The sequence below is a fragment of the Natronosalvus vescus genome, assembly GCF_023973145.1.
In the GTDB taxonomy this organism is placed as follows: Archaea; Halobacteriota; Halobacteria; order Halobacteriales; family Natrialbaceae; genus Natronosalvus; species Natronosalvus vescus.
Map to the genome: position 1 here is coordinate 173,015 of NZ_CP099546.1, position 57,671 is coordinate 230,685.

44 protein-coding genes (2 of these 44 running past the window's edge) are annotated in these 57,671 nt (G+C 60.8%); 22 read left to right on the plus strand and 22 right to left on the minus strand.

The features are described from left to right. A protein-coding gene (locus NGM68_RS00795; protein WP_252699761.1) for a polymer-forming cytoskeletal protein crosses the window boundary here: on the plus strand, positions 1–1,011 show its 3' portion. 954 nt of this gene lie to the left of the window's left edge; the window shows 1,011 of its 1,965 coding nt (coding positions 955–1,965); its start codon lies beyond the left edge, outside the window; it ends in the stop codon at positions 1,009–1,011. Between the two features lie 274 nt (positions 1,012–1,285). Here NGM68_RS00795 and glmS read toward each other — a convergent pair whose 3' ends face one another. Both glmS and NGM68_RS00805 read right to left on the minus strand, forming a co-directional pair. Continuing rightward, positions 1,286–3,085, minus strand: a complete 1,800-nt coding sequence (gene glmS, locus NGM68_RS00800) for a glutamine--fructose-6-phosphate transaminase (isomerizing) (RefSeq protein ID WP_252699762.1) — start codon at positions 3,083–3,085, stop codon at positions 1,286–1,288. Continuing rightward, the gene (locus tag NGM68_RS00805; protein WP_252699763.1) at positions 3,085–4,263 is read right to left on the minus strand and encodes a sugar phosphate nucleotidyltransferase; all 1,179 of its coding nucleotides are present in this window, start codon (positions 4,261–4,263) and stop codon (positions 3,085–3,087) included. The genes glmS and NGM68_RS00805 overlap by 1 nt, the downstream gene beginning before the upstream one ends. A gap of 276 nt (positions 4,264–4,539) precedes the next feature. On the opposite strand from NGM68_RS00805, the gene NGM68_RS00810 reads away from it, so the two are divergent. The 3 genes from NGM68_RS00810 to NGM68_RS00820 all read left to right on the plus strand — a co-directional run bounded on the left by NGM68_RS00810 (position 4,540) and on the right by NGM68_RS00820 (position 9,934). Further along, the gene (locus NGM68_RS00810; protein ID WP_252699764.1) at positions 4,540–5,775 is read left to right on the plus strand and encodes a hypothetical protein; all 1,236 of its coding nucleotides are present in this window, start codon (positions 4,540–4,542) and stop codon (positions 5,773–5,775) included. Between the two features lie 261 nt (positions 5,776–6,036). Next, positions 6,037–8,505 carry a PKD domain-containing protein gene (locus tag NGM68_RS00815; protein WP_252699765.1) on the plus strand — a complete coding sequence of 823 codons (2,469 nt, stop codon included), beginning with the start codon at positions 6,037–6,039 and terminating at the stop codon, positions 8,503–8,505. A 175-nt stretch (positions 8,506–8,680) separates the two neighbouring features. After that, on the plus strand, positions 8,681–9,934 hold the full coding sequence (locus NGM68_RS00820; protein WP_252699766.1) for an RNA-guided endonuclease InsQ/TnpB family protein: 1,254 nt from the start codon (positions 8,681–8,683) through the stop codon (positions 9,932–9,934). A 402-nt stretch (positions 9,935–10,336) separates the two neighbouring features. On the opposite strand, the gene NGM68_RS00825 is transcribed toward NGM68_RS00820, so the two are convergent. Continuing rightward, positions 10,337–11,854 carry a CARDB domain-containing protein gene (locus tag NGM68_RS00825; protein ID WP_252699767.1) on the minus strand — a complete coding sequence of 506 codons (1,518 nt, stop codon included), beginning with the start codon at positions 11,852–11,854 and terminating at the stop codon, positions 10,337–10,339. Between the two features lie 770 nt (positions 11,855–12,624). Here NGM68_RS00825 and NGM68_RS00830 point away from each other — a divergent pair. After that, complete coding sequence (locus tag NGM68_RS00830) at positions 12,625–13,473, plus strand: DUF8054 domain-containing protein (protein ID WP_252699768.1); 849 nt, start codon at positions 12,625–12,627, stop codon at positions 13,471–13,473. Positions 13,474–13,688: 215 nt separating this feature from the next. Continuing rightward, positions 13,689–14,132: a hypothetical protein gene (locus NGM68_RS00835; protein ID WP_252699769.1), complete on the plus strand. Its 444-nt coding sequence runs from the start codon at positions 13,689–13,691 to the stop codon at positions 14,130–14,132. Positions 14,133–14,471: 339 nt separating this feature from the next. Here the strand turns inward: NGM68_RS00835 and NGM68_RS00840 are convergent, their stop codons facing one another. Then, the gene (locus NGM68_RS00840) at positions 14,472–15,305 is read right to left on the minus strand and encodes a hypothetical protein (protein WP_252699770.1); all 834 of its coding nucleotides are present in this window, start codon (positions 15,303–15,305) and stop codon (positions 14,472–14,474) included. Positions 15,306–15,918: 613 nt separating this feature from the next. Between NGM68_RS00840 and NGM68_RS00845 the strand changes: the two genes are divergently transcribed. Further along, entirely contained in the window at positions 15,919–17,622 is a 1,704-nt protein-coding gene (locus tag NGM68_RS00845; protein ID WP_252699771.1) for a DUF1102 domain-containing protein, read from the plus strand. A gap of 163 nt (positions 17,623–17,785) precedes the next feature. Here NGM68_RS00845 and NGM68_RS00850 read toward each other — a convergent pair whose 3' ends face one another. Continuing rightward, entirely contained in the window at positions 17,786–18,814 is a 1,029-nt protein-coding gene (locus NGM68_RS00850) for a hypothetical protein (protein WP_252699772.1), read from the minus strand. Between the two features lie 401 nt (positions 18,815–19,215). Here NGM68_RS00850 and NGM68_RS00855 point away from each other — a divergent pair, with 401 nt between their 5' ends. After that, a complete protein-coding gene (locus NGM68_RS00855) occupies positions 19,216–19,428 on the plus strand; it encodes a hypothetical protein (RefSeq protein WP_252699773.1) in 213 nt (70 codons plus the stop codon). Positions 19,429–19,715: 287 nt separating this feature from the next. On the opposite strand, the gene NGM68_RS00860 is transcribed toward NGM68_RS00855, so the two are convergent. The 4 genes from NGM68_RS00860 to NGM68_RS00875 all read right to left on the minus strand — a co-directional run bounded on the left by NGM68_RS00860 (position 19,716) and on the right by NGM68_RS00875 (position 24,949). Continuing rightward, complete coding sequence (locus NGM68_RS00860) at positions 19,716–21,083, minus strand: DUF1102 domain-containing protein (RefSeq protein ID WP_252699774.1); 1,368 nt, start codon at positions 21,081–21,083, stop codon at positions 19,716–19,718. 57 nt (positions 21,084–21,140) lie between these two features. Beyond that, positions 21,141–21,797 (minus strand): hypothetical protein, encoded by a 657-nt coding sequence (locus tag NGM68_RS00865; RefSeq protein ID WP_252699775.1) that lies wholly within the window; start codon positions 21,795–21,797, stop codon positions 21,141–21,143. A 533-nt stretch (positions 21,798–22,330) separates the two neighbouring features. Continuing rightward, positions 22,331–23,788, minus strand: a complete 1,458-nt coding sequence (locus NGM68_RS00870) for a DUF5305 domain-containing protein (protein ID WP_252699776.1) — start codon at positions 23,786–23,788, stop codon at positions 22,331–22,333. 9 nt (positions 23,789–23,797) lie between these two features. After that, a complete protein-coding gene (locus tag NGM68_RS00875) occupies positions 23,798–24,949 on the minus strand; it encodes a signal peptidase I (protein WP_252699777.1) in 1,152 nt (383 codons plus the stop codon). 923 nt (positions 24,950–25,872) lie between these two features. Between NGM68_RS00875 and NGM68_RS00880 the strand changes: the two genes are divergently transcribed. Continuing rightward, positions 25,873–26,469: a DUF7344 domain-containing protein gene (locus NGM68_RS00880; RefSeq protein WP_252699778.1), complete on the plus strand. Its 597-nt coding sequence runs from the start codon at positions 25,873–25,875 to the stop codon at positions 26,467–26,469. Positions 26,470–26,691: 222 nt separating this feature from the next. On the opposite strand, the gene NGM68_RS00885 is transcribed toward NGM68_RS00880, so the two are convergent. Next, positions 26,692–28,659, minus strand: a complete 1,968-nt coding sequence (locus NGM68_RS00885; RefSeq protein ID WP_252699779.1) for an aconitate hydratase — start codon at positions 28,657–28,659, stop codon at positions 26,692–26,694. A 234-nt stretch (positions 28,660–28,893) separates the two neighbouring features. Between NGM68_RS00885 and NGM68_RS00890 the strand changes: the two genes are divergently transcribed. Both NGM68_RS00890 and NGM68_RS00895 read left to right on the plus strand, forming a co-directional pair. Further along, complete coding sequence (locus tag NGM68_RS00890; protein ID WP_252699780.1) at positions 28,894–29,100, plus strand: hypothetical protein; 207 nt, start codon at positions 28,894–28,896, stop codon at positions 29,098–29,100. 123 nt (positions 29,101–29,223) lie between these two features. Continuing rightward, positions 29,224–29,628 carry a CBS domain-containing protein gene (locus NGM68_RS00895; protein WP_252699781.1) on the plus strand — a complete coding sequence of 135 codons (405 nt, stop codon included), beginning with the start codon at positions 29,224–29,226 and terminating at the stop codon, positions 29,626–29,628. Positions 29,629–29,778: 150 nt separating this feature from the next. Here NGM68_RS00895 and NGM68_RS00900 read toward each other — a convergent pair whose 3' ends face one another. Both NGM68_RS00900 and NGM68_RS00905 read right to left on the minus strand, forming a co-directional pair. Beyond that, positions 29,779–31,299, minus strand: a complete 1,521-nt coding sequence (locus NGM68_RS00900; protein WP_252699782.1) for a carboxypeptidase M32 — start codon at positions 31,297–31,299, stop codon at positions 29,779–29,781. A gap of 110 nt (positions 31,300–31,409) precedes the next feature. After that, a complete protein-coding gene (locus NGM68_RS00905) occupies positions 31,410–32,156 on the minus strand; it encodes an SDR family oxidoreductase (protein WP_252699783.1) in 747 nt (248 codons plus the stop codon). Between the two features lie 157 nt (positions 32,157–32,313). Here NGM68_RS00905 and NGM68_RS00910 point away from each other — a divergent pair, with 157 nt between their 5' ends. Beyond that, on the plus strand, positions 32,314–33,717 hold the full coding sequence (locus NGM68_RS00910) for an FAD-binding oxidoreductase (protein ID WP_252699784.1): 1,404 nt from the start codon (positions 32,314–32,316) through the stop codon (positions 33,715–33,717). Positions 33,718–33,771: 54 nt separating this feature from the next. Here the strand turns inward: NGM68_RS00910 and NGM68_RS00915 are convergent, their stop codons facing one another. Beyond that, a complete protein-coding gene (locus NGM68_RS00915) occupies positions 33,772–35,301 on the minus strand; it encodes a carboxypeptidase M32 (protein WP_252699785.1) in 1,530 nt (509 codons plus the stop codon). Positions 35,302–35,473: 172 nt separating this feature from the next. Between NGM68_RS00915 and NGM68_RS00920 the strand changes: the two genes are divergently transcribed. From NGM68_RS00920 to NGM68_RS00940, 5 genes are all read left to right on the plus strand, one after another. After that, positions 35,474–36,055 carry a DoxX family protein gene (locus tag NGM68_RS00920; protein WP_252699786.1) on the plus strand — a complete coding sequence of 194 codons (582 nt, stop codon included), beginning with the start codon at positions 35,474–35,476 and terminating at the stop codon, positions 36,053–36,055. Positions 36,056–36,331: 276 nt separating this feature from the next. After that, complete coding sequence (locus NGM68_RS00925) at positions 36,332–36,601, plus strand: toprim domain-containing protein (RefSeq protein ID WP_252699787.1); 270 nt, start codon at positions 36,332–36,334, stop codon at positions 36,599–36,601. A 107-nt stretch (positions 36,602–36,708) separates the two neighbouring features. After that, positions 36,709–37,710, plus strand: coding sequence for a helix-turn-helix domain-containing protein (locus tag NGM68_RS00930; RefSeq protein WP_252699788.1), 1,002 nt, complete (start codon positions 36,709–36,711; stop codon positions 37,708–37,710). 276 nt (positions 37,711–37,986) lie between these two features. After that, positions 37,987–38,424, plus strand: coding sequence for an ester cyclase (locus NGM68_RS00935; RefSeq protein ID WP_252699789.1), 438 nt, complete (start codon positions 37,987–37,989; stop codon positions 38,422–38,424). Between the two features lie 250 nt (positions 38,425–38,674). Then, on the plus strand, positions 38,675–43,258 hold the full coding sequence (locus NGM68_RS00940; RefSeq protein WP_252699790.1) for a right-handed parallel beta-helix repeat-containing protein: 4,584 nt from the start codon (positions 38,675–38,677) through the stop codon (positions 43,256–43,258). A 54-nt stretch (positions 43,259–43,312) separates the two neighbouring features. Here the strand turns inward: NGM68_RS00940 and NGM68_RS00945 are convergent, their stop codons facing one another. Both NGM68_RS00945 and NGM68_RS00950 read right to left on the minus strand, forming a co-directional pair. Next, a complete protein-coding gene (locus NGM68_RS00945; protein ID WP_252699791.1) occupies positions 43,313–44,539 on the minus strand; it encodes a M20 family metallopeptidase in 1,227 nt (408 codons plus the stop codon). A gap of 91 nt (positions 44,540–44,630) precedes the next feature. Beyond that, positions 44,631–46,049: an O-antigen ligase family protein gene (locus NGM68_RS00950; protein WP_252699792.1), complete on the minus strand. Its 1,419-nt coding sequence runs from the start codon at positions 46,047–46,049 to the stop codon at positions 44,631–44,633. Positions 46,050–46,180: 131 nt separating this feature from the next. Between NGM68_RS00950 and NGM68_RS00955 the strand changes: the two genes are divergently transcribed. Continuing rightward, entirely contained in the window at positions 46,181–48,070 is a 1,890-nt protein-coding gene (locus NGM68_RS00955) for a PINc/VapC family ATPase (protein ID WP_252699793.1), read from the plus strand. Between the two features lie 155 nt (positions 48,071–48,225). Here the strand turns inward: NGM68_RS00955 and NGM68_RS00960 are convergent, their stop codons facing one another. The 6 genes from NGM68_RS00960 to NGM68_RS00985 form a co-directional block, all read right to left on the minus strand. Then, positions 48,226–48,621, minus strand: a complete 396-nt coding sequence (locus NGM68_RS00960) for a hypothetical protein (protein ID WP_252699794.1) — start codon at positions 48,619–48,621, stop codon at positions 48,226–48,228. A gap of 116 nt (positions 48,622–48,737) precedes the next feature. Then, the gene (locus NGM68_RS00965) at positions 48,738–49,037 is read right to left on the minus strand and encodes a winged helix-turn-helix domain-containing protein (protein ID WP_252699795.1); all 300 of its coding nucleotides are present in this window, start codon (positions 49,035–49,037) and stop codon (positions 48,738–48,740) included. 229 nt (positions 49,038–49,266) lie between these two features. Continuing rightward, the gene (locus NGM68_RS00970; RefSeq protein WP_252699796.1) at positions 49,267–50,412 is read right to left on the minus strand and encodes a DUF5305 domain-containing protein; all 1,146 of its coding nucleotides are present in this window, start codon (positions 50,410–50,412) and stop codon (positions 49,267–49,269) included. Positions 50,413–50,584: 172 nt separating this feature from the next. Then, positions 50,585–51,754 (minus strand): signal peptidase I, encoded by a 1,170-nt coding sequence (locus NGM68_RS00975; protein ID WP_252699797.1) that lies wholly within the window; start codon positions 51,752–51,754, stop codon positions 50,585–50,587. Positions 51,755–51,893: 139 nt separating this feature from the next. Continuing rightward, positions 51,894–53,018, minus strand: coding sequence for a DUF1102 domain-containing protein (locus tag NGM68_RS00980; RefSeq protein WP_252699798.1), 1,125 nt, complete (start codon positions 53,016–53,018; stop codon positions 51,894–51,896). Positions 53,019–53,100: 82 nt separating this feature from the next. Continuing rightward, a complete protein-coding gene (locus tag NGM68_RS00985) occupies positions 53,101–53,682 on the minus strand; it encodes a hypothetical protein (protein WP_252699799.1) in 582 nt (193 codons plus the stop codon). Positions 53,683–53,960: 278 nt separating this feature from the next. Here NGM68_RS00985 and NGM68_RS00990 point away from each other — a divergent pair, with 278 nt between their 5' ends. From NGM68_RS00990 to NGM68_RS01005, 4 genes are all read left to right on the plus strand, one after another. Further along, entirely contained in the window at positions 53,961–54,554 is a 594-nt protein-coding gene (locus NGM68_RS00990; protein WP_252699800.1) for a DUF7344 domain-containing protein, read from the plus strand. Between the two features lie 2 nt (positions 54,555–54,556). After that, positions 54,557–55,345, plus strand: coding sequence for a hypothetical protein (locus NGM68_RS00995; protein ID WP_252699801.1), 789 nt, complete (start codon positions 54,557–54,559; stop codon positions 55,343–55,345). Positions 55,346–55,446: 101 nt separating this feature from the next. Next, on the plus strand, positions 55,447–55,770 hold the full coding sequence (locus NGM68_RS01000) for an EMC6-like membrane protein (protein WP_252699802.1): 324 nt from the start codon (positions 55,447–55,449) through the stop codon (positions 55,768–55,770). Positions 55,771–55,772: 2 nt separating this feature from the next. Further along, positions 55,773–57,587, plus strand: coding sequence for a ribosome biogenesis/translation initiation ATPase RLI (locus NGM68_RS01005; RefSeq protein ID WP_252699803.1), 1,815 nt, complete (start codon positions 55,773–55,775; stop codon positions 57,585–57,587). Between the two features lie 37 nt (positions 57,588–57,624). Here NGM68_RS01005 and NGM68_RS01010 read toward each other — a convergent pair whose 3' ends face one another. Further along, positions 57,625–57,671 carry the 3' portion of a glycine zipper 2TM domain-containing protein gene (locus tag NGM68_RS01010; protein WP_252699804.1) on the minus strand. 196 nt of this gene lie beyond the right edge of the window, so 47 of the gene's 243 nt are visible here — the last part of the coding sequence; the start codon falls outside the window, past its right edge — the gene reads right to left on this strand; the stop codon is at positions 57,625–57,627.

Here is a 57,671-nt window from a genome sequence, read left to right on the forward strand (position 1 = left end):
GAGGTGGAGCTCAGAGGCGATCTGTACAACACGTTAGGGCAGCACTCCTCGGGAGAAGGAGATACGCTCGACTTCAATGATGCCGCGGTCGTGACGGGTGAGGTACACAGCGATTATCGGATCGATCTCGGTGGGGCGAAGGTGGGAACCGTGTACGTGAACCATACGGGTTCACAGGCGAATCACGCGAGTCTCACCATGGATGGCGGTACGATCAACGGCGACCTTCATGCCCATGGCGAGCCGTCATCGGACAACACCGTCGTCGAGATTCAGGGGTCGAGCCAGGTCAATGGCGACGTCCGCGTCGCTGGCGGCGACATCAGCGTGGACGACGAAGCGAATATCACCGGCGACGTCTGGGTGAGCGGTGAGTTCGACGGCAATAACGACAGCGTCATCGGCGAGATCCACGAACACGTCGCGGATCCTGAAGCCGAGAAGCCAACCGATAAGATTGCCCCCGAAGAGGCCGATCGAAGCTATGAGTTCACGTATACTGGAGATCTCGACGGGTGTGACGAGCACACGAACAACAACAATGAACTCAGCCTTGACGACGGCGATATGTGTACGCTCCGCTCCGGCGTGTACCACCTCGAAGAACTCCACGTGGCTGACGGCGCCACGTTGGAACTGGACACCTCGGACGGGCCGATCGTGTTGCATGTTGAAGGGCAGGTGACGATTGAGCCGGACGCGGAGATTCACCGACCGACTGATCCGTATCGGTCACCGTCGATCCAACTCGTCGTCGAGGGGAACCACGACGTTTCGCTCGGAAGTGAGTTCGCCGGCTTCATCGACGCCCGTGAGAGTTCTGTCGCCTTCGAAGAGGACGTGCCCCTGTATGGGGCCGTCATCGCTGAGCAGATTACCCTTGAACAGGGAGCAGCCATCTATTTCGACGAACGGCTTCTCGTCGAGGAGGGCGAAGAACTCGACTTTGTGCGGGCGGCCCAGTTCGTCTATTTCGATATCTCGGTCACGGAGATCGAAATTTCCGAGTGAGTCGGAACTGAATACTCACTGTGACGCCTCCGGTGTCGTGGGTGAAAATCTCGATGTCAGCGCGTGTTTCAGCGAAGTCACCCCAGCGGGTCGGGCGCCTGTTGTCGGTGCACTACCGGTGGCGAACCTCTCGTCGAATGCCAACTGGGTTGTGTCTCTATACTTTCCACCGGAACTACGAGTGTATGTCACTGGCACCGAGACGACGAGTTTGCCGTCGACTGTTGGCCCAGTCCAACACCAGAACCGGTACAAGCACAGATGAACGGCCCCCTCACTCGACGGTGACGCTCTTTGCTAAATGTCGAGGCTTGTCGATCGAGCGGCCCAACTCATGGGCCACCCAGTAGGCGACCAACTGTAACTGGACGTTGGCGGCGACCGAACTCGCGATGCCCTTGAGGGCGGGCACCTCGAGGACGTGATCGGCATAGCGTTCGACGTCCGACTGGCCGTCGGTGACGGCGACGACGGGGACGCCCCGGGCCTCGACCTCTTTGATGTTGCCGATGGTCTTCTCGGCTCGGTCGCCGTCCCCGGTCACGAGCGCAAACACCGGGGTTTGCTCGCCGACGAGGGCGAGTGGGCCGTGTTTCAACTCCCCGGCGGCGAACCCTTCGGCGTGTTTATACGTAATCTCTTTCAGCTTGAGCGCCCCCTCGAGGGCGACGGGATAGTGCAACCCGCGACCGATGAAAAAGTAGGCGTCGGCGTCGCGATACGCCTGGGCTACCTCCCGGGCGCACGAGGTATCGAGCACCTGCTGGATGGCGTCGGCGATCGAGCGGAGCGACTGCACCAGTTCACGCGAGCGCCGGCCGCTGAGTGCGGCTGCGACCATCGTGAGCGCAGCTTGCTGGCTCGCAAAGGATTTGGTTGCGGCGACGCTGATCTCCGGCCCGGCACGGATGTAGACGACGTGATCACACTCGCGGGCGGCCGAACTGCCGACGACGTTCGTGACGGCGAGCGTCGTCGCCCCGGCACGGTTGGCCTCCCGCAGGGCACGCATGGTGTCGGCGGTCTCGCCGCTCTGGGTGACGCCGACGACGAGCGACGACTCGGTCAGCGGTACGCTCGCGGCGTCGAACTCACTGGCCAGCATGGCCCGGGCATCCACGCCCCACCGATTCAACAGCGTGACGCCGACCATTGCGGCGTGATATGAGGTGCCACACGCGACGAGCGTGACCGGCCCCTCCCAGGTGAGGTCGGCCAGTTCCTCGAGTTCGATGCGGCCCGTGAGTTCGTTAAGCCGCCCGCGGAGACACTCACGGATGGCGTTGGGCTGTTCGTGAATCTCCTTGAGCATGTAGTGGTCGTAGCCGCTCTTGCCGGCGTCCTCGGCGTCCCACTCGATCGTCTCGACCGTGGTCTCGACGGTTTCGCCGGCCGCGTCGGTGATTCTCACGTGGTCGGGCGTGATCGTCGCGAACTCACCGTCCTCAAGGTAGATCACCTGGTCGGTGTACTCGATGAACGCCGGCACGTCACTGGCAAGGTAGTGCCCATCCTGCCCTATGCCGAGGACGAGCGGCGACTCGTGTCGGGCCGCGTACACGGTGTCGCTCCCCTCGAAGACGGCTGCGATGGCGTAACTCCCCTCGAGTCGCTCGATCGCCTGCCTGAACGCCGACTCGGGCTCTAGTCCCTGGTCGAGCCCCTGTGCAATCAGGTGGGGGACGACCTCGGTGTCGGTGTCGCTCTCGAAGTGAATGCCGCCCTCGGAGAGTTCCGTCCGAAGTGACTGGTAGTTCTCGATGATGCCGTTGTGGACGACGGCGACCTGCCCTTCGGCGTCCGTATGGGGGTGGGCGTTGTAATCGGAGGGCGGCCCATGTGTACTCCAGCGGGTGTGGCCAATGCCGACGGATTCGCTGGCGAGGTCAGCCTCGGCGAGTGCCGACTCGAGAGAGGAGACCTCGCCCTGGCGTTTGTGCACGTCGATCGGTGAGTTCGCGAGGGCGATGCCCGCCGAGTCATAGCCCCGGTACTCGAGTCCAGCGAGGCCGTCGAGCAAGACATCGAGGGCGTCACTTTCCTGGGGGCCAACGAAGCCGATGATGCCACACATCAGCCACGCACCTCCACGTCGTCGTCGATCGTCCCACGGATGGTCGAGCCGGCGTGGACGTGGACGTCTGCACCGACGATCGCCCCCGGACAGTACGTGGCTCCGCCCTCGTCTTGTGCATGATCGGCGATCAACGCCCCGAATTCGACGTCGCGGTGGACGGAATTGTTTATCATGACGTCACTCGGGCCACCGACGACCGCCGAAGCGGGCCCGATCCGGGCGCCTCGGCCGGTCACACAGTCACGAACCGTCGCCCCGGCTTCGATACGCGTATCTGAGTCGATCACGGCGTGTGTTACGGTGGTGTTTGCCCCGACGGTCACGTTCTCACCGAGACAGACGTTTGGCCCGACGACGGCCCCTGGCCCGACGACACAATCGGGTGTGATCACGACGGGATCGACGATCGTCGCCGACTCGTGGACGTATGCGTCGGCGGAGATCTCGTTCCCGCCTTCGACAAGGTCATCGAGGAGATCGTCGGCGATTTGGAGTAAGTCCCACGGATACGTCGCATCGACCCAGACGCCATCGGAAATCGTGCCGCGAACGTCGGCACTGCCCTCGACCAGCTTCGAAATGGCGTCGATGAGCGTGTGTTCACCGACGCGCGGATCGACCGCTCGGATCGCGTCGAAAATCGTCTCATCGAAGACATAGACTCCAGCGTTGAGATAGTACTCACGGTCATCGAGGGGATTCTCGACGATTTCGATTACCTCCCCATCGCTACACAGCACGCCCCCATACTCGCCAACTTCGCGTGCCGGAATCAATCCAAGCGTCGCTGTTGGTGAGGTTCGTTCGTGCGCCTCGAGGACGTCATCGAGGATGTTGACGTCGACGAGTTGGTCACCGTAGACAACGAGCGTCGGCCCATCGAGTTCCGATTCCGCGGCTAACAGCGCGTGACCGCTCCCGAGGAGTTTGTCCTGGGTGACGTACCTGATCGGCACGTTTCGGTACGTCGGGCCAAAGTGAGACTGCACCCGTGAACGCTGGTAGCCGACTACGGCGGTGATCTCCGTGACCCCAGCATCGATGAGTGCATCAAAGACGTGCTCGAGTATCGGCTTCGTCGCCGCAGGCAACATCGGCTTCGGCCGGTGTTTCGTCAGCGGTCGAAGCCGACTCCCCTCCCCAGCTGCAAGAACTATCGCAGACCATTCGTTCATATCCAACCAGAGAAGTGGCTAACAACGTTATTCTTTTGGCTTGATACTTTCACGAACACCTTGGGGGAGAAAATGGTAGCGGTCTGTAAAGTCCACCTTGTATTTACATTCCAGTAGTCAACTACCCACTACGGATCTTGGGCGCGTTGAGTATTGGATCTGTCCTAGATCCGTCCCCTCACTCGTTTGAGCCTCCACCCTCCTTCGAGAACGTTCGCTCGAGATGGACACTCTCTCAGGACAAACATTTTATCCACTCGTGAGCGAGTGACGGGTATGAACAGCCCTCCTCGAATAGTTGCCCTCGGCCTCGGGTTCGTGCTGGTCGTCGCCCTCTCACTCGCAATGCTCGTCGGTGCCAGTTCAGGCTACGAGCTTACAGTCGACGACGGAATCTCGACGCCTACACAGTCTGTTGAAATCGACGGCGACGAGTACGATATCGAAGGCGTCGGCGTCGTCACCCCTGGGGATCAGATCTCGATCACGGTGACGTCAGCGGAGGACTATCGCATTTTTCTCTACAACCAGGACGGACAGAGTGAGTTTAACGCGGGGTGGTCTGCCGATGAAGAACACATCACGATAGGTACTGCCGACGACGACCTCGACACAGCCGAGCTGGCCCCCGGAACGTATCTGTTATCGCTCGAGCCTCGTGGAGAGGGGAGACAGGCAGTATACCCGGTCGTCGTCGAAGGCTACGATCTTGAGCTTTCCTTCCCGAACGAAATCGATTCGTCGAGCGCGCTCGAGGTGACAGCCACGGTCGAACGAACTGCGCTCGATGAGGAACCTGCGGACGTCTCGGTTGCGATCTGGGATGGCGATGACGTGACCGAACTCACCCTCGATCGAGATGGTGAGGGGAGTTACTCGACCGTGCTCGAGGCCGGTTCACTCGAGAGTGGAACCTACGACGTATACGGTGGCATTTCGAGTGATTCGTCCGATGGCCATCACTCCGCTCTCGCCGTTACCAACGGGGGAACGCTGACTGTGTTTACGGACTCAGATGACTCGGACGATGCCGGTGACCATGATGATGCGGACTCAGATGACTCGGATGACGCTGCTGACGAGAGGGAAGGGGACGACTCAGACGACTCGGGTGAGTCAGACAGCGGAGCAAGCGACGACGGTGACACAGATGGGGCGGCGGACGATTCGGACTCAGATGACTCGGGTGGCGACGACGACCACACTGATCACGATGGAGATAGCGACGATGGCTCGAGTGACGAGGGCTCCGAGGATGGCGACACCGACGGTGAGAGTGATGATGAGACGGAACCGACCGATGATGATGCACCGGTGACGGAGAGCGATGACGACGATGAGGAACGTGACGGGGATGCCGACGACCGAACCGTTATCGATCGGAACGAAAGCACGGGTGATGACGGTACCGACGACGACGGTCTCGGGAATTCATGGCTGTTAATCGGTGGGAGTCTGTTTGCCCTGCTCTTCGTTGCCCGGTTGCTGGGTTCCCCTTCCACTGAAAGTTAACCGTCCCTTCACCCCTTCTCGGTGCAGATATACTTGACCTCCTCCCGCGCCTGAAGACGCGGGTATGCGCTCGCACTATGTATCACTCCGTGTGGGTGACGACCCCACCTCGAACGCTGCTATGACACTCAATGTGACGAAGTGGTGTGTGAGAACGACACACCACAGAATCGAAACGCACTGACTCGAGAATATCATCTCCCGAAAGGTTAAGATTCGGGAGTTTCATGTTCAGCTATGAAAGGTGCAGGACGTGTCTGGGTGGTTCTTCTCGTAGCTCTCGCGCTCGTGATCTCTCCGATCGCGGGCACCGCGGGTGCAGCGATTGGAGCTACACCGATGGCGAACTCGACGAGTATCGATGACGATGAACGAATAACGATCACTGATCAGGTATCTGTCTGGGATCGGTCGGCGGTGACACTCCGCGCTGATTCGAGCGCGGAGGGTGCCGTCAGTGTTGACTTCTTGGCTGATCTGAAGGCCCCTGACGATGAATATTATTCTTCATTCCGCCAAAACCTAACCGTCTTCAAACAGGGAAAGACTGTTCCGGTTCACTTCGATACGAACGTTCAGTCATCGAGTTCCTTTGATGAGAACGACGAGGTACAGATTCTCACCGCGAAACTTCACGATGACGCGGATGTGGGCGCGCTGCCGATGTCCAACGGTGACCTGTCTGATGCGTTCACACAGGAGAACCTGGATAATCTCAACGAGAACGTCTCGTTCTCACTCGAGCCGAAGAAGAAGGCACTCGATGAGGATGGCGAACTCACGTACCAGTTCGAGGACGAAGGCGCGGGCATGTACGCCCTGTTTGTGGCGACTGGGGATGGCCTTTCAGTCGACGATAACGATCTCGAGATCATCGACGACACGACCATCGTCGGCGTCGAACACCTCGCTGTCCAAGAAAACCCTTCGGAGGTCACCGTTGACGATGATGGAGTGCTCCCCGGGGACACCGTCACGTTCGATGCCGAGGCTACTGACCTCGAGGGAGAGATCGATCACACGGTGATTCTGTACGATGAAGAGACGTATCTCGACTTCGTCATCAACATCACCGATCAGATAGATGGTGACTTCTCGGCCAGCGATATCGTGATCGAACACGACATCGAGTCGATAAACGGCGTCCAGTCGCTCGAGGACGACGTCTCGTTCCTCGGGATGGATATTGGTGCTCAATCGGTCTCGGGCGTCACCCACGTCGGCGACATTATCTCCTTCATCACGAGCGAGGCCGGTGATGCTGTCGACGCCGACATCGATGGGCCACAGACGAAAGCCACTGGCGACGTCGTCCTCAACGCCTCCTCGACGGCGATTGCCGACGCAGGAACGACCGCCGAGATCGACGTCGAGACGTTTGGGAACTGGTCTGAAGGTGACTATCGCTGGGTACACGTCGCTACCGGTGACTCGAGCGATGCGTTCCAGACCAATACGGGAACGATCTCGCTCGAAGAAGAGAAGGACACGACACCTCCACCAGGGCCACCAGCGCCACCGGGGCCGCCGGATGACCCACCGGTTGGCCCACCGGAAGTGCCGGTTGATCCACTGCCGTTCGCCAGCTTCGACGAACTGCAGGTGGCGGCCGTTGACGAGAAGACCGGCCTTCCAACGGCGCGGTTCAGTCCGGAGTCACCAGTCGGCTGGGTCGCTTTGCAGACCGACACCGAGATCGAGGTGCTCGTCCAGGGCTTCGATCTCTCGAACCCACCGGAAGAGCTCACGTCGGTACCGGATGACACTATCTCGCTCCAGTCGATTACTGTCGCCGAAGGGTACGAAAATACCCCCGGAACGATCGAGTTCCGCGTCGACAAGACGACGGTCGATGAGACCAAAGTCGATCAAGGGGCGCTGACCGTCCTCCGGTATGATGCGGCTGCCGGCGAGTGGGAAGCGCTCGAGACTGAGGTTGTTGGGACGACCGGTGATCGTATCATCCTCGAAGCGGAGACGCCACGGTTCTCGTACTTCGCGGTCGCGGAGACCGAGACGACACCGGAGACGACGCCCCCAACCGCAAACATCGAAATCTTGCCGGATTCGACGATCGAAGAGGGTGACACGGCAACGCTGTCGGCTGCAGGATCCGATCCCGGAAGCGGCGAGATCGTTGGCTATGAGTGGAAACTCGATGATGAGAAGATCGGTAACGGAGAAGAACTCGAGATCACGCCCGATGCTGGTGAATACGAAGTTGAGTTGACGGTCGTTACCGACGAGGACGAAAGCGATACCACAACCGCTACGCTCACCGTCCAAGTGCGAATCGTCGACCCGAGTGAGAAACACCGTGTCGAGATCACCGTGACGGACAACGATGGAGACCCGATTGAAGGGGCGACGGTCACGATCGGCGATGAGGAAGTGACGACGGGTGCTGACGGCATTGCGACGTTCGACCTCGAGAACAACGTTTACACGGCAACGATCACTGCAGACGGGTATGAAACGGTCACGCAGGAGGTCGATGTCGACGGCCAGGAAACGGAATTCGCGATCCAGATGGCTTCTGCAGTCGAGGATGATGGCTGGCCGGTCTGGCTCCTCATCTTGGTGGTGCTGGGTCTGATGGGGCTCGCGATCGGTGGGCTCTATATCAAGTACCTGCAGGAGGAAGAGGATCTCGACCTTCAGGAGGAGTTCGAAAAGCTCCGCGAGAGTCTCAACGAACGCCGCAAAGACGTGAGCAACCGCTTCAACTAAACGGTAGCGCGGAGTCCCCTTCCTCAAGCACGAGCGAAGCGAGCGGTAGGGAGGGGAGGAGCGCGTTCGTATAGTCGTTCGAAAGGCGGGCCTTTCGTGATGACGAGAGACTCTGTCTCTCGAACCACTGTGCAAAACGCCAGCCTATACATAGCCACGGAGCTACATTGAATATGTGGCAGACGACTACGTGCGTCGGACGGCAATCACCCGCCTCTCGGTAGACGACGAGCAACGCGACGTGCTCGAAGAGACCATCACCGAGTGGAAACGGGGCTGCCAACTCGCCACAGGCCTCGCGTGGGGACATTGCAACACCAAGAGCGATGTGCAACCCCTCGCCTACGACGCTGTGCGCGAAGATACTAACCTCGGTAGTCAGCACGCGATCCTCGCTACCCACCAAGCTGCAGAAGCCATCACTGGGTGTATCGAACGCCGGTCGAAAGGAAAGAAGGTCAGCAAGCCGACGTTCACCGCGCCGACCGTAACGTACGATACGCGGACGATGACGGTGTTTGATGACGATACTGTCTCCCTCTCCACTACGGAAAGTCGGGTTCGGTGTCCGCTTGACCTTCCCGACGCCGACGATGGCTACCAGCGACAGTACCTCGACTCGGACGAATGGAGCGTTACGGAAAGCACGCTCACTGCCCGCGACGGTGAGTTCTTCTTGCATATCGGCTTCCGCCGGTACAAGAACGACACCGAACGAAATACCGCCGAGGACGGAACGGTTCTCGGGGTTGACCTCGGTATCGAAAACCTCGCCGTTACCAGTACCGCCTACTTTTTCAGCGGGCGGAAGCTAACCCACCGGCTTCGCGAGTTCGAGAAGGTACGCGCCGGATTGCAACAGACCGGAACGCGAAGTGCTCACCGAACACTCGTACAGTCGAGTGGCCGGGAACTTCGTTACGTCCGTGACGTTCTCCACCGGGCGTCGAACGCGTTGATAGATGAAGCACTCCGCTACGACTGTGACGTTATCGCGTTCGAGAACCTAACCCATATCCGCGACCGAACCGGTGCGTCGTGGGGTCACAAGTGGGCGTTCCGAACGCTCTACGAATACGTCGAGTACAAAGCCGAAGCCGTCGGTATCTCGGTGAAGCAAGTCGGGTCGGCGTACACGTCGAAGCGGTGTTCTGAGTGCGGATTTACCGCAAGCGAGAATCGCTCGTCGCGTAACGAGTTCCGATGCGTGAAGTGTGGGTCGGAAGCGAACGCCGATTACAATGCGGCGAAGAACATCGGTATGCGGTATGTCCGCCGGGGCCAACAGTCGTCTCGGCGGACGGGCAACAGTCAACTCACCCTGAAGTCTGGAACGGTGACGCCGAAGCGCGGATTTACCGGCTACCCCGACGGGTTCGAGGCCGAGTTCACGGACAAGCCCCACCCTCAAAGCGCCGAAGGCGCTTAGGGTGGGGTAGTTGACCTGAAAATACTACTAGTTAATGCTATAAAAATCGAAAGAATATTTCATTCACGTGCAGTCAACGACTGACAGACCGTTCGAGGAACCTGTACCCGTCCGTATGACCGGGCCGTTCACGCCTAATTCGCTTCTCGATCCCCACGATAGACACACTACCCACTGCAGTCTGGCCACGGGCTGACGGGCATTGTAAGCAAATACTATGGTCTCCACGACACCGGATGCGCCACTCGAACGGGTAGTCTTTTAATCTTCCCGAGTCGCGAACGAACACGACCGTCTGTCTCGACCGATCGACACCTATATTCGGGTATCAGCGATGCCGACGATCGTCGAAACTCGTCGAGTCGTCGTCCGAAGCGCTCGTTATCGACCCCGTGCCCCCGACTACCGCGAGTGTCGAACCCGCCAGATCGTTCCGAAGGCGATCGAACCCGCCAGGAGGAGCCCCGCGACCCCCAACGCTCCGAATCCACCCTCTTCCTCGATCGGTTCGCCACGTTCGTCCGGTTCGTCCGGGGTTTCCACCGTCTCCTCTTCTTCCTCGTCGTCGCCACCTGTGTCAGGTGCCGTCGGTTCGTCGGCCTCGAGGACGGTGAGCGTCACCGGTTCGGCGTCACCGACCCCGATCTCGTACTCGCCCGGCTCGTCGATCGTGAGTTCGAACGTCTCAGTGACCGACACACCGGCGTCGACACTCGCCACGATCGTCTCGCGTTCGTCGCCGTCGACCGTCACCGCCAGCTCGTCGGTTCCGTTCACCCGGCCACTGTTCTCGATCGTCGTCGTGACGGTGACTGCCTCGCCAACCGTGACCGTCGAAGGTTCGAGCGCAAGGTCTGTCACGGTCAACACCGGAGCATCGGCCGTCAGTGCGTGCGTCGAGAACACGTCGAGCCTCGCCTCGAGGACGACCGCCTCCGCAGTTTCGTCGACGACCGTCGTATCACTCGGCTCCCAGCGATCGGCTTCCTCGTCGTAGCTGTGGACGGTGATGGTCTCCGGATCGGCCCCGGTCGCGTTGAGCCAGTCTCGATCGATCGCGTATCGGTACTCGACGTCGCGGATCGTCTCCGCCTCCGACGCGTTTCGAACGGTGTAGGAACCGATCTCGACGGTACCAGTTTCAGACGGGAGCCGCTCCAGCCGCTGGTCGTGCTCGGCCACCTCCGCAGCGTCGAGCGTGAACGTCGGATCGCCGCGACCGTTGAAGCGCACAGTCAGTTCCTCGAGCATGACGTTCGACCCGATCTGGAACGCATGGGCGTCGCCGGTCAGCGCGATGTGGGATCTGGCGTGTTCGATCGTCACGACGCGGGTGACGTTGTCGGGCGCGTCGATCTCGATCGTCGCCCGCGGCGAGGCAACGTACACCCTGCTGTCGGCGATGGTCGCGTGGACGGTGAACGTCCCGACGATCTGATCTCCCGCCTCGAGGCCCTCGCTGTCCACCGAAAACCCGACGGCAACGCGCTCGTTCGGGCCGAGCACGGTGGCGTTTTCCTCGTCACCGATCACTCCCGATTCCGTGTGGAATTCGAGGCGTTCGTCGTCGGTTTCGATCCAGACCGTTGTGCCCTCGGATCCGGTGTACTCGAGTTCGAAGACGTCGTCGATGCCCGTGAACGCGGACGGTGGGACGCCGTCGACCGCCGTGTTCGGGTTCCCGCTGGTCAGGTCGATCATCAGGTGGCCGTCCTCGTCGATCACGACGTAGTCGCCGTTCGGCCCCGAACTGGGGGTGGCGATCAGGTCGTCGATCTCCTCGAGGGTGTCGACCCCGCGGTCGTTCCCGTCTTCGCTCGAGTTGCCGTCGAAACCCGGTGGAAGGACGCCCGCACTCGTCGCTCCGATACCGGCGGCCAGGAGTACGACCGTCAGCAACAATCCAGTGACTCGTTTCATGTGACCACACCCGGTGGTCGACGTCCTCCCTGTAGCAGTCGTACGTTGGCTAGCATTGTTCCCCCGGATGCACGCGAACGTGTCGGTGCACCCCCTTGCTCCGCCACTTTCGAACACAGGGGTATGGTAATAGTCACGTTGCACTAACCCAACGAGTGATCGATACACGCCAACGTTCGCATGTGTTCGTTCTATCCAGCCGTTCGGCCGGTAGGGGAGGGTTCGTGGCCGGTGCATTGTCGTTTCTGGGTCGATTATTCGATTATTCGATTATCCGACTATCCGACTATCCGACCCCAGTTCTCGACCGACCCTGCTACAAGTCGAGTAACATCCGTCACAGCTCCTCGAGAACGATTCAGGTGGCCTGTAAAATCGTACTGGCTCACACAGTCATCACTATGGTATGGTGTGAAGGAGAACCGACTCCACTCGAGATGCCGGTGAGTCGAAACGCGTCGGCGTGTTGCGGTGTCGAAGCCGATTTCGTGTCGATGGTGGGTGGTGGATTGCAGCAGCGGAATCGGCTCTCGTTTACCACGGCGTTTCATCCCGTGTGGGGTTCCCCATCGAGCCGGTGACACTCCAGGGGTATGGTAATACGCCTGTTGTAGACGGAACAATGTCGAATTTCGAAGTTGACGTCGACCGTTGCTCCCTTGACGTACAGTTCTGGACGCGCGTCTCGCCGGATAACTGAAGCTAACATCCGGGTTTCACCGGTACAACCTCTCTATACCTTAGTATCCCGACCCGAAACGGGTTCCTCAATGGGGACACCAACGCGAACGATTGATCGGCTCAGAGCATCGGAGTACACCGGAGCCAACAGGTGCCTCCCGTGTACGATCGTCAACGCGGTCATCGCCTGTGTGATTGCCGTTGCCGCCGCAATACTGTGGATTCCCGCGGGAATCGTCACCTTGCTGGCGTGCGCCGTCGTCATCTACGTTCGGGGCTATCTCATCCCGGGAACGCCGGCACTGACCGCCAGATACCTTCCCGAGCGCGTTCTCGCCTGGTTCGACAAAGGCGAGGTACTCGAGCCGGCCGACCCTGATTCTGCCCATGAATACGCAACCCCTGTTCAGTCGAACGACGACTCGGAGGCGGTGGACGTCGAGAAACTGTTGTTCTCCAGCGACATCGTAGAGGAGGATCCACGAGGGGACGACATCCAGCTCACCCGACCCTTCCGAGACGCGTGGTGGCGACACATCAGACGCTTCCGGGATGGGGGAGACGCGACCGCACAGCTCGCCGCGGTACTCGAGGTACCCTCCGATGCTCTCACGATTGAGCCCGACGGCGATCGATTCGTCGTCTCGTTCGAGGGAGCGCCGATCGGGCGATGGCCCTCCGATGCGGCGTTCTACGCCGATCTCGCCGTCGAGCCGACGCTCCGCGAACGGATTCCCGAGTGGGACGAACTGGGTGATCGGACTCGAACGGAACTGATCGCCGGAATGCGGGCGTTTCTCGAACAGTGTCCGACGTGTGACGCCACCCTCGACCCCGTCGAGGACGTCCGCAAGTCGTGTTGCTCGAGCGATTTCACGAGCGTGAACGTCGATTGTACGGCGTGTGGCGCTCGGGTGTTCAGCGGGTCGTATCGGTGACGGTGGAAACACCAGCCGACGATTGCGGAAGACTCGAGCGGCACGAGTGCAGCTATCCGATCCGTTCTTCCGGTGGGAATTGGACGTTGGGCGCGTGCTATCGAATGTTGTGAGAAAACACGCGCCGCCTGAAAGCTGGCTACGAGCGATAGGGGGTCGGAACGACTGATGAACTGCCAACGTAGTTTATAACACTTGTGGCCGAACGATCGGCTATGTCTTGGGGAAGGCTTGGGGGGACGTTCGATCGCGTCCGATCCGTCATCGGATACGACGACACGACCAATGGGCAAACCACGACGACCGAGCGGAACCGAGCGACTGCAACCGAAATAGCCGCCGGGGAAGGGACTCCTCCTGCGCAGATCAACGAAGAAGAGCCACTCGAGACCCTCGAACCGACCGATAGCGACCTCGAGTCGCTCCTCGGTGACGTCTCCGACGTGTCCACCACCGCTGATGAAGCGGGCGGTACGACGTCGGATCCCTCCTCGGACGACGAGGAGATCGTCGAGGCGCTCGACGAGGCGTTCGTCGATCTCGAGTGGATGGTCGGTCAAGAGACTGCAGACCCGACCGATGGTCTCGAGGTGTCACCGGAAGAGACCCGTTTCGAGTGGGTCGATCCGACGTCGCTCGAGGCCGTCGACGGGCAGTAACCCGTCGGCGACGACTGGGTATTTTGTTCGGTGGAACGGGAAGGCAGTTTTTTCGCCTCACTGAACGTCGAATCGACGCCAAACGAGTTGGACGACACAGCGGTGGTCAGCGTCTCGAGCTGATCGCGGTCGCTGCACGACGCTCGAGGTGTAACGGGTGAATTCGAACTCGACCTCGAGCCCGTCGAAGACGTGGCACCCCTCCTTGGCGTCCCTCAACGGCGTGAACGCTGAGTGTGCGTCACCGTTCGGTAAGGTCTGGTAGTAATCGTGCCGGTAAAACCGAACCAGAGCGGACGTCCAGGAAGGAACTGGACGGATGGTGGGGCGTCCATTCGGTTAGTTGCTCCCACAGTACTCTGCGTCCACGTGTATGCCGTAGTAGGGATATCGTTCGACGGAGACACCCGTTTCGCGGCCTTTGTACGTCGAGAACAGACCGGGTGCGGGGTTACCCGATGGAGCTTCGTCGTATCCCTGGATTTTGATCGCTTCCTCGCCGTCCTGTAGCGACCACCCGTCGTGAAAGTCGATGCCGATCTCCACGACCCCATCGGATGAATCGTCGAACGTCACGGTTCCAGCCTTACTGGTCTGTCCAGCGAGGAGGTCGTGAGTCGACCCGTCCACCCACGGTGTATACGTGGCCCAGCTTCCGGTGCCGTCACTCGAGTATGGTTCGCCGTCAACCCAGGCAGTCTCCGATTCGCAGGGGCACTCACAGGAGACCTCGATCTGCCTGTCACGATCCGTTTCCACCGAGAACTCCTCTCCGGCGGCCTCGACGCCGAAGGTGATCGTCGTCGTGCGTACGTTGGAGGCGGTACAGTCGACGTCGACGGAAACCACCCCGGACTCCCCGATCCCCAGGGTGTCGGGGTACGTGAGACCCCCGACGCGAACGTCGTCATTGGACACGTCGAGTTCAACGTCGAGCGCGGTAATCGCGGCTTTGAGCTGATTAGTGATCGTAATGAGGTCGACCGTGTGTGTACACTCGATCACGGGTTCGACATCGGCGTACTTTAGCGAAAGGTACGCATCTTCGTCGCCCTCGACCCGTATTCTGACCTCTCGCTGTGATTTGGCCGTCGAGTACGCACCACTCCCGAGGAGTGCGCTCCCACCGATGCTAGCTGCCGCCGTTCCGACAATAAATCTCCGTCGTTTCATGTCCCCCTCCACGGCTTCCCCAACCGCTTGGGTACCCTTTTTTCTCGAAGTACTTGGTCATAATCTCGTAGCCCAGTGTACAACGAACGGTTGCACGTGATCTATACGAGACAACCTCGAGCTGTAACCGATCGATGCAGAGCGAGAGAACTCGAGTGACCGGGTTGTGCCCCCTCATCGGATCACCACCCTGTGCAGTTTGGGTTGGAAGTGTTCGGATGGGGCGGAGGCATTCCATCCAGGTCACCGTGTTCATCGTTTTTTGCTCTTCTCGAGTGAGTTGCTGGTCACGCGCCGTGCGGAGCGGGGTCGTGGCAGGCGGTTGCTGTCTCTCTGGCAGATGCCCGTCCCTGCTGGCAACTCGAGGTCGTCACTGATCGCTTGGGGATCTATTTCACAGAGCGGCTCTCAGCCGACGCGAATTCGTCTTCTATTGGTCATCTATCTACCATTGCGGAAAATAATTGTTCGATGTAGATTTCCAATATTCCATGTCTGATTAGTATATTATCAATACACATGTTGCTGCATATTGTTGCATCTTCGTACATCCACTGCCCGACAGCGGCAGACGGGTGCGCAAACCAACGAAACTATGGAGCGACGAAAATTTTTGGTCGGAGTCGGTAGTGCCTCCCTCGGCGGAAGTGCATTGCTTGGCACCGGCGCGTTCAGCAGAGTCGAATCGAACCGAGCCGTCACGATTCAGGTCGCGGCGGATCCTGACGCCTACCTCGGACTGGACGAGTGTGAGACGTTACACGGGGACAACTACGTCGAATTAGACGATAATGGGCACCTGTACGTCGATATCTCGGAGAATCCGAACGCCGGTGAGGGGGTCAATTCGAACTCCCGAACGTGGTTTCACAACGTCTTCCAGATCTGTAACCAGGGGAAAGAAGACGCCTGCGTCTGGATTGAGCGGGACGACAACTGGCCGGTCGTCGAGAGCGGCCCGTACGAGGGTGACCCACGGGTCGACTTCTACCTCGAGGACGATGAAGAGGCGTCGATACTCGGTGCCGAGAACGCCACAGCGGTCAGACTCGGCGAGTGTTACTGTATCGGGATCCGGACGAACACCCACGGGATCAACGCGAACGACGAAGCGGCACTCCTCGATGATCTCGAAGATACGATCACGCTGGTGGCGGACGTGGAGTGTCCCGATCCGGATGCCCCACCCGAGTGTGTCGAACCGAAAGAAGCGACCTGGGACGAAATCGGTGAGAGGGACGAGGCTGGTGGGCCAGTCATCGTTATGGGGCTGGATTCGGAGTTGGCACCCGGGAGTGATGGTCACGGACCACCGGAAGAGCATGCCGAGATGGTTGCCTCACTACTCGACGATGTCACCAATGGGCAGGACGGAATACTCGTGTTGGGTGGGAACCCTACCTCCTACTCGAATATCATCGATTACTGGGAGGGCGATGTTGGCAAGGATCCACAGGTCGACGAAGACGTAGACTTCGTGTACGAAGAGGACGAGATGGAAACAGTCGACTTCGACAACTACGCTATGCTCGGGGTCGTCAGTGGAGACGACCAACTCGGCTGGGGATCTGGTAACGGCCTCACCAACAGTCAGAACGAGGTACTGATCGATCGTTCTGACGACATCGCTGACTTCGTCAATGCTGGAGGCGGCCTGCTCGTCAAAACCCAGGATGGGCTGGACGACCCGGCTGGCTTCCTTGGTCCACTTGGGCAGTTCGATGGACTGTTCGGGATCGATGGCGCAGGCTACGGTGATGCACCCGACACCATCGAAATCACCGAAGCCGGCGAAGAGCTTGGCCTCGATGCCGGGCCTGATGGAAGTGGTATGAACAACTGGGAGAGCTGGTGCTGCTGGCACGACGTCTACACCGAATACCCCGATTTCCTCGAGGTGTTAGCGTGGAACACTGACTCCACGTCGGCCGGTGAGGGTCATGCAGCGGCCCTCGGCGGCGACCAGGTACTGGTTCCGCGCGAAGTCGCGCTTTCCATCACCGGCGTCAATGCACTTGGTGACGGTCAGTCGTCGTCCTATAAGGTCGAACTCGAGAACCAAGGAGGTGAGACGATCGAGGGTGACTTCGAGATCGATGTCATCAGTGGTGGCGTCTCGATCGATCACCAGCTGCCCGATGGCGAACTCGAACTCGGATCTGGTGAAGGCGAAACGTGGGAGGATGGCCTCGAACTAACTGCTGACGGGCCAGGTATGCTGGAAATCGAAGTCGCGTTCACTGACGAAGATGGCGTCGAGTTAGTATCAGTGAATATGATGGTCGATTCTATCCCCGAAGATCCTGGCATCTGCTGAGGTGTCTCTCGGTTATCTGCCGTTTTTCGGTTGCCTATCGGTTACGGTCGCTTGTAGCTGACAGGTATCGCACTTTGATTCGTTTTTGCGGAGGAACGGTAGCTGTACGGTGTCTCAACGGTGCTGTATCGAAAAAATAACCGTTAGTTTTGGGCTATCGTCCTCAACAGATCTGCGTGAACGTCCCGGAGCCTGTGCTTTCTCTCCCCCCGGAAACGATTTGCAGTTCGTTCCCCGGGAATACATCCGGGTGAAGGTATTGGCCAACTTCGACGGTTCTCGAGCAACTCACGTGGAACTCATCATCGGGATCCTCTTCTCCGTCTTGAACCACGCTGATTCCCTCCCCATCGACGTAGAACCGGGTTTCTGGTGCTCCTTGCGTAAGAAGATCCAGTGTAAACGTGCCCCCTGCATCGACGTCGTCGTCGAATAGCTCCTCCCAGTTGTTGGGCCCCCCAGTCGCTCGTTGCTCGACCTGGATCGACTTAGTTTCGGTTCCGGTATTCTCGATGGTCAGGTGGCTCAAGCGGCCGACATCCCCTTCGGGACCACAGACGCCGCACTCCGACGGTTCGTCACCGTTTCTAGGCTCGGGACAGTCGACGTCGGCGTTGATGACGATACTGTTTCCGAGCGCCTCTAGGAGTTCGTCGCCCTCGGACAACCCGTGCGTGCGCGTCTTGATTCCGACACAAAAACAATCCCCGAGTTCGAGACTCCTCCTGTTTTCCTCCCCGATGAGCGATCGTTCGTCGTCGTCGCCGACGTAAAACTCGACGCGGCGTTCGCCCTCGTACTGTCCCTCGTCGACGCGCGGCCACGACTCGCTGTCCGAAATCCAGACACAGACGTCTTCTTTCCCTTGGTTGCAGATCTGGAAGACGTTGTGAAACCACGTTCGGGAGTTCGAATTGACCCCGTCACCGAGCGGTGAATCACCGATCGTTGGGTTATCTGGGTTCATCAGGATCTCGAGGTGGCCGTTCCCGTCGGGGTGTGCGTAACTCCCGTTGGGAGTTGGCTGATCGCCACCGCACTTGTCGAGTCCAAGGTACGCATCCCGGTCCTCGGCCACCGCAATCGTGACGTTTCGATTCGATTCGACTCGGCTGAACGCCCCGGTTCCGAGGAGGGCACTCCCCCCGAGCGAGGCGCTGCCGACGCCCATCAAAAATTTTCTTCGTTCCATGGTATTCCCCCACGCCTGAGCGCGGATACTCGGTAGAGGATTTCACGCGACGTATGGATGCACTCGTTGTCCGTCCACCAACCACACCGTGTCCGGGTACAACCTGACTTTGGCCGTCGATGTGGCGACTGTCTCGAGGATTGAATCGTGTACACAATCCCTCGAATTTGATCCCTGGTCGTCGCTGATCTCGGACGACCTGGTTGGCACGGACGAGACTCGAAACTCGAGGTTGTACACCGGTACGAAGTCTATAGATATGACCTGGGAATTCCTCTTTCGATCAACCGACGGGTGACGACTGGGATGGAACAATACGCTCGACAATTCGAGCTCGATGTCGGCGAAGGACGGCGGAGTCACAACGCTGTGAGGGATCGCCGGGCGGCAGGTGACCGACCGTGATCGTCTGTTCACACTGCCAGACGTCCCAGTTCCTCCAGATCACCGAGAGTACTATGAAATGTCGCGACGGTGACGTCCGAACCCTCGAGGAGTACTATCACTGCACGCAGTGTGACGGAAGGGGCGTCTACTGGTACTTCCTCAAGAAGGAGTGTGTCAGCGGTGCCGTCGAACTGACGGACGAACGACCTCGAATGATCGAGCAGTGACGTCCCCTCACGGAACCGGTGAGGCCGTACGGGGGAACTGCCCGTTCACTGTGACCATCATCTCACTCGAGTAGTGCGAACCGGCGGGTTCGAGCACGTCTGCCCCGTCACGTTTGTCCCCTCGAGCGAGTTCAGGTGGTTATGGACGCTCGGGGGGATCGTGCTCACGAACCTGCTGACGCCGTTCGACCCGGGCGGTGTATACGTAGTTCGTTTGGATACACAGCACTCCCGGTACCGACTCGAGTGATTTGAAAATAATCGAAAATCGACCGAATCCGCTGGCGTTATTCGCCGTCGATGAACCCACACCGTGCGAGATCCGAGTATCCCTGTGTGTTCGCCACTGGATCGTCCTCATTGTGGGCACCGGTCTCCAGGTCGACCGTCCACCAGTCACCGTCCCAGGCGTGGTGGGCCCAGAGAACGCCGTCGTCGTCGAACGCGAGCTGCTTGTTCGTCGCATAGTCCTCGTCGGAACCGTCCGTAATCAGTTCCTGCGTGTCGGTGTCATCGAGGTCGATGCTGAAGAGCGTGGTTCCCCGATCCGACGAGGCCGTGCTGACGTACAACGTTGCGGCGTCTCGATCGATGGCCAGGTCGCCCAGTCCGATATCTGCGGCGACATCTTCGTCCAGGTCGACGACGACTCTGGTATCCACACCGCCTACCCCATCAAGTTTCGCCGCCTTGAGCTCGTCTCCTCCTTCTTCGATGAACAGGTACTCGCCCATTTCGTCCCAGAACGCAGCCCCGGCGATACCTGCACCGCCGGTGGTGATATCGCCGTACTCCTCGAGACCCATGTTACCGTCCTCGTTCATCGTGAACAGGACGCCGTCCGTGCCCTCGAAGTCCTCGGCGAAGTAGAACACGTCGTTCTCGTCGTCGAACGCGAGTCCGTTCGGCCTCGCGATGTCGTGTGGGCTCATGTTGCCGATGTTACCGACCGTTTCGGTGACAATTTCATCGCTGGCAGCGTCGTACCGGATCTCGTGGATCTCCGTCGGATCCTCCATCGTAGTGCCGTAGAACGGACACTCCGGCAGTGGTGGTCGCTCGAAGCAAACCCCGTCGACGTCGGCATTGATCTGGATCGTGTTCTCCAGATCCTCGAGTAGTTCGTCGGCCTCCACGAGGTCGTAGGATCGAACCCGCAGGCCAACGCAGATGCAGTCACCGAGTCCCAACTCGTAGGCGTTCTCCTCGCCGATGAGCGACCGATCGTCGTCGTCGCCGAGGTAGAACTCGACGCGTCGTTCACCCTCGTACTGTCCCTCGTCGACGCGCGGCCACGACTCGCTGTCCGAAATCCAGACACAGACGTCTTCTTTCCCCTGGTTGCAGATCTGGAAGACGTTGTCGAACCACGTCGTTGAGTTCGAGTTGATACCGGCCCCGAGGTACTCGGCTTGTTCCCCGTTGTGGGTCGGGTTGTCCTCGTTCATGAGGAGTTCGAGGTGGCCGTTGTCGTCGAGATGTGCGTAACTCCCGTTGGGCGTCGGATTGTCGTGACCGCCACACTTGTCGAGCCCGAGGTACGCGTCCGGATCTTCCGCGACTGCGATCGTCACCGATCGATTCGATTCGACCCGGCTGAACGCGCCGGTTCCGAGTAAGGCGCTGCCTCCGATGCTGGCACTCCCCACCCCCATTACAAACTGTCTTCGTTTCATAATGAATTGATTGTCAGTCGTTTCTCGAGCGGTGAGTTACTCGGGCACCGAGCCAGCACCGTCGGAGATGGCAGTGACGACGGCGTCCCCACTGACTAGCGGTTCGCCCGCGGTCGCGTCGATACCGAACGTGCTGGTGACGATCGATGCGGTCACACACTCCCCGACGTCGAGGGCGACGGCACCGGGGCCGTGAACCCATCCGTCGTCGTCATCGCGGATGATCGACTGGTCGTAAATCTCCAGGTTTTCGTTGGTGACCTGAACGTCTGCGACCGGCTCGCCCGCGTCGTTGATTCCGTCGTTGGAACTCGAGTGGAACTCCAGGCCGCCAACGTCGATGTAGACGAGCGCCTCGTCTTTCCCCTGATTACAGATTTCGAACATGCCGTTGAACCAGGTTCGGGAGTTCGAATTGACGCCTTCGCCGATGGGGCCGTCACCGCCGACGTCCTGCTGATCTCCCTCGCCGTCGATCTGGACGTACAGGTGGCCGTTCTCGTCGAGCGCCACGTAGTTCTGACTGTTGGGCGTGTCCAGAGGCTTGAGTCCGAGGTAGGCATCCTCGTCCGTCGCAACCGCGATGTTCACCGCACGAGTCGATTCGACTCGAGAGAACGCGCCCGTACCGAGCAGTGCGCTTCCACCGAGTGCTGTTCCGCCAACGCCGACCAGGAAGTTTCGTCGTTTCATAGTCTTGCTCCGAGGCACGGGTCTATTGCGCCCGAACCTCTTACTCCAGGCCGTTGCTTGCAGCCCCCGTATGTATTCACAAATTGTCTATTTTCGACCCGAGGGTACCCTGATATTGTTCACTCGGGCACTGAATTGGCGATGAAAACGGGCACCGACAACGAGGGATTGGTGGATGGTGTCCCCACCATGTCCCAGTTCTACGCTCGCTTGCGGCGGTACACGTCGACGTTTCCGTACGCCTTGACAGGAACAGTCGTAGCAACAGTAGCCAGAAATCGGTAGCAGGCGTTCGGGTCAACGGAGATTGTACTGGCTCGAGTATTGGGGGTGTCCGAGCCTTGGTACGTACGATCGACCACATCGTCGGCCCTGCTCCAGCGGTCGAAACCGGGTGCTGTGCGGAGGACACGATTTGTATATGGCGGCGGTGAACCCTGCCCACCGAACGCGGCGAGTCCAGGTATCAAATGAAAGATTGCCACTCCGATCACAGACTCGTTTTATGTTCGAATGGTATTGACGGTCAGTGGCTACTCGAGTGGTTCCCCATCATTGACCGGTTCATCCGAGTCACCCGCTTCGACGGTGGTCTCCGTGGTACCGACGTTGTCGTCAGGAACCTCGGTATCGGAACGGTGGGCGCCGTCGCGGTCTTCGTCTCCGACGGTAGCGATCGAGTCGGCCCAGTCGTCGGAATCGGTGGCTTCGTCGTGACGATCGACGGTATCATCCTGAAAGAGCATCTGGCCGCCTGAACCGTCTCCCGGGACGGAATCGACGAGTAACTCGAGTCTCTCGTCCTGGATGGCAGTCCCGGTTTCGCCCGCCCGCTCACTTTCGGTAGATGGGGCCGTTTCCCTGGACGGTGTGTCTTCGATGTCTCCGCCAGAGGTCTCGCGCCAATCGGGTTCGTGGACGTGATAGACGTCCCCTTCGACGACGTAGTAAGCCCCCCGCCGCCTGTCCTCGATCACGCGTCGGTCGGAGTCGATGGCGACGTCCACGATTCCTTCGAGGGAGTCGATGTCGATGCGCGGCCCTTCGAGATCGGCTTCCCCGACCCGGCCGGTACTGATCCAATCGTCGAACGCCTCGCGCTGGCTGACCGCCTCGAACAGTTGGCGTTCTTCGTTGGTGACGGTAATCCATCCCGTGTGTCGACCGTAGCCGAGGGTGGCGATACCCACCAATCCGAACAGCATCAGTCCGAGCGAGCCGTACGACCGGAGCGGCCCGTAGCGCTGCTCAACCTCGAACGACTCGGTGAACGCGTGCTCACCGACGTTTTCGGTGTCGGTCTCGACGCCGTACGTCGAGCCGCCCGTCTCCAGGACGTACGCCGCGGTGTGTCTATTCGAGACCGGCTCGTCGTTCACCGTTCCGGCGACTCTCGTGGTAACCACGACTGTGGCTTCACTGGTACCGGGACTGGCCCCAAGACTGTTTTCGATCGCCTCGATCCGGGATTCCACGTCGCTTACGTTGACGTCGAACGAGAGCTGCATCTCTTGACCCGGTTTCAGCCCTTCGACGGCGTCCTGTCGGAGGGGCTCTCGCTCGCTCCAGTACGCGTTGCCGTCGTCGTCGACCGACTGGAGTAACAGGGACATATCGACGTCGACGTCGAACTCCCCGTCCGGAGCGTCGTACGCGTACGCGTACGTCCCCTCGAGTGTCGGCGAGATCCGTGTGTAGTACAACGGTTGGTTGCGCAGCACCTCGCCGTCGCTGAACACGGGATTTGGCCGCTGGACTTCGGCCTGATGACTGAGCGTCGGCTGTTCGACCCACGTGTCGATCGTCTGCTCCTCCTCGGTCAGTGCCGGGTCTACGTGTGGTTCGTACGCGAGCCACCCACCCGCCATGACTGTCGCGAGGAGCACCCCGATCACGAGCAGGAATCGCCGGTCGAGGAACTGGCGAAGGCGGATGCGTCGACGGTCGTCGTCGGATAGTTCGTCGGTCGTGGATGCTGTAGAGCGTGTCATGTGTGTGAATTAGTCAAAGAAGCCGCCGGTTCGAGATCGCGTGCGCTGTCGGAGTCGAATCCTGTGACTGGTTCCGCCGAACAGTGTCCAGCTGACGATCAGCGGTGTGGCAACGACGGCATTGACGGCCAGGTAGGGCGTCCACGGGTGGATCGCGTACAACGCGCCGATCACCGTCGGCGGCAGAACCAGCAGGTACCGATACTCCGTCATCGATTCGACGTGGTAGCCGGTTTCGTCGTTCGCGTGGAGGGTTACCGTCGAATTGACCGACTCGTTGGCCGACAGTCTGTGTGGCTCGATGTCCGTCTCGATGCCGCTGCTGCGGGGCTCGAGATAGGAGACGATAGGGACGACTCCACCGTTGTGGATCGTGTACTCGAACTCGTCCGTCTCCCCCACGGGGATGATCGTCGGGTTCGCAGAGCCGCTCCCGTCGGTGCTGACGATGCCGTAACTCTCGGTTCCCACGGGAACGACCATCGCTGCGGTCGCACCGGCACACAGGAGGAGGACGCACGCGAGGAGGATGTACCTGGAGTCGATTCCGGTGGATCGAGTTCGTGATCGTTCGTCCGATCCCGTTCGCAGGCGTTTGCCCCTCCCTGTCAGCATGCTCGAGCCGAACAACACGACCCCGAGACCGAACAACACGTACGTCAGTTCGTCGGAGCCGACCTGTTGCCAGCCAAAGAGGCCGGCGATCGTCCCCTCCACCCGGTCGATGCCGCTCTGGAGGGCCATCACGCCCGTCCCGAGGTGGGGGATGCGGACGACCTCCCCGTTCATCGTGAGCGCAACGGTCAGGATCTGGCCGTCCGTCACCGGCGGCTCGTTCCGGCTCTGATCCGGGAACGGGTTGGCGTCACCCTGAGTCAGGTAGCCGTTCCCCTGCGTCCCGACCACGCGGTGGGTCGTCGGCCGTCCGCCGTGAAGCTCCTCGGCTTCGAACGTGACGACGTCGCCCTGCTCTATCTCACCGGCGACGGCCGCTGGAATGGCGACGAACCCATCACCGGCGTTCAGCGTCGGCTCCATGCTCCCGGTCTCTACGTACGCGAACAACACTGGCTGTCCGAGTAGGTAGCCCACACCGAGTGAGATGACCAGTACGACGAGTACGATGGCCAACGCGTATTCCGCAAGCGTCCTGACTCTCATTATCCCCCTCTACCGTGTCGATTCGGTTCGCCCAGTTTCGACCACGGACGATCAGCAGACCGACTCTCGATCACTGCTCAGTTCCTGTCCTCCCCCTGTCGTCGATACGTTCTCGTTCGTATCTCTGCGGTGACGTTATCGGTCACCCCCATATACATACTGACGTTGTACCCCGCTTTTCGACACGAACACCCTCGAGAACGGGCCCGACATCCACACAACTCGGCTGAGCTCGAGAATTGGCGACTATCAACCGGTGCGCGTGACAATTGGTCGATGATCCATACGTCAACGCGTCTGTGACTCTCATCTGTTCCAGACGCCGTTTGAGATTGGGCGTACTGACGGTTGGCGACTACCAGGCAAACCGAACGTAACAGATTCTAATTAGTAAGCTGGTGCGCGGGCAACTCGCGTATGGCCGGCAGCATACGTGCAGGTAAGCGCGTAGGTAACCTGCGCGTAAATGTCAAATTACGATTAGGTAAGTGCATAGGTGACCTGCGTGTAACGTGTGGCGAACGATCCATTCAAAAACAACACCAATATGACACTTCTTCCAGTACCACGAATCAATGAATCCATAGAACCGCAATACTTGGCCTGTCTTTCAAGACCGAACGACACAACAGAAAATATCGAAAGTTGGATGCATTCGGAAAACTTCCCGGAAGATTATCCTTCCTCGAACGCTCAACGAGAATGGCAACGAGCCACCCATCTCGAGTTGTTTCGATCGTAACGAGAGCATTCCGTTTTCTGAGAAATTGCCAATCGATGTTGGGCCGTGAACGGTTACCTACCTTAAATATTCTGGCCGCTGTCATCAGATTCGTGGGTGACGACACCTCAGATGGTAGGGAATTCCTACCGGGGGAGGAGGTGCGTGCCGACGTAACCCACTCGTAGAGGGGGGAAATCCGATGAAAGCTAGTTTACAACACAATTCGAGGGGGAAACGCAGCGTCCCAGTACGGGACGACTCGGGAGAGATTCCGCAGAACGACATCTTCGACATTCTCAGCAACTATCGTCGCGTCTGTGTGATCCAGTACTTGCAAAACGTGGAGCGGGACGTCGTCGAACTACGAGACGTCGTCGATTACGTGACCGAGCGAGAGACAACCAATTCGTCACAGGAGACCAACTACAGCACCCGAAAGAGCGTCTATACGGCGTTACGCCAGACACACCTGCCGAAGCTCGACGACTTGGGCGTCATCGACTACGATAAGTCTCGAGGCGAGATGCGCCTGACCGATCGGGCGAACCAGGTGCGAATGTACCTCGAGTACGTTCCGGAGAACGACATTCCCTGGCACGTCCATTACCTGGCCCTGACGGGACTCAGCGGTCTGCTGTTGGTGACGACCTACGCCGGACTGTATCCGTTCGACATCGGGTGGGGCATGCTTACGGCGACGCTGTTCCTGATGTACGGCATTTCGGCGGTCGTGCACACGTACCAGACACGACAGTCGCGATTACGGGATTTTGACTTCGCCCCGATCGAGGGGTAACACGGCTGCCAGTCCACCAGGGCATCGCGGTACTCGACCGTCGACCGGCTGCCGATCTTCACACTGTAAGGAGAGCGGCGACACCGTTCGTCCACACGGCCGTCAGTTCATACGGGACCACGATCGGAACTTCGGCTGCCATCGACCGTCGACCGGTCGCCTATCGTCCCTTCGTCAGGTCGCCACACGCACAGTAAAAATCGTCTCCGGTGATTCGACCGATCAGTCGTCAGCCGACGCCGCACCCGACTCCTCGGCCTGGGCCTTCGTCCAGGCGAGTTTGCCACCGGCGGCGAGGATGTCGCGCTCGCGTTCGGAGGCGTCGAGCGTCGCGGTGTACTCGTCGCCGTTGATGCGAACGGTGAACTCCTCCTGGCCGCTCGTCACCGCCTCGTAGACGTCCTCGACGATCTCGATTTCGTCGCCCTGGTCGATCGACTCGTAGGTGTCCTCGTCGATCGTCAGCGGGACGATACCGAAGTTAAAGAGGTTCGCGCGGTGGATTCGGGCGAAGCTCTGGGCCAGCACGCCCTCGATGCCGAGGTACATCGGACAGAGGGCGGCGTGTTCGCGCGAGGAACCCTGACCGTAGTTCTCCCCGGCGACGAGGAAGCCGCCGTCGGCCTCGAGCGCCCGCTGGGCGAAGGTGTCGTCGACACGTGAGAGGGTAAACTCGCTCAGTTTGGGGACGTTCGACCGGTACATCAGGATGTCCTGGGTCGCGGGGATGATGTGGTCGGTCGTGATGTTGTCGCCCATCCTGAGCAGGGCTTCGCCGGCGATCTCCGAGCCCAGCTGGTCGCGAAGCGGGACGTCGCCGATGTTCGGCCCCTTGATGAGTTCGTCGTCGACCGCCTCGTCGGGGGCGATGAGGTCGGTCTTGGAGCCGTCGTACTCGTCGGGCAGTTCGATGCCGGGATCCTCGAGATCCTCGAGTTCGTCCGCCAGGTCGCGCGGATCGATGATCTCGCCCTTGAGCGCCGCGGCGGCGGCGACCTCGGGCGAACAGAGGTAGACGTTGTCGTCTTCGATCCCCGAGCGGCCCTCGAAGTTGCGGTTGAAGGTTCGCAGCGAGACGGAATCGGAGGCGGGGACGTGGCCGATACCGATACACGCCCCGCAGGTGGCCTCGGAGAAGTTGACGCCGGCGGCCATCATCTCGGCGACCCAGCCCTCGCGAGCGAGCATCTCGGAGGCTTGCTTCGAGCCGGGGGCCACGATGGTTTCGGTCTCCATCGAGGTTTCGCGACCCTCGAGCATCTTCGCGAACGGGAGGATGTCCTCGTAGCCGCCGTTCGTACAGGAGCCGACGATGACCTGCTCGACGGACTGGCCGGCGACCTCGCGGACGGGTACGACCTTGTCGGGCATCGAGGGTTCGGCGATCAGCGGCTCGAGATCCGAGAGGTCGACGACGATCTGGTCGTCGTAGTCGGCGTCGTCGTCGGGCTGGAGTTCGACGTACTCCTCGCCGCGGCCGACGCGCTCTAAGTAGTCCTGGGTCTGTTCGTCGGTGGCGAAGATCGACGTCGTCGCGCCGAGTTCCGTCCCCATGTTGGTGATCGTCATTCGCTCGGGGGCGGTGAGGCTCTCGGCACCCGGGCCGGTGTATTCGAGGATCTTGCCGACGCCGCCTTTCACGCTCAGACGGCGCAGCATCTCGAGGATGACGTCCTTTGCGGTGGCCCACTCGGGGAGTTCGCCCTCGAGGCGGACTTCGACGACTTCTGGCATCTCGATGTAGTAGGGTGCGCCACCCATGGCAACGGTGATGTCGATGCCACCGGCCCCGATGGCGAGCTGGCCGAGGCCGCCAGGCGTGGGGGTGTGGCTGTCCGACCCGAGCAGGGTCTTGCCGGGGGCGGCGAAGTTCTCCCGATGGACGTTGTGACAGATGCCGTTGCCGGGGCGGGAGAAGTGGGCCCCGAAGGTGCCGGCGGCAGAACGCAGGAACCGGTGGTCGTCGGTGTTTTTGAAGTCGAACTGGTAGGTCTGATGGTCACAGTACTGGGCGGCCAGTTCTGTCTGCACTTCATCGAGGCCCATCGCCTCGAACTGGAGCCAGACCATTGTCCCGGTGGTGTCCTGTGTCAGCACCTGGTCGATCTCGATCCCGATCTCCTCGCCGGTCTCGAGTTCGCCCTCGACGAGGTGGTCGTCGAGAATTTTCTCGGTGAGCGTTTGTCCCATAGCACTACGAACTGGGCTATCCTGCCTGATAAATCCAGCGTGTTCTCGAGCCGTTTCGTCCACAAAATCCGTGCATTCGCCCCCCAATCGCGCAAGATTTGCGCAGATTCGTGGGGATTGGAACAACACCTCGAAATTACTATTCGGATTTGTGTACTTCTTTCCCCTCCGCACGACGCGATCGTTACGGTGAGGAGAAAGCATATAGGGATTGGATCGTCATCCGATGATGTAATGGCTGGAGATCTGACTGTCGGGGAGATCCTCGAGAAGGTGCACGAACGACGGCGACAGAAGCGGTGTCCCGACTGTGACGCCGTCGTGACGATTCGCGGCCTCGGCGGCGAGTACCGCTGGGAGTGCCTCGAGTGTGACACGCTCGGCATCGGATACCGCACTCGCTCGGAAGCGCTGGCGGATCTTCAGAGCCTCCGCGGGTAGTCCGTCGGTCGATCGTTCCCCTCCTTCAACTGCCCTGCTCTCGATTGGCCTGCCTTCGACTGCCCCTGCTTTAGGTAGCTCTCCGTCGTACCATGGCTGGGTTTCACTATGGCATTGAGAGAGATGGCTACAGCCGAAGTCGTGACAGCACACACGGACACCGGTATCCGGGACGTTCTGGATCAGATGGATGAGAACGACGTTGGAAGCGTCATCATTACCGACGACGACGAACCGGTCGGCATCGTCACCGATCGCATGATCGCGATGGGCCTTCGCGACGTGGAGTCGATCGACGACGTCACGACGGCGGATATGATGACCGAGGATCTCGTCACCATCAGCGAGGACGAGACGCACTTCGAGGCGCTCGAGACGATGAGCACCGAGGGAATCCGACGCTTGCCGGTCGTCGACGCTGACGGCATGCTCAGGGGAATCATCACGCTCGACGACATGCTGGTTGTCACCGCGAGCGAACTGAGCAACGCCGCGGACGTCATCGAGCAACAGACCGAATCCCACTGATCGGACGGTTTCGTCACTCATTTTTCCGAGCGATACGGTCGACACGAGCGCGGCGTAGACGAAAAGTGATCGATAGGTACCCGCTCGAGCGACCGATTGCTCGAGCCGGCTGCATCCGGCTCGAACCGTCCACGGTGCACCGAGAATCGACTACAGCCCGTACAGGTCGGTGAACTTCTCGTCGACGTACTCGAGGAAGTACTCGGCAGTCAGCGGCTCGCCGGTGGCGACCTCGATCAGTTCCTCGCTCGGGTAGCGCTGGCCGTGGCGGTGGACGTTCTCGATCATCCACTCCCGCAGCGGCTCGAACTCGCCCTCGCGGATGAGGTCGTCCACGTCTGCATCGAGATCCTCGCGCATCGCCGCGTCGAGCTGGGCGGCGAGCACGCTCCCAACGGTGTACCCCTGGAAGGTGGCGAAGCCGTACGACCAGTGGGTGTCCTGGAGACAGCCGTCGGTGTCCGTGTCGGGGCGGACGCCGAGGTACTCCTCCATCTTGTCGTTCCACACCTGCGGGATGTCGGCGACCTCGAGGTCGCCCTCGACGAACGCCCGGTCGATCTCACACCGGAGGATGATGTGGAGGTGGTAGGTGAGTTCGTCCGCCTCCACCCGGATGAGATTGTCGGGGTAGATCCGGTTTGCCGCCGCGTAGGCCTCGTCGACCGTGACGTCCTCGAGGTGGGGGAAGTGCTCCTTGACCGTCGGGAGGAACAGTTCCCAGAACGCCTTCGTCCGACCGACGTGGTTCTCCCAGAACCGCGACTGGGACTCGTGGACGCCCGAGGATCGCGAGGCCCCCAGCGGTGTGCCGTACTCGTCCTTCCGGAGGCCGAGCTGGTAGGTCGCGTGGCCGAACTCGTGGATGGTCGCCGTCAGCGCGTCGAGCGGGTCGTCCTCCCGGAAGCGAGTGGTCACGCGGGCGTCGAACTGGTTGCCCGACATGAACGGGTGCGGGGCGGTGTCGAGACGACCGTGTTTACGATCGTAGCCCAGCACGTCGAGGGCAGCCTCCGAGAGGGCCATCTGGGTCTCCTCGTCGTAGGTGTGCCCGGCGAACGGCGACGGCAGGTCGCGGCCGTTCTCCTGAATCTCGGCGATCAACGGCACCAGGTGCTCGCGGAGTTCGTCGAAGATGCGCTCGACCGTCTCGAGGGGCAGGTACGGAAGGCTGTCCTCGTACAGCACCCGATACGGATTCTCGGCGGGATCGATGGCGCTCGCGCGCTCGCGATGGAGATCGATCAGTTCCTCGAGAGCGGGCGCAAAGTGTCCGAAGTCGTCGTTGCCCTTGGCCTCCTGCCAGACCTGCTGCGTCTGGGTCTGGTGGGTAGTGAGCCGTCCGACCAAATCGGCGGGGACGTCGACGGCACGGTCGTACTTGCGACGGAGTTCGCGGACGACGGCCGCCTGCTCGTCTGTGAGTTCCTGGCTCTCGAGTGCCGACAGCCACGCCCCGACGTCGTCGTCGACGAGGAGTTCGTGCCCCATCGACGACAGCGTCGAGAGCTGGCCGGCCCGGGCCGGCGTTCCCCCTTCCGGCATCATTACGCGCTGATCCCACCCCAGTACCATCGACGCCATCCGGACGTTCGTCAGCTTCTCGGATCGCTCGAGGAGCTGTTCGTAAGCGTCCGGGGTGTCGGTGGCAGACTCGTCAACAGTTGCCATGTTTCGTCTCGATGTATACGACTGACTATCATTAAACTCTCGGCCGGGGATCGGGCTCGAGCTCGAACTCGAGTATCGACAGCATCAGTATCGACGGCTCTCTCCTGCCCTCAGAACCCGGTGAACTTGTCGCGCCGGTAGAGGTCGAGTTCGCTGACCGCGGATGCCTCTCGAGTGGCCGCGAAGACGATGGCCTCGGCGATCTCTTCGGGTTCGGTTACCTCACCCTCCTCGAACCGCTCGGCGAACGTGTCGCCGTCGGTCGTCTCGAACTCGCTTCTGACCTCGGATGGGTTAACGATCGTGACGCCGACGCCGGCGTCGCCAACCTGGGCCGCCACGCTCTTGGCGAACCCACGAACCCACCACTTCGTCGCCGCGTAGACGGGGTTGAACGGCCGGGGGTACTGCCCGGCGAAACTGCCGACGAAGATGAGGTGACCCTCCCGTTCGCTGACGTGGGGAATCGCCGCTCGCGTCGCGTAGAAGACGCCGTCGACGTTCGTCTCCTGCATCGTCTCGTACTCCTCGGTCGACAGCTCGGCGACCTCGTGGCCGCGAGCGAGTCCCGCGTTGTTCACGAGGATATCGAATCCGCCGAACGCCTCGACGGTCTCCTCGATCAGCGCGTCGACCTGTGACTCCTCCCGGACGTCCGTCGGAATCACTAGGGTCTCGACGCCGTGATCGGCCTCGAGTTCTTCGGAGAGGCTCTCGAGACGATCCCGGCTTCTCGCGGCGAGCACGACGCTCGCGCCCTCGCTTGCGAGTTTTCGACAGGTCGCCGCGCCGATGCCGGAACTCGCGCCGGTAACGATTGCCGTTCGATCCTCGAGTCTGTTTGAGGGAGCTGCCATGTGTGTCACATACACGCGAGGGTGGTTTGCTGTTTCGCCTATTTGATCCAGTTTGACTCGGTTTCGTCTCAGCTGTAAGCGCGACGACCTATCTGTCTGATTGATTTTCTCATAAAATTGGTGTCATGTTCTTGGTCGTGCTTGCCGTACACAGTGTATGGGAACGAACCGACGAACACCACAGGAACGGACGACTGACGACCTCTCGGGGCGGGCTCTCGACGCCCTCGAGGCAACTATCCGGGGGGACGTACTCCGACCATCCGATCCGTCCTACGAGGACGCACGTCGGGTCTGGAACGGAATGATCGATACCCGTCCGACACTGATCGTTCGCTGTTCGGGTACTGCGGACGTCGTCTCGGCGGTGGACTTCGCCCGGGAGAACGACCTCGAGGTCTCCGTTCGCGGTGGCGGTCACAACGTCGCCGGAACGGCCGTCCATGACGACGCCCTCGTGATCGACCTCTCGGAAATGACCGGCGTACGCGTCGATCGCGAGGCACGAACGGTTCGAGCCGAAGGCGGTGCCACCCTCGGCGACGTCGACCGCGAGACGCAGTTGTTCGGTCTCGCGACGGCACTCGGCGCCGTTTCGGAGACGGGCATCGCCGGGCTGACGCTCAACGGCGGGTACGGTCACCTGAGTCGCCAGTACGGCCTGTCGCTGGACAACCTGATCAGCGTCGACGTCGTGACAGCCGACGGTCGAGTACACACTGCGAGTGCCGATCGGAACGAAGCCCTGTTCTGGGCGATTCGCGGCGGCGGCGGAGCCTTCGGCGTCGTCACCTCCTTCGAGTACGCCCTCCACGAGGTCGGCCCCGAGGTGTATGCACTCTTCGTGTGGTTCCGCGCCGACGACGCGGCCACCGTCATGGACGAGTTCCGGAAGTGGACTGCCGAAGCGCCACGGGAAGCAGGCGCCCTCGCGTTCACCGCTCACGTCCCCGACCTCGAGGAGTTCCCCGAAGATTCGTGGGGCGAATCCGCTCTGGCCTTCCTCGGTTCGTATCGTGGCGACCTCGAGGACGCCGAGGAGGTATTCCGACCGGTGCTCGAAAGCGTGGCCCCGATCGTCGACTTCAGTGGCCCGATGGACTACGCCGATCTGCAGTCGATGCTCGACGAGGACTACCCGGACGGGATGCGCTACTACTGGAAGTCGACGTATCTCACGGAACTCAGTGACGAACTCGTCGATATTCTGGTGGAGTACACCGACTCCGCCCCGTCGGCGCTCTCGACGATCGACCTCTGGCACCTCGGGGACGCGGTCGCCGACGTCCCGCAGGACGCGACCGCGTTCTGGCACCGGGACAAGCCGTTCATGTTCAACGTCGAGGCGAACTGGACGGAACCCGCGGACGACGACGTCAACGTGGCGTGGGCCCGCGAGGCGATGGCCGCGGTCGAGGCCCTCCCCAGTGCAGCGGGCCGGTACGCCAACTTCCCGGGGCTCGAGGAGGATCCGGCCGCGATGCGCTACGGCGAGAACTACGAGCGCTTGGTCGAGCTGAAAACGAGATACGATCCGACGAATTTGTTCGGTTCGGTTTAAATCACTTCTGACGGGTCGGGCGACGTGGCGGGCATCCGCCTGGCGCTGTCCCGCTCAGTACGCCTCGAGGTCGTACAGCTCGCCGTACTTCCCTTTCACGTACTCGAGGAAGTAGTCGGCCGTGTAGCCCTCGCCGGTTGCCTCCTCGACGAGGTCGGGCGTCGTGTAGCGCTTGCCGTGGGCGTGGATGTGCTCGCGAAGCCAGCCGTTGAGGTCGTCGAACTCGCCCTCACGGGTTCGGTCGTCGAGGCTCCCCAGTTCGTCCTCGACGGTCGCGTACAGCTGTGCCGCGAGGACGGAACCCAGCGAGTACGTCGGGAAGTAACCGAAGGAGCCGTGGCTCCAGTGGATGTCCTGCAGACAGCCCTCGGCGTCGGTCTCGGGTCGGATTCCGAGATACTCCTCGTACTTGTCGTTCCATGCCTCGGGAACGTCCGAGACCTCGAGGTCGCCCGAGATGAGGTCGCGCTCGATCTCGAAGCGGACGACGATGTGGAGGTGGTAGGTGAGTTCGTCAGCCTCGACGCGGATGAGGTTGTCGTCGTACACCTGGTTCGCGGATTCGTAGGCTTCCTCGGGTGTAACGTTCTCGAGTTCGGGGAAGCGCTCTCGTGCGGTCGGGAGGAAGTGCTCCCAGAAGGGACGCGACCGGCCGACGTGGTTCTCCCAGAGCCGGGACTGGGACTCGTGAACGGTCAGGTCGCGGGACTCCCCGAGCGGGGTGCCGTAGCCCTCGTCGGGCAGCCCCAGCGTGTAGTTGGCGTGGCCGAACTCGTGGATGGTCGAGGTGATCGACCCGAGCAGGTCGCTCTCGTCGAACCGGGTCGTTACGCGGGCGTCGAACTGCGTTCCCGAGGAGAAGGGGTGCGGGGCCGTGTCGAGACGGCCGCGATCCCACTGGTAGCCCAGCGAGTCCAGCACGTCCCGAGCCAGCGCCTCTTGATCGTCGTCGTCGAACGTGCCGGCGAAGGCGTCGGTCTCGATATCGGTATCGGAGTCGTCGATCGCCTCGAGCAGCGGGACGAGTTCGTCGCGCAGGCGCTCGAGCACCTGCTCGGCCGTCTCGAGGTCGAGGTAGGGTTCGTAGTCCGCAAAGAGCACCTCGTAGGGATCGGCGTCGGGGTCGATGTGGTTCGCGTACGCCTTTTTGAGTTCGACCAGCTTCTCGAGGGTCGGTTCGAAGACCGAGAAGTCGTCGTTCTCTTTGGCCTCGACCCACGTCGGATGGGCGTTCGAGGTCGTCTCCGAGATCTCCTCGACGAGTTCCTGGGGGACGCTCGTCGCCCGGTCGTACTGCCGGCGAGTCTCGCGGACGACGGCCGCCTTCTCGTCCTCGAGGTCAGCCGCCTCGAGTGCCTCGAGGAGTTCGCCGGTGCGATCCTCGGTCAGCAGTTCGTGGCTCAGCGACGACAGCGTCGAGAGCTGTTTCGCCCGGGCGGGCGTCCCGCCTTCGGGCATCACGACCTCCTGATCCCACCGGAGGATGCCGGCGGCGTTACCGATGTTCGTGATCTGCTCGATTCGGCGCTCGAGTTCCTCGTAGGCGGCGTCCGTCTCGCTGTCGGTCGCCTGTTCGGGTGCCATGCCTCGCAATTCTTGCGGGACGCCTATCAACGTCGTGGTTCCGGAGATGGCCGTTGCTTCGACAGCCACCAATCCGTCTCATCGACGACCAGTTTCGGTCGATCCTAGAAGGTAGCTCTCACCCACATGATTTTATGTGTCCTGTCAGTAGTGCCATGCGAGGGACACGCATATGGCAACCCAACCAAAGGAACAGACGCTCCGTTCGGAGCTATTCGGCCGGCAAGTGGAGTTCAACTACTCGGAAACGTGGCTCGCGTACTCGATGCTCGGTCTCCGGGTCGTCATGGCCTGGATCTTCCTGCAGGCCGGCCTCGAGAAACTGTTCGACGGCGGGATCGGTGATCCGTTGTACTGGTCGTCGGCAGGCTTCCTGGAGAACGCCGTCGCCGACGCAAATCCGCTTCAGGGACTGTTCCTGTGGTTCGCAGACTTCGGCGCCATCGTCGACCCGCTCGTCATCTTCGGCCAGATCCTGATCGGTCTCGCGCTCCTGTTCGGGATCTTCTTCCGGTTCGCCGCACTGATGGGCGCACTCATGATGGCCATGTTCTGGACGGCCGCCTGGGAAGGTGGGCTCATGGCCGGGTTCCCCGTCCCCCACGGCTACCTCGTCGACAGCTCGTTCGTCTACATGCTGTTGCTGTTCGGCCTCGGTGCCTGGGGTGCCGGCCGCATCCTCGGAATCGACCGGCAACTCGAGCAGACGAGGATCGTTCAGCAAAACCCCTGGCTTCGGTTCCTCCTGGGGTAAACTGAGTCCGCACCCGCTGAACTGATCGAGAACACGGTTGCCCATCGATTTTTGGGACATCCAACCCGCTATTTTTCAGTCCACCAGCCGCGCGGCCGACGTCAGCGCCCGTTCTCTGTCCACCCAACAACGTTCGGCACTGCTCGAGACAGCGCCCGAGCGCTCTAGAGCCACCGATCACGGACACGATTCGTCCGAGCGGGCTCCGAACGAGGAGCGATTGCTGTGTTGAACCGTGACGAACCGTTATCTGTCTCGGTCGACAATGGGTGGCAAATGGGATTTTTCGAAAACCTCGGACGGAAGGTCGGGCAGTTCACCCACGAGGCGAAGCAGACGGCCGCGGACGAAGCGGCGTACGCGTGTGAGCACTGTGGCGAGCGGTTCCACGTGGAGCGAGACGAGTGCCCCCAGTGTGGCAGCGATCGGGTGGTCGAACGCGACCTGCCCGACGGGGGCCAGACCAGCGACCCCGATACGAACGTCCAGGATGACGACGTGGGCGATCGGACGGAAGCGTCGGATCCCGACTCCGAACGCGACTGAGCCGCCGTCGGCACGGTTGCGCCTCGGACGCGGGGAGGGGTCGGCGCAGCGCTCGAGAGCGGCGTACCGAACGGAACGTTTTACATAGGGGGTGAATATAAAGAGGTATGACACGTTGTGGGAGCAACGACGTGGGGACGCTGTCGCCGGACGACGCCTTCGCGGTTCTGGCCAACGAAACGCGCTTCGAAATCGTTCGGACGCTGTGGGAGCTGTACGAACCGAACGACCCGGCCAACGTGATCAAGTTCTCGGATCTGTACGACGGGGACACCGCGGTCTCGTTTTCGGATCTGTACAACGAGGTAGGGTACAGCGACACCGGAAATTTCAACTATCACCTCGAACAGCTTACCGACCACTTCGTCCGTCGGACGGACGATGGGTACGAACTCACCCAGGCTGGCTTCGAGATCGCCCAGGCGGTCGTCGCGGGAACCGTTCGCGAGCGCCCGCGCATCGACGCCACGGAGATCGATGCGGGCTGTCCACTATGTGATTCCCCTGTCGTGGTCGATTACGATAACCACCACCTGGTCGCGTCGTGTAGTCGCTGTCCGGGCCTCTGGCAAAACGCCGACGGCGACGACGGCGTCCTGTTCACGCTCCCGCTCCCGCCGGCGGGGCTGTCGGAGCGAACGGTGGAGCAAACGTTGCACGCGACACTCGCGTTCAATCTCACCCGAATCCGGTCGTTCATCGGCGGCGTCTGCCCGGATTGCTCGAGCGCGGTCGAGCAGTCACTCGACATCTGTGAGGCACACGCCCCTGGAAATCGGGGCGGCTGTCCGCAGTGTCACCGTCGCCACCAGATCGAGGTAGCGGAAGTCTGCCACCTGTGTAAATCGGTCGCCCGCGGGCCGATCACGATCGCGATCCTCGCCCACCCATCGGTGACGGCGTTTTACTACGACCGCGGCATCGAACACCGGTTCGCGACCTGGGAGACGTTTCGACGTGCACAGACCGTTGAAGAAGAGATTCTCGAAACTGACCCGCTGAGCATCCGCATTACCGTTCCTTGCAAGGGCGACAGGCTCCGTTTGACGCTCGACGAGACGCTCGACGTCGTCGATATCGTCCGAGAAACGCCAGGCGCTGTCTCGTAATTCGCTATCGCCCTCGAGTCCCGTACTTATGGACGATTTCTCCACTGTCATGTGGGGTGCCAATAGCTTACCCTTCGCACACGGGTGCGCCTGATTTTCGCTCCAGGTGTAATCGGGAGCAGTCGCTTGCGTTCTGTAATCGGCACCAGGTGCTAACGTTGCGATCCGTTCTGTCTACCGAATAACAGTAATCGTCTACAGAAATCAGAATTACAGTAATATCATACAGATTATGTTTATTGGCGGCAGGTGTCTGTGTGAATTTGATATTTCGCGATGACTACCGAAAACGGATCCGAAGCACGTTCGACTCCTGCCCATTTGCTGCTCCGGGAGGTCTGGAACAGGGGGGATCTGGCACTGATAGACGAACTGGTCACGGAAGACCACATCCACCACGATCCCCTGCTTCCGGAACCACTCGAGGGCCGGGAGGCGCTGAAGGGGTGGGTCGAGACGGTTCGGGAAGGAACGCCCGACCTGACGAAGACCGTCCACGAGACGTACGTCGACGGCGACGCGGTGATCGTCACCTACACCACGACTGGAACGCACGAGGGTGAGATCATGGGGATCGCGCCGACCGGTCGCTCGCTCGAGGTCGATGGGGTTTACGTCCACCACCTCGAGGACAGCAGAATCACGGAGACTCTCGACACGTGGGACGCGTTCGGGCTCTTCGCACAGCTCGGGACGTTCCCGGAGGTGGTTTGAGTTGTTGCTAATCAGTGTAACCGACTCCCGTCCTCACGTCAGTCGCGTTCTTCTGTTCGGAGCGCTTCTCATAACGGCTGTTGCCCTCCTAAGTGCGGGTGCCGTTACCTCAGAAGGCGAACCTACTGAAATCGACTCGTGCATGGAGATCAACTCTCCAGGTACCTACGAATTGGCTAGTAACATCTCGCCTGAGAGCCCGTCGCAATGGGAGGTTCAAGATGCATGTCTCGTCATCAATAGTAGCGGAGTGACGCTGGACGGGGCGGGATACACAATCGACGGGTATCCCGTCTCTGAAGACGAAGAGGACGTCTCGGATACGCGGGGTATCCTCGTCAGAAATGAGTCACACGTGGGTCTTGGCTGGTCCGACTCAGACGGCTGGTTGTCGGATATCACGATTCGGAACACCAACTTCGAGTACTGGGATCAATCAGTTCGGGTCGTCGGAGCGTCGGACGTGACCATCGAGGACATCGTTTCCAGGTATGACGAGCAGTACCCACACGGGAATTACGCCGATATCCACGTCCGATACGGTGGGGAGATAGAGATTTCCTCGGTGGAGGCCACAGAGGAGCAGATTGGCCGAGCCATCTATGTAGATTCTGTATCGACAGCGACCATCCAGGGGGTTATGGTCGAGAGAGACCGTCACGGGACAAATCCGATGATCGACGTTCAGGATTCGTCGGACGTGACTGTGAGTGAAACTGTGCTCGACGATACTGTGGCTATCAACAGCATGTCTGCCCTGTCGACCTCCGGCATCGGTGTCAAGAACACAGACGGTGTCACGATAACCAACAACCAACTCATCGGAATTGGATCCACCACCGATGACGACCTGGATCGTCACGGGATTTACTTCGACGGCCAGGTCACGGATGCACACGTAGAAGGTAACGAGATAATCGGTGGCGAGGATCTGGCGGGTGGTTCCGAGGTGGGAATCACAGCCAACTCGGCTGACGGAATCGTGCTCACTAACAATGAGATCGAGACCTGGTCAGGAATCGAATTGCTCGGTGGCGATAGCGCGACCATCACCGGGAACGATATTCGTGAGGGGAGTCGTGACGGAATCCGACTGAGCGATTCGACGAATTCGGCCGTCTCCGACAACGACATCCATATGGAAAGTGGAACCGGAATAGAAATCATTGATTCCTCACCAGAAGTCGTCGAGAATATCGACATTCAGGTTGACGGCCCTGGAGTCAGCATCTACCTGTTAGCCAACGATAACGACCCGGATGAGTTCTTCCATCTCTCAGATCTCTCGATATCAGGAGGCGGGATTGAGATCGACCGGCGGAATAATCTGCAGATTTCGGAGACGACCATCGAAGACGGTCGACTCGAATATTCGGGCCCCTTCGGCGACTTCGACCAGAACGTGAGCATCGTCGATGTCGAAATTAGAGATTATCCTGGATTCGGTGCCACGGTTGAGTTAGAACGAGCAACCGGTGTTACGATCGAGAATGTGTCGTCGAAAGGTGGGATGAAACAGGGACTCCAGATAGGTCAGAGTAGCGAGGTTTCGGTCGATGGTTTCACGATAACCGACCATGGCGGCGAGGATGATTTCGCGTTTGTCACGTTGGAAGACTCCGACAACGTCTCAATTGATAAGTTAAATGTGTCACACAATCCTGCGACCGTAGAGGACGGCTCGTCCAGGGAAAAGGGATTGCTCTACCTCGGAGAAACGTTCCTAGGGGATGGTAACGAGGATATCCAGATTTCCAACCTCAGTGTGATTGACAACAACATCGAGGCACCGGCCCTGAAAATCGAAGACAGTCGGAACGTGTCGTTATTCGACGTAGCGATGTCTTCGCTGGATTCTGATTTCGCGGAAATCCACGATACGTCATCGGACGTTCAGGGAACCAACGTCACGCTCGGCCTCGACGCCCCGACCGAGGTGACCTTCTCGTTCGAAGGTGCCGGCATCGACCTCGGAGAGGCGGACAGCCCTCCGGCAAATCAGGATGCAGATTCCATCGAACAGTACCTCCGCGTCGAACCGGACGAATGGGCAGATGAACCGTATCTCGACCTTTCGTTCCACTATACGGATGACGACGTCAGTTCGGTCGAGGAAGATTCGTTGGACGTCTGGCACTACGCCTCTTGGGCGTCGTGGACCACGACGCCAGATTCGACGGTGGAACCCGATCAGAATACCGTCAGCGTCTCGTTGAGCGAATTCCCCGATGATCTCGATGACACAAGGCCAGTGTTTGGAGCCTTCGCGGGGGCCTCGGCGGAGCTCCAGGTTACGTCCGCTTCGATTAACAAATCGGAAATCGAAGTAGACGAACCCGTGGCGGTGACCGCCGAGGTTGAGAATACCGGCGACGCGACGGGTACGCACACCGCGGAACTCGAGATCGACGGCAACGTCGAGGCCACCGAGACGGTCTCGATAGACGCCGGCGACACGGAGGAGATCACGTTCACGCACACCTTCGACGACGCCGGCGAGTTCGACGTGCGCGTCGACGACGTCGACGCGGGTACGGTGACGGTAGAGGAAGCCGAACTCGACTTCGGCGGACTTCGAGTGACCGTTACCGACGCGACGGGTGACCCGATCGAAGGGGCCGGCGTCTGGGTCGTCCCACTGAGCGAGCCAACAGAGGGCGAGCCCGACGGGACGACGAACGAAACCGGCGTCTACGAAGAGGACAGCCCGGCCAGCACGTGGGACGTCGTGGTCGACGCCGACGGCTACGAGACCGAGCGTATCGAGAACGTCGAGGTCGTCGCCGAGGAGTGGACGACCGTCGACGTCGAACTGCACCAGGTTGAAGCACCGCAGCCGGTGGTGACGGTGATCGACGCCACACTGAGCGAGGCAGACGTCGACGAGGGCGAGGCGGTGACGATAACCGCCACCCTCGAGAACACGGGCGACGCGACCGGAACGCACACCGCCGAACTCGAGATCGACGGCACCGTCGAGGACGACGAGACTGTCGAGGTCGAAGCCGGTGAGACCGAGGAGATTGCATTCACGCACACGTTCGACGACGCCGGCGAGTTCGACGTGCGCGTCGACAGCGTCGAGGCAGGCACGGTGACGGTGAGCGAGGCGGACGAGTCGACCTCGTCGCCATCACCGTCACCCTCGCCGTCGCCCACCCCCGACCCCGACCCAGAGCCGGCCGTGACGGTCGAACCGATTACCAACGGAACAGCGGTGTCGGTCACGGACGCAATCGCGAACGAAACGGTGTCGATCCCGATCGCCGACGAACTCGAAGGCAGCGACTCCCACCTCGCCTGGCTGAACGTGACGACTACCGTTGACGGCGACTACGAGGCAACGATCAGGACAAGCGACGAACTCCCCGATGACGTCACTGAGCTCCCGGCCGATCCGGCGCTGTTGGAACCCCTCCAGATCACTACCTCGCTCGAGAGCGAGGAGATCGAGAACGCTACACTTGAGTTCGTCGTGCCAGCCGACGAATTGGACGCTCGTGGGCTCGAGCCTGAAGACGTGACGCTATACCACTACGACGACGGTGAGTGGATCGAACACGACACGGAAAGTGTGTTCCCTGGTGATACCTGGAACGTCGAGGAGATAGGCGACAGTGAGGTACGGTTCCCGGGCGGGATGTGGGACGTCGCGGACGTCGGTGACACCGAAGTACTGTACCCGGGTGGAATGTGGGACGTCGAGGAGGTCGACGGCGACGTGGTGTTGTACCCCGGCGGCATGTGGGATCGCGAAGAGATGGAGGGCCGAGAAGAACTGTTCCCCGGTGGCATGTGGGAGGTCGTAGAAATCGGTGACACCGAGGTGCTGTACCCCGGGGGCATGTGGGACGCTGACGAGGCTGATGACGTGGAGGAACTGTTCCCCGGTGGCACGTGGGAAGTCGCAGAAATAGGGGATACCGAGGTTCTGTACCCGGGCGACATGTGGAGTGTTGAGGAGGTTGAAGCCGGCATGGTGCTGTTCCCCGGTGGCACGTGGAACGTCGAAGATAGCGACGTCGAAGATGTAGACGACCTGGATGAGCTGTTCCCGGGCGGAATGTGGGAGGTTGCGGACGTCGGTGACACTGAGGTACTGTACCCCGGTGGGATGTGGAACCTCGAGAAGGTCGATGATCGTGCAGTGGTGTTCCCTGGCGGGATGTGGACTGTCGAAGAGGTAGGCAATGCTGGAATATTGTACCCGGGCGGAATGTGGGACGTCGCGGAGGTCTATGACCGTGCTGTACTCTTCCCCGGCGGTACGTGGGAGATTACCTACCGCGCCGAGACGCCCCACTTCTCCGCGTTTGCTCTCGCCGGCGATCGACCCCACCTCGAGGTCGTCGACAGTTCGGTGTCGCCGTCGGAGTTGTCGGTCGGCGAGGAGGCGACGATCGAGGCGACGGTGCGAAACGACGGCCGTGCAGCTGGCGAGATCGACCTCGATCTGGCGGTCGACGGCACGGTCGAGGAGACGAAAACCGTCACGCTCGAACCGGGCGACGAGCGGGTCGTGGCGTTCGGCCAGGCCTTCGACGAGCCCGGCGAGTTCGAGGTGACTGTTGCCGATCTCGAGGCAGGATCCGTGACAGTGGAAGCCGATGTCGACGAGGAGGCGACCGACGAAACCGACAGGGACGAAGCGGTGGCCGACGACGATACGTCAGACGAGGGGACGACCGACGAGGAGACGACCGACGAAACCGATACGGACGAGGGCTCGGCCGACGAAACGGTGGCCGACGGAACCCCCGGGTTCGGCGTCCTCGCCGCCGTTGGCGCGGTTCTCGCCGTCCTCGGCGCGCTATCGATCCGCAGCCGCTCGTAACCGGATCAGACTCCCTGCAGCGTCAGGTCGACCCGACGCCGACGAGTTCGCTGTCTACTGGAGCCAGCGTTCGGCCACCCGCCGGTAGGTTTCGGTACAGCGCTCGAGCACCGCGATCGAGACGCTCTCGTCTTTCGTATGGGCCTCGCCGGGTTCGGAGGGGCCACAGATGACGCACGCGGTGCCGGCCTCGGCGAGCCACCCCGCGTCGGTCGCGTGGGGCTTCGTGACGAATTCCGGCGACCCCGACTGGACGTCTCGAGTGGCCTCGAGCACGGCTGCGGCGAAGGCATCGTCCGAACACTCCATCGGCGGGAGATCCTGGTCGACGAGCCACTCGATGCCGGGGAGCTCCTCGACGCTTTCGATGGCTGCTCGCTCGCCCGGTACTGTGCGTTCGTCGACGGTGAGCGTACAGCTGTCGGGGATTACGTTGATCGCCGAACCACCCTCGATCTCGGTGACGGCGAGGGTTCCACGGAGGGATTCGCCGGCGACCGTGACTTCCGGGAACTCGAGATCCCTGAGGACGTCGACCGCGTCGGCTGCGCGGTAGATGGCGTTCTCGCCGACCTCGGGCTCGCTGGCGTGAGACGACGTTCCGGAGACGGAAATCGTACTGCCACGGCGGCCGCGGTGGGCGACCACGACGTCGGTCACCCCGGGGCCGGAGTAGTTCGTCGAGCCCTCGCCGACGAGGGCGTAGTCGGGGACGAACCCGCGTTCGATGGCGTGACGGGCACCGGTACCGCCGACCTCTTCGCCGACGAAGCTCGCAAACCAGAGCTCGCCACCGTCCGTAGGATCCTCGCCGTCACCGGAATCGGCTCTCCTGCTCGAGCCGGACAGATCGGCGTCCCGGAACGCGAGTGCTGCCGCGGCGACGGCGCCTTTCATGTCGGCAGTGCCGCGACCGTAGAGACGGCCGTCGCGTTCGTCGACGACGTACGCACCGTCGTCGTCCACCTGTTCGGGAGCCGGGGGCACGACGTCGTGGTGGCCCACGAGCGCGAGCGAGCCTGGGCCTGGCTCGACTCGACTCGACTCGCTACTCGAAGATTCGTGGTCGGAGGACGGCTCACTGCTCGAGGAGTCGCGGCCTCCGGACGACCCGCCACTCGTCCCGGGCGACCGACGGGCCAGCACGTTCCCCACCTCGTCACGGATCACCGTTGCGTCGGTCTCCCGGCGAAGCCACTCCTCGAGGGCGTCTCCGGCGGCGGTTTCGTCGGTATGGCTGGGGATCGAGACGAGTTCGCGGGTCAGGTCGGCGACACTCATTGTGGCACCTACGTGGTCGGGGGTGTTGGATCCACCGGGATCGACCCTCGCCCTGGAATCGATCGGATACGGATACCGCCGGTTCGAGCCCTCAGTCGCCGAACAGGAGATACCCGATCGCGAGGGTGCCGAGTACCGCGCCGGGAGACCACCAGAACAGGGTGTAGGATTCGAACAGCTGGTGGACGGCCCAGCCGACGGCGAGCGCTAGCATCGCGACGTCGACCTCGCGGTACCGGAGCGTGCCGGCGACGACGGCACCGACGACGAGGCAGAGGTAGGCGAGGCCGCCGACCAGCCCAACCCGGACGAACACCGAGAGGTAGGAGTTGTGTGGTGATGCGGACAACCCACTGCCCAGGTAGGGTTCGATGATGAATCCCGGAGGACTACCGTACCCGAACAGGAGCGGGCCGTCCCGGATCGCTGCCAGGCTCCCGGCCCAGAGGTCGAACCGGTTCGAGTCGGAGATACCGATGACGCCGACGTACATCCCGAGGAGGAATCCGACGATCGTGAGAACGGTCGCGACGACCACCACGGGGACGGCGCGTCGGCCACCGACGACGTTCCCGGCGTAGATCACGATGGCGACCGCCGCGGCGAGCATCGACGCCCGGGCGTTCGAGAGGAAGAGCCCGAGTCCACAGATTACGGCGAGGGCAGCGGTGACGGTCGCACCGAGGGGACGCCGGGCGACAACCGAGCGGTGACACTCGACGGCCGCAGCGACGAATCCGGTGAACGCGAGCACGCCGAGGGAGTTCGGGTTCCCGAAGATCGATCGAAGAATCGTGGCGTCGGTCTCGATTCCCGGAACCGATGGCGAACCGGACCACTGGCGAACCTCGAGCATCCACAGCGTGTAGTCGCCGACGACGTACGTGGCCAGTCCGAGCAGGACGACGACGGCGGCCAGTCTGGAGAGCACCCAGAGGAACACCCGTTCGGGAATGAGCCGCGGGATCACGACGAGGCTCCCAGCCATCACGACCAGAGACCACACCGGCCACCGCGACTGTGCACTCGAGGGGGCGTACGAGAGCGTATGTGCGAAGTAAACGGCGGCGAGGATCGCGAAGCACCCGACCGCCGTCCACTGACCCCGCGTGTACCGTCTGGCGTCCGTGACCAGGAGCAAGAACGAGACGATGACGAGGAAAGCGACGACGAGCCAGAGCGGTCTGTTCGATCCGAAACCGAACCCCGGTGTGGTACTCCGGTAGACGACACCGAGGGCGGCGACCGCCGAGAGGAGAATCACGAGAAGACCCAGTCGGCGGCGGGTAGCGTCTCGAGCCGAGTCTACGGCGAGACGACAGCCGAGATCTGCCCCGAGGACGACCGTGGAGGCGGCGAGGTGCCATGCGAGCACCGAGTCGGTTGCGTGTGCGACGACGACCAGCCCGAGGTGGAACGCGAAGAGGAGGCCGGTCAGGCCGTTCGCGAGCCGGTCGGTGCTCCAATCGACGCCGAACGGCGGCGCTGGTTGTCGGTCGACAGTACTCACGGTGAGACCAATCAGAACGGTCTGTAAATAGCTGTTCCAACCGACAATCTGTTCGACGTGTAGGGTCTCGGCGGGCCGTAGTCGCCGTTGGCTGTGGACACCCTTATACATCTCCGTCGATCAGATATCGTATGAACGTCGTACCGGACACGAGTGTGGTCATCGACGGCCGCGTCTCCGCGGCGATCGCCGATGGCCAGTTCGAGGGAGCGACCGTGTCGGTGCCAGAAGCCGTCGTCGCCGAACTTGAGGCCCAGGCAAACGACGGCCTCGACAGCGGCTGGGACGGTCTTGGCGAACTGAAACGCCTAGCCGAGTACGCCGACGAAGGGACGATCACCCTCGAGTACGTCGGGGAGCGCCCCTCCGCGATCGAACGCGGTCACGCCTCCGAAGGGGAGATCGACGCAGTCATCCGCGACATCGCCGAGGAGCTCGAGGCCACGTTCGTCACCAGCGATATCGTCCAGGCAGAGGTGGCCCAGGCGAAGGGGCTCGAGACGGACTACCTCTCACCGGAAGTCCGTCGCGTCGGCACGCTCGCCATCGAGGAGTTCTTCGACGACCAGACGATGAGCGTACACCTCAAGACGGACGTGATCCCGATGGCCAAACGCGGCGAAATCGGCGAGATGCACTACCAGGAGATTGGCGACGAGCCACTCGACGAAGGCACGATGGACGAGTACGCCCGAGAGGTCGTCGACGGCGCTCGCGAGGCGACCGGGGGCTTCATCGAGCTCTCGGAGCCGGGCATGAAGATCGTTCAGTTCCGGGATTACCGGATCGCCATCGCTCGCCCCCCGTTCGCGGACGGCATCGAGATCACCGCCGTCAGACCGATCGTCCAGACCGACATCGAGGACTACGAACACGCCGACGAGCTCAAGGATCGGTTGCTCGAGCGCCAGCGCGGCGTCCTCATCTCCGGCTCGCCAGGGGCCGGGAAGTCGACGTTCGCCCAGTCGGTCGCCAGGTACCTCTCCCAGAACGACTACGCGGTGAAGACGATGGAGAAACCGCGTGACCTTCAGGTCGGCCCCGAGATCACCCAGTACACCGAACTCGGCGGGCAGATGGCCAAAACCGCCGACGCCCTGTTGATGGTGCGTCCGGACTACACCATCTACGACGAGGTCAGAAAGACCGACGACTTCGAGGTGTTCGCCGACATGCGCCTGGCCGGGGTCGGCATGATCGGCGTCGTCCACGCCACCCGTCCGATCGACGCCCTCCAGCGACTGGTCGGCCGCGTGGAGCTGGGGATGATCCCCCAGGTCGTCGACACCGTCGTCTACATCGATGCCGGGGAGGTGTCGACGGTGTACGACGTGAAGACGGAGGTCAAGGTGCCTGCGGGCCTCACCGAGGAGGATCTGGCCCGGCCGGTCATCCTCATCACTGACTTCCAGACGGGGAAACCCGCCTACGAAATTTACACGTTCAACCGCCAGGTCGTCACGGTTCCGCTCGAGGAGGACGGCAACGGCAGAGAGACCGGCGTCGACCGGATCGCGAAAGGCGAGATCGAACGCGAGATTCGCTCGATCGCTCGCGGCTACGTCGACGTCCAACTCAAGAGTCAGAATCGGGCCGTCGTCTACGTCGAGGAGGACGACATTTCCACCGTCATCGGCAAGGGTGGCGGACGGATCACCGACGTCGAGAATCGGCTGGGGATCGACATCGACGTCCGCACCCACGACGAGAATCCCCACTACGGCACCGGACAGGGACAGACCGGCGGTGGAGACGGCCACGGTGACCGCGCCGACTCCGGTGTAAGCGGCGGCCAGCAACCCGGCCAACTCGTCACCCCGGAGATCACCTCGAGGCACATCATCGTTCCCGTCGACGGCAACCAGGGCGAGACCGTCGAGGTGCAAGCCGGCGGCGAGTACCTGTTTACCGCGACGGTGAGTCGCGGCGGCGAGATTCAGGTGTCTCGCGGGAGCGCGATCGCGGACGACCTGGAGGCGGCGATCGATCGGAAACGGCCGATCACGGTCGTGCCGTCGTAGTCCCTTTCTGGTCGCGAGGAGCGAAACGAGTCGCGGTTTTTAGTAGAAACTTTCGCGAGGGGTGGGCGAAGCGAACGCGAGCGGAAACGGGACGTGTGAGATTCAGGTCTCCCGTGGGAGTGCCATCGAAAACGCCCTCGAGACCACTGCCGGATTCATTCGGTCGGCCGGTACAGTTCCGGATTGCGCCACCAGAACAGGATCCAGCCGGTGAGGAAGCCAGCGACCATCGCGAGGATGTCGCGGAGGAACCGGTTGCCGATCAACTCGAGGGTGAACGCGACGGCGATGCCCGCACCGATGCCCGTTCCGACGACGAGAAACAGCAGGTCGCCGGAAATCTTTGCCCGGGAGTGTTCCCAGTAGTGTTGTCGCTCTTCTTCGTACCAGATCCCGACGTAGATAAGGACGGGAGCCATCATCGTGACGACGATGGTGATCTGCCAGTCGTCCGAGACACCGAACAGGACGCTCAGTACGTTTGCCAACAGCGCGGCAACCATCAACGCGAGCAACAGCCACATCCACTGTGGAAACCGATCTTTGTTCATATGGGCGTTCGGTCAGTCCGACAAAATAACTGTGCCGTTCCTCGCTCGCCACCAGGAGCGTCTGTTTTCGTCTCGAGACGACCCAGAAGCGAGACCGGTGCGTGTCTGCCTACTCACTATTCAGCACAGCAGGCGTCCTTGCGGGTCGCCTCTCCGCTCTGGCCGCCGTCTGCTGCAACCGGCTCCGGCTCCGTGATTCGGTACAGGCTCTGCCGTGCGTCTGCGAAATAAATGTCCTCGTCGACGATGCCGATTTCGGCCAGTCGCTCGAGGGCGTACCTGACCGTCCGTGCCGAGAGCATCGACTCCTCGACGATCTGTTTCTGGGTGAGTGGGCCATCGTACTCGAGCACTTTGAAGACCAACTTCGCGCTCGGTGGCAAGTCTGCGATGTCCTCCCCATCTGTGTTTCCCATGTTACGAATCGAAATGCTCCAGCAGTATAAAAGTTGAGCCTTACTGACTGTCATGAGTCGATATTTATACTCCGGGTTTTTGGAGAAATTAGCCTTTAGATGGCTTCTACACACCGAACACAGAACAATTTGACCAGTCAGTCAGTACCCTGTCACCAACGATGTCGTGACTACCGGCGCTCGAGTCAGGGATTGTCAGGAATTAGTACTATTCCTTACAGGTATTCTCTCACAGCTTATGCCAGGCGTCGTCGTCTTCAGGATCCGGGAGATCAGTGGCTGGTATCACGTCTTCCTCCTCTTCGGATGCCGCCATCTCGTCAGGAGACGGCTGTGACTGGGATTCAGGCTGCTCTTCGAGGTTGAAATCCGGCCAGGCCGTTTCCTCCCAGCGGCCGCGGTCGCTGTAATAGTAGACGACGCTCTCGCTGACGACGGCAAAGAGGCCGCGATTACGGTCGTGAATCACGCGTTCATTCGTGTCGATGGCGACGTCCACCACGTCCTCGAGCGTGTCGAGTGCAATGTGTTCCTCGCCGACCCACATCGGCAACGAACCGTTTGAAATCCACTCCGCGTATCGGTTCTTGTGAACAGCCTGTTTGGCCTGGTCGACGTCGACATCCGACCTGGCGTTGACAAACGCTGCGCCACCGAACGATCCAGCGGTGAGTATCACCAGCAGTCCAACGAGGGTTGTACTCGCCGACTGGGGCTCCTCAACGGTCTGGGTGAGCGGATGGGTCTCTGATGCTGAGGGGTGTTCCTCGAGATAGTAGGTGTTCTCGGTGATGACGACAGGGGTCGAGGCCACCTGGTCACCGACGTGTGGGCCGGTATCGTAGGTAGCCCTGACGATCAGTTCCATGTCGACGGTGCTGATTCCTGCCAGTTCGTCCTCGAGTTCATCTTGCTGCTCTTGCAGGTTACGAACGTCGATCGTCGCCTGGGTGACTCCCGATCCATCCGCAATCGAGGATGATCCGCTCGCCAGGATCGTTTCATCCTCCCAGAACGCCTCCCCATCACGCGTCGCCTCGTACCTGAGCACGATCTCGTGCTCGAAGTCGGTGCCCGAAGGTGCGGCGCTTTCGGCCGTGATCGCGACCACCGGCGTGGCGTTGAGAACGTAGGCTGGTTTGTTCTCGAGCACCGTTCCCTCCTCCCAGAGTCCGTCTTCGACGACTTCGGCACTTGTTTGGACGTCCGTCTCGATCGTCTGGTGGCCGACCTCCTGGGTGGTCGTGGCCGTCGTTGGATTGGCAACGACCCAACCGGTCGCGACCAGCGCAACCGCTCCAATCACGAGCAGAGCAATCAGGAGTGCCCGCCTGTTTTGGGCGATCAGCAAGTCGAGTCGCGGTGTGGAACTCACGTATCGTTTTCCTCGTTTTCGTCGTCAGCTCTCTATTCGTGCGGGTTAGGACGATGACCGACGACGCTCGCTCCTCGAGCAACCACCGTTCCGCCTTCCCCCGCCCCGTCCTATTCGATACAGACAGTCATCGTTCAAATAGTATAACAGTAGTGGCCGCTGACGGCCCTCATCAGCGCCACTTTCGAACCAGCCGTTGGAGACGTCGTGAGAGCGGGACGTGTCTGCCCGGTGTTCTGATACGGAGGTCGCCACCGCCGAATATGAACAACACGAGTCCGATCGTGACGCCAACGAGGACGACGTTGACGGCACCGATCGCGAGGAACGGGTGGACGTCGTGCAGCCAGACCAAGAGCGTCGGCGGCAACACGAGCAGGTATCGGCTCTCGACGATCGTCCGGGTGTACTCCCCTTCTGTTTCGGGTGCGGTCATCGAGAGCGAAACGTCAGTTGTGGTTCGACTCCCGACCGTCGTCGCACGGGGTTGGGCGTCGACGGTCGGATGCGGCGTGTCTACCACTGCAACGACCGGAACGTAGCCGCTGTTGTCGATCGTCCGGGTGATCGTCGTCGTCTCCCCGGGGGCGACCATCTGCGGATCGTCCGTTGGCGAAGCAGTGCTCACGAGGCCGTAAGCGCTGCCACCGGCAGGGATCACCATCGACGCGGTCGCAAACAGAGCGATCAGAACCACGATGACCGAAATCGCCGACCAGAGACCGATCACGTTCTCTCGATCCGTCCGCCGTTTGGTCGATCGCTCGGTGACGCCGACGCGCTCGAGCAGGAGTCCAACGCCGAGCAGTCCGATGCCGAGGGCGACGAGGATCGAACCCGTTCCCTCTGCGTCGAAGGCTGCCGTAATGCCGAGGGGTGCTGTGAGGGCACCGAAGACGAGTGCGGCGAGGCCGTGGACGCCCATGACGACCGTGCCGAGATGTGGGAGGCGGACGACCGTGTCGCCGACCTGCCAGGCTTCGGCGACGATCTGTTCGTCGGTGACCGGCGGCTCACTGCTGTCCTGGTCGGTGAACGGGTTCGCATCACCCCTCGTCACGTACCCTTCCTCGGTCTCGCCGACGATTCGGTGTGTCGTCAGTCCACCCCCATGCAGTGTCGTCGCCTCGAAGACGACTACGTCCCCGACCTCGGGCGAGTCGGTGACAGCGCTCGGGATCGCGACGAAGCCGTCACCCGCGTTCAACGTCGGCTCCATGCTGCCAGTGGCGACGTAGCCCAGGAGGATCGGCTGTCCCAGTAACTGCCCAATTATCAAGAGGACGACGACAAGACCGACAACGCCCAAAAACGCCTGTTTGGCCATCGTCGCCGCGTTCATTGTCCAGCTTTCCCCCGTCCACTCATCCCTGAATCACCGCGTGTTCTGCTCCGTTCTCGAGGCTGCACCCTCTTAATAGCACGTCCCGCGGGCTCGAGGGCGTTCGACTCCTGAAGTAATCCAGTGGCGCTCAAGCTTATCACGAGCGCCGACGATGGGCAACGAGTCCTGCCCCAAGCGCGAGGGGAACGGCAAGGGCGGGCGCCGCTTCGTTCGGCAAGTCGGCAATCGCCGCAGCGACGGTTCCCTCCTCGGCGACCGTCACCGTTCCGACGTCGACGCTGTTGACGGCCAGCGAGTACGTCCCGACGCGCTCGAATCGCTGCTCGAACCGAATCTCACGCGTCTCCCCCGGCTCGAGAGTGACCGTCTTCGTCTCGACGACGAAGTTACCAACGGCGAACTCGAGGGTGCGTTCCCCCGTCGCGTCACCCGCGTTGGTAACCGTTATGGCGACGGTCGCCTGTTCACCGGGTCGAACGTGTGTCCGATCGAGGGTCGCGTTCGTGACGCTGATGTTGGCTGCTTGCGCTGCCGGTTCGGCGGGTTCGGTGACCGTGACGGTCTCGGTCTGGCCGTCGATACCGACCTCGAACGTGCCGGGTGTGTCCATCGTTCGGTCGAAGGAGACGGTTTCGGTCTGGCCGCCGAACACCATTATCCGGCGCTGGGTGACGACAACGTCGTCCTGGGTTAGCGTCGCGGTCGTCACCATCGACTGCGTGCTGCCCTGGTAAACGCCCGTCACGGTGATCGTTTCCCCGACGGTCACCTCGGTGTCCGACACGGTGACGTTCACGAGTTCGGGCGGTTCGGCCTCACTTTCGTCGTCATCGTCGTCCTCGTAAATCACGTGGATCGTAAACGACAACGTACCCTCCTCGGCGTCTCGAGAATCGATCGCCATCCCTACTCCCTGTGATTCACCCGTCTCGAGGATCAACGGCGTGTCAGTATCGACTGCGACGTCTGGATAGTCGCTCTGATAGAAACTGATTCCCTCGCTCTCGGCCTCGAGGGTTATCGCCGCGACATCGTCGTCGGTCGTCTGGACGGTGAACACCTCGTCGATGGTCGTCACTGAGTCGGCGTTCAGCCGGTCGAAGTTGACGTGGAGTTTGCCGTCTTCGATGGTCGCGTACTGGCTCGAGGCCTCGAGGACGAGGGAGTCAGTGGTGTCGGTTGGCTCGAGGGAGATGGCCGCTGTTGGGACTGCAAGGGTGAGAGCAAGTACAGCACAGATTCCAAACAGCTTGACTTTCATCAGATTAGTACTGTAGTATTATTTATAGTATCGTTCGCTTATGGAATAGATTCAGTCCACTATAACGGGTATAGGAACTGGATTAGACCGATTCTTGCGCCTCTGCAGTGAAAGTAATCTCTTCTATGACATCTGCTACAGAGGTATCTCCCTGAAGATCATAGCCATTTGTGTCGATAACAATAACTGTCTTCGCAACCTCATTTTCGGCGAGTGTAAGTGACACATTTGTTAAATCAGTCAGGTCACCTGTTCCAACTTGTGCCTGCAACTCAAGGATTGTATCATCCCCTTCGACTTCAGCGGTAAGAGTAACTGTATTCTCACCGTTGTTTGTGACCGTCAGGGCGGCAACCTCGACATCATCATTATCATCGATCTTCCCGATGGTTGTTACAGCTCCGACATTTACACCTTCTCCATCAGGTTGGCCAAATTCGCTGCTTAGGTCGATCTTAAGCTGTTCCCCGCTATTATCCACCGCATTAGTATGGAGCTCCGATCCTTTTTCAAGCGCTAGGAAGGCATTGGCATCATCAGCAACACCGACACTCACTGTTCGTGTTGCTTCGACGCTGCTAAACGCGCCCGTTCCGAGGGCTGCGCCGCCGCCAGCAACAATCGTTCCCAGTCCGATCAGCACATTCCGTCTGTTCATTCTCATTGGTATGGTCTCCGTTCGATCCACCCCGGCTCTCGTAGGCTACGGGTACCGGCGAGGTTCTTACTCCACTCACTCGAGGCTACCCCCTTTGTATTAGGCCGCCAGAAACCCTGAACGGTCAGCCAGAGCCCGTTCAAGGTGGGCCTGAAACGCCGATTTCGGCGGTTTGAGCGATCTGGGTGGGTGAGATCCACATTCAAGTGATCCGTGTTCACACGATGGCAACAAGCGTTATGTGCAAACAGTCCAGTATCACTAGACGAATTCCGGGGGAATCGATGGCAACGACCACAAAACAAGCCGAGGAGGGAGACGTAGGTGACGGCGTCGATACCAGCGGTTCTGCGACCGATTTTAGCCCAAATAGCGGCGACATTTTCGACCTCCTGAGCAACCACCGCCGACGCTACGCCATCCACTACCTCAAGCGAACGGACGATCGCGTTGAACTCGGTGACCTCGCCGAACACGTCGCGGCCTGGGAACTCGACAAGGACGTCCAGGCGATCACCTCCACCGAACGCAAACGGGTGTACACTTCGCTCCAGCAGACTCACCTCCCGACGCTCGAGCGCGCCGGGATGATCGAGTTCGACGATCGAGCGATCGAACTCACAGACGACGCGAAGACGCTCGAGGTCTACCTGGACGTCGTTCCCGGGGACTCGATTCCGTGGGGCGTCTACTACCTCGGCCTGTCTGCCGTTGCAGCCGTTGTGATGGGTGGATTGTGGCTCGAGCTGATTCCAACGGGGACGATTCCAGAACTCGGCTGGCCGACCCTGGTCATGGCCCTGTTCACGGTCTCGGCCGTGGTGCACGTGCTCGAGAATCGACGGATGCGACTGGGAGAGGGGGAGCAGCCACCGTAACGATGCACTTCTTTGGCAAACTCGCGGTTCTGTTTCTTGTCGCGGGGGTAGCATTGCTTATAAGCCCGGCTTTTGGGTTCAGTTCACTTACGGCTGATCGAGGAGTCTCGGTTGATGTCGCCGATGCACCAAACGCTCTATTGCAAATAGATGTTACCACTAACGTCGTCGGTGACGACCGAACGACTGTAGTGAAAATTACTAATAACTTCAACACGGCACTCGAAATTGAAGGAGATGTTATCATTTCCGGCGATGGTGGGAACTTCGACGTAGATGATTTCGATGGCGCCACGCTCGAAAGTGGTGAAACCGTCGAGTTACAGGCTGAATGTACAGGTGGTCAAGAAAGCGGCACAGCTACTGCGAGCGTTTCTCTCGACGAGGCGTTGGGAGGTGGAATCACGATAACTGGGGTGTCCTATTCGGAAGAGTTCGAGTACAACTGCGGCAGTGACAGCGTTAGCGGTGGAGAAGACCTATTCACGGAACTTACAGCTGAAGTACCGTCGACAACGAACGAAGGCAATGCGGACAGAGTCGAATTCGTCTTCGAATACGATGGTGATTCCGAAGACGAGATTACCTTTAGCGTTACTTATGGCCCGAATCAGAATCAAGGCTCCTCGAAGATAGTTACCAGCAACGAAACTGAGGGAACCGTCGTCTTCGACGCTTCTGACCTAAACACCCAACAGACGGATTTGCCGATATATGTATCTGTAGAGACTGAGGAAGGGGGTTGTAGCGGATACCTGGACAACGAAGACGAACCGGTTGACCTCTGCTAACCGTTGAATTTGCACCGATTGTCCAAGACTTTCGATGTTCGCGCACGAGTCCCCTTGCACAATGCGAACGGCTTTTTAACACCGGAAACAGACGTACCGGTATGTCAACCGAAACGATGAGCGATCGGCGCGAGCACGTTCGCTCCATCGGCGTGACGGCCGTCGCCTGTCTCGCCGGGGTTGGCGCGGCCTTCGGCTCCGAGGCACTGACCGCCGGTGCGAGCCTCAACGATGCCGCGACCGATCCGCTCACCTACCTTCTCGTCTTCGGGCTCATCGGTCTGCAACTGTTCCTGTTGCCGACCATCGGCGTCTACGACGACGAGGAGTTCGGCATCAAACACTACCTGTTCATCAGCCTGATGACCTTCTCCTTCTGGTTCATCACCTGGGGGATCATGCTCAGTACGGGAGCAACCTTCTAACCATGGCCAAAGACAGTATCGCCGTCGTCGACCTCGATCGTTGCCAGCCCGATCGGTGTAACTACGAGTGTAAGAACTACTGCCCGCCGAACCGCACCGGCAAGGAGTGCATCACGCTCCGCGGCGAGGAGGCCGACGAGGGACAACCCGATCAGGTGCGCATCTCCGAGGAGATCTGTCTGGGCGAAACCTGCGGCATCTGCGTCGAGAAGTGCCCCTTCGACGCCATCGAGATCATCAACCTCCCACAGGAGCTCCAGGACGACCCCGCTCACCGCTACGGCGAGAACGCCTTCTCGCTGTACGGGCTGCCAGCGCCCCAGGAAGGAACGGTCACCGGTATCCTCGGCCCGAACGGCATCGGGAAGACCACGGCCGTGCGAATCCTCGCGGGCGAACTCGAGCCCAACCTCGGCCGGTTCGATGATCCACCGGGCTGGGACGACGTCCTCGAGGCGTACCGCGGCACCGAAATCCAGGACTACATCGCCGACGTGCGCGACGGCGACATCTCGGTCGCGCGAAAACCCCAGTACGTCGACCAGATTCCCAACCAGTTCGACGGCAACACCCGGGAACTGCTCGAGCGGACGAACGAGCGCGACGCACTCGAGTACCTCGTGGAACGACTGTCGATTGGGCCAGTGATGGAACAGTCGATCGACGACCTCTCCGGCGGGGAACTCCAGCGGGTTGCGCTCGCCGCTACGTTGGCCCGGGACACGGACTTCTACTTCCTCGACGAGATCACGCCGTACCTCGATATCGGCCAGCGTGTCACCGCCGCTCGCTTGATTCGCGAGTTGGCCGAGGAGGAAGGCAAATCGATGCTCGTGGTCGAACACGACCTCGCCGTCCTCGACCTGCTCGCGGACACCCTCCACGTCGCCTACGGTGAGCCGGGTGCCTACGGTGTCATCACGACGCCCAAATCGGTACGAAACGGCATCAACGAGTACCTCGCGGGCTACCTCGAGAACGAGAACATGCGGATCCGGCCGAACCCGATCGAGTTCGAGGAACACGCCCCACGAACCGTCTCTCGGAGCGACACGCTCGTCGAGTACCCCGACCTCACGAAATCCTACGGTGACGGCGAGTTCAGCCTCGAAGTCGAAGGCGGCGAGATACGGAAAAACGAGGTGCTCGGCATCGTCGGGCCGAACGGGATCGGGAAGTCGACGTTCGCAAAGCTACTGACGGGTGCGCTCGAGTCCGACGAGGGTGACGCCGATCTCGACCTCGAGATCTCGTACAAACCCCAGTACGTCACCATCGACCAGCACATGCGCGTCGACGTCTTCCTCTCGTCCATTACGGATCAGTTCGGCTCTTCGTACTGGAACACCGAAATCGCGGGGCCGCTCCAGCTCGAGCGGATCATGGAGCAGAACCTCTCTGATCTCTCGGGTGGTGAGCGCCAGCGCGTAGCCATCGCGGCCTGTCTCTCGGATACCGCAGATCTGTACCTGCTCGACGAGCCGTCGGCGCACCTCGACGTCGAACAGCGGGTGCAGGCAACCCGGGCGATCCGTCGCTACGCCGAACAGCAGGACGCCACGGTACTGGTCATCGACCACGACATCTACATGATCGATCTCCTCGCGGATCGCCTGATGGTCTTCGATGGCGAACCGGCCATCCACGGGCGTGCCGGGACGCCACAGTCGATGCGTGGCGGGATGAACGAGTTCCTCGCGAACCTCGAGGTGACGTTCCGGCGGGACGAGCGCACCTCGCGGCCGCGAATCAACAAGCCGGACTCACAGCTGGATCGGAAGCAAAAACGAGAAGGCGAGTACTACTACGCGCCCTGATCCGACGGCGACGGCCTGTTCTGGCTTGCTGGCGGTGCTATTCTGCTTGCTCTGAGCGAAGCCCGCGGACGTTCTCTTCGCCGC

What these genes read in the sequence shown, in the direction of transcription:
- glmS (WP_252699762.1), bottom strand. Translation starts at nt 3,085, where the DNA reads ATGTGTGGCATCATCGGCTTCGTTGGCCCCCAGGAAAGTGACGCCCTC.
- NGM68_RS00805 (WP_252699763.1), bottom strand. Translation starts at nt 4,263, where the DNA reads ATGAACGAATGGTCTGCGATAGTTCTTGCAGCTGGGGAGGGGAGTCGG.
- NGM68_RS00810 (WP_252699764.1), top strand. Translation starts at nt 4,540, where the DNA reads ATGAACAGCCCTCCTCGAATAGTTGCCCTCGGCCTCGGGTTCGTGCTG.
- NGM68_RS00825 (WP_252699767.1), bottom strand. Translation starts at nt 11,854, where the DNA reads ATGAAACGAGTCACTGGATTGTTGCTGACGGTCGTACTCCTGGCCGCC.
- NGM68_RS00830 (WP_252699768.1), top strand. Translation starts at nt 12,625, where the DNA reads ATGGGGACACCAACGCGAACGATTGATCGGCTCAGAGCATCGGAGTAC.
- NGM68_RS00835 (WP_252699769.1), top strand. Translation starts at nt 13,689, where the DNA reads ATGTCTTGGGGAAGGCTTGGGGGGACGTTCGATCGCGTCCGATCCGTC.
- NGM68_RS00840 (WP_252699770.1), bottom strand. Translation starts at nt 15,305, where the DNA reads ATGAAACGACGGAGATTTATTGTCGGAACGGCGGCAGCTAGCATCGGT.
- NGM68_RS00850 (WP_252699772.1), bottom strand. Translation starts at nt 18,814, where the DNA reads ATGGAACGAAGAAAATTTTTGATGGGCGTCGGCAGCGCCTCGCTCGGG.
- NGM68_RS00860 (WP_252699774.1), bottom strand. Translation starts at nt 21,083, where the DNA reads ATGGGGGTGGGGAGTGCCAGCATCGGAGGCAGCGCCTTACTCGGAACC.
- NGM68_RS00865 (WP_252699775.1), bottom strand. Translation starts at nt 21,797, where the DNA reads ATGAAACGACGAAACTTCCTGGTCGGCGTTGGCGGAACAGCACTCGGT.
- NGM68_RS00870 (WP_252699776.1), bottom strand. Translation starts at nt 23,788, where the DNA reads ATGACACGCTCTACAGCATCCACGACCGACGAACTATCCGACGACGAC.
- NGM68_RS00875 (WP_252699777.1), bottom strand. Translation starts at nt 24,949, where the DNA reads ATGAGAGTCAGGACGCTTGCGGAATACGCGTTGGCCATCGTACTCGTC.
- NGM68_RS00880 (WP_252699778.1), top strand. Translation starts at nt 25,873, where the DNA reads ATGAAAGCTAGTTTACAACACAATTCGAGGGGGAAACGCAGCGTCCCA.
- NGM68_RS00885 (WP_252699779.1), bottom strand. Translation starts at nt 28,659, where the DNA reads ATGGGACAAACGCTCACCGAGAAAATTCTCGACGACCACCTCGTCGAG.
- NGM68_RS00890 (WP_252699780.1), top strand. Translation starts at nt 28,894, where the DNA reads ATGGCTGGAGATCTGACTGTCGGGGAGATCCTCGAGAAGGTGCACGAA.
- NGM68_RS00895 (WP_252699781.1), top strand. Translation starts at nt 29,224, where the DNA reads ATGGCTACAGCCGAAGTCGTGACAGCACACACGGACACCGGTATCCGG.
- NGM68_RS00900 (WP_252699782.1), bottom strand. Translation starts at nt 31,299, where the DNA reads ATGGCAACTGTTGACGAGTCTGCCACCGACACCCCGGACGCTTACGAA.
- NGM68_RS00905 (WP_252699783.1), bottom strand. Translation starts at nt 32,156, where the DNA reads ATGGCAGCTCCCTCAAACAGACTCGAGGATCGAACGGCAATCGTTACC.
- NGM68_RS00910 (WP_252699784.1), top strand. Translation starts at nt 32,314, where the DNA reads ATGGGAACGAACCGACGAACACCACAGGAACGGACGACTGACGACCTC.
- NGM68_RS00915 (WP_252699785.1), bottom strand. Translation starts at nt 35,301, where the DNA reads ATGGCACCCGAACAGGCGACCGACAGCGAGACGGACGCCGCCTACGAG.
- NGM68_RS00920 (WP_252699786.1), top strand. Translation starts at nt 35,474, where the DNA reads ATGGCAACCCAACCAAAGGAACAGACGCTCCGTTCGGAGCTATTCGGC.
- NGM68_RS00925 (WP_252699787.1), top strand. Translation starts at nt 36,332, where the DNA reads ATGGGATTTTTCGAAAACCTCGGACGGAAGGTCGGGCAGTTCACCCAC.
- NGM68_RS00930 (WP_252699788.1), top strand. Translation starts at nt 36,709, where the DNA reads ATGACACGTTGTGGGAGCAACGACGTGGGGACGCTGTCGCCGGACGAC.
- NGM68_RS00935 (WP_252699789.1), top strand. Translation starts at nt 37,987, where the DNA reads ATGACTACCGAAAACGGATCCGAAGCACGTTCGACTCCTGCCCATTTG.
- NGM68_RS00945 (WP_252699791.1), bottom strand. Translation starts at nt 44,539, where the DNA reads ATGAGTGTCGCCGACCTGACCCGCGAACTCGTCTCGATCCCCAGCCAT.
- NGM68_RS00955 (WP_252699793.1), top strand. Translation starts at nt 46,181, where the DNA reads ATGAACGTCGTACCGGACACGAGTGTGGTCATCGACGGCCGCGTCTCC.
- NGM68_RS00960 (WP_252699794.1), bottom strand. Translation starts at nt 48,621, where the DNA reads ATGAACAAAGATCGGTTTCCACAGTGGATGTGGCTGTTGCTCGCGTTG.
- NGM68_RS00965 (WP_252699795.1), bottom strand. Translation starts at nt 49,037, where the DNA reads ATGGGAAACACAGATGGGGAGGACATCGCAGACTTGCCACCGAGCGCG.
- NGM68_RS00975 (WP_252699797.1), bottom strand. Translation starts at nt 51,754, where the DNA reads ATGAACGCGGCGACGATGGCCAAACAGGCGTTTTTGGGCGTTGTCGGT.
- NGM68_RS00980 (WP_252699798.1), bottom strand. Translation starts at nt 53,018, where the DNA reads ATGAAAGTCAAGCTGTTTGGAATCTGTGCTGTACTTGCTCTCACCCTT.
- NGM68_RS00985 (WP_252699799.1), bottom strand. Translation starts at nt 53,682, where the DNA reads ATGAGAATGAACAGACGGAATGTGCTGATCGGACTGGGAACGATTGTT.
- NGM68_RS00990 (WP_252699800.1), top strand. Translation starts at nt 53,961, where the DNA reads ATGGCAACGACCACAAAACAAGCCGAGGAGGGAGACGTAGGTGACGGC.
- NGM68_RS00995 (WP_252699801.1), top strand. Translation starts at nt 54,557, where the DNA reads ATGCACTTCTTTGGCAAACTCGCGGTTCTGTTTCTTGTCGCGGGGGTA.
- NGM68_RS01000 (WP_252699802.1), top strand. Translation starts at nt 55,447, where the DNA reads ATGTCAACCGAAACGATGAGCGATCGGCGCGAGCACGTTCGCTCCATC.
- NGM68_RS01005 (WP_252699803.1), top strand. Translation starts at nt 55,773, where the DNA reads ATGGCCAAAGACAGTATCGCCGTCGTCGACCTCGATCGTTGCCAGCCC.